Here is a 57671-nt window from a genome sequence, read left to right as displayed (position 1 = left end):
CACCCGGGCGTCGCCGACTTCGAGCGCGGGCTGGCCGGGGCGACCGACCCCGTCTCGCTTCGGGTGGCCTACCGGCGGTGTCTGCTGGCCATAGCCGCGCGTGACGTGTGCGGGACGACCGACGTCGCGGAGACCGCCGCCGAGCTGGCCGACCTCGCCACGGCCACCCTCCGCAAGGCCCTCGCCATAGCGAGCGCGGCCGCGCCCGACGACGCCGCCGCGTGCCGGCTCGCGGTCATCGCGATGGGCAAGTGCGGGGGCAACGAGCTCAATTACGTGTCGGACGTCGACGTCATCTTCGTGGGCGAGCCGGTCGAGGGCGGTGACGAGGGCAAGGCGCTGCGGGCCGCCACCCGGCTCGCGGCGCACCTGATGCGGATCTGCTCGGAGACGACCGTCGAGGGCGCCATCTGGCCGGTTGACGCGAATCTGCGCCCGGAGGGCAGGAACGGGCCGCTGGTGCGGACGCTGTCGAGTCATCTGGCGTACTACCAGCGCTGGGCCAAGACATGGGAGTTCCAGGCCCTGCTCAAGGCCCGGCCGGTGGCCGGGGACCGGGAGCTGGGCGCCGCGTACATCGACGCCGTGTCACCGCTGGTGTGGCAGGCCGCCGAGCGGGAGAACTTCGTCTCCGACGTGCAGAAGATGCGGCGCAGGGTGGTGGAGACCATCCCGGTCGCGCACGTGGACCGCGAGCTGAAGCTCGGGCCCGGCGGGCTCAGGGACGTCGAGTTCGCGGTGCAGCTCCTGCAATTGGTGCACGGCCGCAGTGACGCCACGCTGCACAGCGGGAGCACCCTGGAGGCGTTGAAGGCGCTCGCGGCCGGGGGCTACGTGGGCCGGGCCGACGCCGCGCAGCTCGACGAGGCGTACCGCTTCCTGCGGGCGATGGAGCACCGCATCCAGTTGTTCCGGCTGCGGCGGACGCACCTGGTGCCGGAGAGCGAGGGCGATCTGCGGCGGCTGGGGCGGTCGCTGGGGCTGCGGACCGATCCGGTGGCGGAGCTGAACCGGGAGTGGAAGCGGCACGCGGCGGTGGTGCGGCGGCTGCACGAGAAGCTGTTCTACCGGCCGCTGCTGGACGCGGTCGCGCAGCTCACTCCCGGTGAGACGCGGCTGAGCGCCAAGGCCGCCGGGCAGCGGCTGGAGGCGCTGGGGTACGCGGACCCGGTGGCCGCGCTGCGTCACCTGGAGGCGCTGTCGTCCGGGGTCACCAGGAAGGCGGCGATCCAGCGGACGCTGCTGCCGGTGATGCTGGGCTGGTTCGCCGACTCGGCCGATCCCGACGCGGGGCTGCTGGCGTTCCGGAAGGTGTCCGACGCCCTGGGCAAGACGCCCTGGTACCTGCGGCTGCTGCGGGACGAGGGCGCGGCGGCGGAGAACCTCGCGCGGGTGCTGTCCGCCGGGCGGCTGGCCCCGGACCTGCTGCTGCGCGCCCCCGAGGCGGTGGCCATCCTGGGCGCCCCCGAGGGCCTCCGGCCGCGCGGCCGCGACCACCTGGAGCCGGAGATCCTCGCGGCGGTCGGCCGTGCGGAGGACGCCGAGCTGGCGGTCGCCGTGGCCCGTGGCGTACGGCGCCGGGAGCTGTTCCGTACCGCCGCCGCCGACATCATCGGCTCGTACGGCACCGAGGAGAGCCCCGCCGAGGCCGACCCCGGCGCGCTCGTCGACCGCGTCGGCCAGGCGGTCACCGACCTGAACGCGGCGACGATCGCGGGCGCGCTGCGGGCCGCCGTGCGCGAGCAGTGGGGCGACACCCTGCCGACCCGGTTCGCCGTCATCGGCATGGGCCGCTTCGGCGGGCACGAGCTGGGCTACGGGTCGGACGCGGACGTGATCTTCGTGCACGAGCCCCGCGACGGCGTGGACGAGCAGGAGGCCACCCGGTCGGCCAACACGGTGGTGGCCGAGATGCGGCGGCTGCTCCAACTGCCGACGGCCGACCCGCCGCTGATCATTGACGCGGACCTGCGCCCCGAGGGCAAGAGCGGCCCCCTGGTGCGCACCCTCAAGTCGTACGAGGCCTACTACCGCCGCTGGTCGCTCGGCTGGGAGAGCCAGGCGCTGCTGCGGGCCGAGCCGATGGCCGGCGACCAGGACCTCGCCCGCCGTTTCATCGCGCTGATCGACCCGCTGCGCTACCCCGAGCGGGGCCTGGACGACGCCGCCGTACGCGAGATCCGGCGGCTGAAGGCCCGGATGGAGACGGAACGGCTGCCGCGCGGCGCCGACCCCGCCCTGCACACCAAGCTGGGGCGCGGCGGCCTGTCGGACGTGGAGTGGACGGTCCAGCTCCTCCAGATGCGGCACGGGCACGCGGTGCCGGGGCTGCGCACGACGAGGACCCGCCGGGCGCTGGCCGCCGCCCGCGACGCGGGCCTGATCGGTGAGCGGGACGCGCAGACGCTGGACGAGGCGTGGGTGCTGGCGACCCGCGTGCGCAACGGCGTGATGCTGGTGCGCGGGCGGGCCGGGGACACCTTCCCGTCCGACGCGCGGGAGCTCGCCGCGGTCGGCCGGTACCTGGGGTACGGGCCGGGGCACGTCGGCGAGATGGTCGAGGACTACCGCCGTACGACCCGCCGGGCGCGGGCCGTGGTGGAGGAGCTGTTCTACGGGGCGTGAGCGTGAGCCGCCGGCGCCGGTTCCGGGGCCGGGGCGGGTGCCGGCACGCGCGTCGGTGCCACGTGACGCGGCAGCCGGTGCGGCATGCTGCCGTACCAGCCGTACGCCAGCGTGTAGCCGAAGGCCAGGCAGATCATGCCGCCCACCGCGTCCAGCCAGAAGTGGTTGGCGGTGGCGACGATGACCACCAGCGTGAAGGTCGGGTAGAGCAGGCCGAGGATCTTGCCCCAGGGCGCCTTGGCCAGGGCGAAGATGGTCAGGCCGCACCAGAGCGACCACCCGATGTGCATGGACGGCATCGCGGCGTACTGGTTGGACATGTGCTTCAGGTCGCCCGACGCCATCGAGCCCCAGGTCTGGTGGACCAGCACGGTGTCGATGAACTTCTCGGAGGTCATCAGGCGGGGCGGCGCAAGCGGGTACAGGTAGTAGCCGAGCAGGGCGATGCCGGTGGTGGAGAACAGCACCAGGCGGGTGGCGGCGTACCGGCCGGGGTGCCACCGGTACAGCCACACCAGGACACCGATCGTGACGATGAAGTGGAGCGTGGCGTAGTAGTAGTTCATGCCCACGATCAGCCACGTCACCGAGTCAACGGCGTGGTTGACCGTCTTCTCCACGGCGATGCCGAGGGACTGCTCGGCCCGCCAGATCCAGTCGGCGTTGCGCAGCGCCTCGGCCTTCTGCTCGGGCACGGCGTTGCGGATGAGCGAGTACGTCCAGTAACTCACCGCGATCAGCAGGATCTCGAACCAGATGCGGGGGCGGCGCGGCGCGCGCATCCGCTGCCACACGGTCCGGCTGTCCGCCACGCGGGCCGGACCTTGTTCGATGGGTGAATCCACCGGTGGTGCCGGGGCCTCACGGCCTTCCAGTGTCCTCACAGTCGTGTCACCCATGGGCCAAGAGTCTGCCAGATATGTCTACTCGGTCGATCATCCGTCAGTCGGGTCCTCAACGCCATCGCTACGCCTTTCGGACGATGGCCTTTCGGAGGACCGCTGCCCCTGAGGCCCCGAGGCGGTTGAACCGCGAACGACCAACTCGGGCATGAAGACGAACTCGCTGTGCGGGGCGGGGGTGCCGCCGATCTCCTCCAGCAGGGCGCGCACCGCCGCCTGGCCCATCGCCTGGACGGGCTGGCGGATGGTGGTCAGCGGCGGGTCCGTGAAGGCTATGAGCGGGGAGTCGTCGAACCCGACGACGGAGACGTCCCTCGGGACGTGCAGGCCCTTCTGGCGCGCGGCCCGGATGGCACCCAGTGCCATCATGTCGCTGGCGCAGACGATGGCGGTGCAGCCCCGGTCGATCAGCGCGGTCGCGGCGGCCTGGCCGCCCTCCAGGGTGTACAGCGAGTGCTGGATGAGCTCCTCGCACTGCTCCGGCCCCAGCCCCAGCCGCGCCTGCATGCCGAGCCGGAAGCCCTCGATCTTGCGCAGCACGGGGACGAACCGCTTCGGGCCGACCGCGAGGCCGATCCGGGTGTGCCCGAGCGAGGCGAGGTGGGTGACGGCGAGCTGCATCGCGGCCCGGTCGTCGGGGGAGACGAACGGCGCCTGCACCTTGGGCGAGAAGCCGTTGATGAGGACGTACGGGACGCCTTTGCCGCGGAGCTGGTCGTAGCGCGTCATGTCGGCGGTGGTGTCGGCGTGCAGTCCGGAGACGAAGATGATGCCGGAGACGCCCCGCTCGACGAGCATTTCGGTGAGTTCGTCCTCGGTGGAGCCGCCGGGGGTCTGGGTGGCGAGGACGGGGGTGTAGCCCTGGCGGGTCAGGGCCTGGCCGATGACCTGGGCCAGGGCCGGGAAGATGGGGTTGTCCAGCTCGGGGGTTATCAGCCCGACCAGACCGGCGCTGCGCTGCCGCAGCCGTACGGGGCGCTCGTAGCCGAGCACGTCGAGGGCGGCCAGCACGGACTGGCGGGTGGCGGCGGCCACACCGGGCTTGCCGTTGAGCACGCGGCTGACTGTGGCTTCGCTGACCCCCGCCTGGGCTGCGATGTCGGCTAGCCGCGCGGTCATGTGATGGGACTGTACCGGCCGCACGTCAGCTTGCCCACCAAACGCAGGACTCGGCGGCGAGCAGGACGGTCCGCCCACCCTCGCCTTGCCCCGCCTCGGCCGCCAACTCCCTCGCGGGCGACGGCACTTTGCCCCCGAGTGACGCGATGTCCCGCGACGGGCCGCCGCCGTGGTCCGGTGCGGTCCCGTCGGCGGGCGCGGTGCCGTCGGCGGGCGCCGCGCCGGTCAGGACGGCACCGTCGCCGGCCGGTGCGCCGCCGTCGGCGGATACGGCCCGGCCGGCGGATACGGCACCCGCGCCGGCCGGTGCGCCGCCGTCGCCCGGCACGGCGCCGTCCGCCGGTGCGGTGGTGGCCGGCCGGGCGGGGGGTGCGCCATGGCCGGGGGCGTCGGGCGCCGCCGGGGTGACCGGGCGGGAGGCGGCCGTCCGCGTGCCGGTTTCCGGGGCGACCGCCGACGCCGGGTCCGGCGTGCTCGTCAGGAGGAGCCGGGTGCCGGGGGCGCGCAGGGTGACCGGGCGGTCCGTGAGGTTGACCGTGCAGATCAGGTCGCCCTGCCAGGGGCCGGTGCCCGTGCCCTTCGCGCGGCGGCGGAAGGCCAGGACGCCGTCGGGCGCGGGCAGCCACTCCACCGCGTCGCCCGCGCCGAGCGCCGGGTGCTCGCGGCGCATCGCGAGCGCGCTGCGGTACAGCTCCAGCGTCGAGTCCGGGTCGCCGGTCTGGGCCTCGACCGACAGCCCGGGCCACGACGGCGGCTGCGGGAGCCAGCTCCCGCCCGGACCGAAGCCGTACGACGGGCCGTCCACCGTCCACGGGATCGGCACCCGGCACCCGTCCCGCAGCCCGTCCTGGCCCTCGCCCCGCAGGAAGGCGGGGTCCTGGCGGGCCTCGTCGGGCAGCTCCGTGACCTCGGGGAGCCCCAGCTCCTCGCCCTGGTAGATGTACGCCGAGCCGGGCAGTGCCAGCATCAGCAGCGCCGCCGCCCGCGCCCGCCGCAGCCCGGCGGCGCCCTCCCCGTACCGGGTGGTGTGGCGCACCACGTCGTGGTTGGACAGCACCCAGGTCGTCGGGGCGCCCACCGACGTGGTGGCCCGCAGCGAGTCGTCGATGACCCGCCGCAGCGCGGCGGCGTCCCACGGGCAGTTCAGGAACTGGAAGTTGAACGCCTGGTGCAGCTCGTCGGGGCGTACGTACAGCGCCAGCCGCTCCGCCGACGGCGCCCACGCCTCGGCGACGCCGATGCGCTCGCCCTCGTAGGTGTCGAGGAGGCGCCGCCACGCGCGGTGGATCTCGTGGACGCCGTCCTGGTCGAAGAACGGCAGTTGCTGGGTGCCGATGAGCCGGGCCTGCTCGCCGTGCCCGATGTCGGGCATGCCGGGTGCCTTGACCATGCCGTGCGCGACGTCGATCCGGAACCCGTCGACCCCGAGGTCCAGCCAGAACCGCAGCACCGACTCGAACTCGGCCTTGACCTCCTCGTTCTCCCAGTTCAGGTCCGGCTGCTCGGGGGCGAACAGGTGCAGGTACCACTCGCCGTCCGCCGCCTGGGTCCACGCCGGGCCGCCGAAGACGGACTCCCAGTCGTTGGGCGGCAGGGAGCCGTCCGGTCCCTTGCCGGGGCGGAAGTGGTAGCGCTCGCGCCCGGAGCCGGCGAGCGCCTCGCGGAACCACGGGTGCCGGTCGGAGGTGTGGTTCGGGACGATGTCGACGATCACCCGCAGGCCCAGCTCGTGGGCCGTGCGCACCAGGTCGTCGGCGTCGGCGAGGTCGCCGAAGACGGGGTCGACGGCGCGGTAGTCGGCCACGTCGTATCCGCCGTCGGCCTGCGGCGAGGCGTAGAAGGGGGTCAGCCACACCGCGTCCGCGCCGAGCCGGGCCAGGTGGGGGAGGCGCTCGCGGGCCCCGCGCAGGTCGCCGACGCCGTCGCCGTCGCTGTCCGCGAAGGACCGCACGTACACCTGGTAGATGACGGCCTCCCGCCACCATCCCGGGCGGTCGCTGGAAGAGCTTGCACGGCGCAGGTCCTCCGGCGCCTGGACGGGCGAGGTCAGCTCGTGGGCCATGTGCGGTGTCCCTCTCGGTGGGCCGGGATGGGGGCTACGTACATCTAACGAGGTGAGCGCGGTCATGAAACGGTCCTGCAAGGTCTTACGAAAAGGCTTGCAGCTCCGTCCCGGCCCGCGCAACCCCGCCCCGCCGCCGTGTCAAGCGATGCATCGGCAACTGTAGGGACACGCGGATGTAACGATCAGCCCGCCTTGCAGAAATTTGCCGCAAGCTCTTTCGGCTCGTTTTCATCCCTGTTACGTTCCTGGCAACCCGGCGCGCCGCGAGGGAGCGGTCTGCAGGAGGCACGAGATCCGGTGATGTGATCCGCCTTCGTCTTCCCGGGATCAGTTGAAGGAGTTCACATGCGGCGTGGCATAGCGGCCACCGCGCTGGTCGCGGCCCTCGGCCTGACGACGGCGGCGTGCGGGGGCGACAGCGGCACCCAGGGCGGCAACAACAGCTCGGGCGAGCTGTCCGGCACCGTCACGTTCTGGGACACCTCGAACGAGGCCGAGAAGGCGACCTACCAGGCGCTGGCCGAGGGCTTCACCAAGCTGCACCCCAAGGTGAAGGTCAAGTACGTCAACGTGCCCTTCGGCGAGGCCAACGCCAAGTTCAAGAACGCCGCGGGCGGCAACTCCGGCGCCCCCGACGTGATGCGCACCGAGGTCGCCTGGGTCGCCGACTTCGCCAGCCTCGGCTACCTCGCCCCGCTGGACGGCACCCGCGCCATCGAGAACCAGGGCGACTGGCTGCCGCAGGCCGCCGCGAGCACCAAGTTCAACGACAAGACGTACGCCGTCCCGCAGGTCATCGACACCATGGCGCTCTTCTACAACAAGAAGATGCTCAAGGAGGCCGGCGCCGAGGTCCCCACGAACCTCACGGCGCTGAAGGACGCGTCGGCGAAGGTCAGCAAGAAGTGGCCCGGCAAGACCGGCCTCTACCTCCGCGGCGACGACCCGTACTGGTTCCTGTCCTTCCTGTACGGCGAGGGCGGCGACCTGGTCGACGCCGAGGCCAAGAAGGTCACCATCGACGACGCGTCCGGCGTCAAGGCGTACAAGACCATCAAGGACCTGGTCGACTCGAAGGCGGCGATCACCGACGCCTCCGACGGCTGGAACAACATGCAGAACGCCTTCAAGTCCGGCAAGGTCGCGATGATGCTCAACGGCCCGTGGGCCATCGCCGACTCCCGCGCCGGCGCCGAGTTCAAGGACCCGAAGAACCTGGGCATCGCGCCCGTCCCGGCCGGCAGCGCCGGTCAGGGCTCCCCGCAGGGCGGCTGGAACCTCTCCGTCTACGCCGGCTCCAAGAACCTCGACGCCTCCTACGAGTTCGCCAAGTACATGAGCTCGGCCAAGGTGCAGCAGCAGACCACCGAAAAGCTCAGCCTGCTGCCCACCCGCCTCTCGGTGTACGCGCAGCCGACCGTGTCGGGCAACGAGATGGTCCAGTTCTTCAAGCCCGCCGTCGACAAGGCCGTCGAGCGCCCGTGGATCCCGCAGGGCAACGCCCTCTTCGAGCCGATCCGCCTCCAGATGGCCAACGTCCTGGGCGGCAAGACCACTCCGGAGAAGGCCGCCCAGGAGACGGGCGACGCCTACCGCAAGATGCTCAAGGACTACAAGTAAGCAGTGGGAAGGGCTGACCGACCAATGGCTGTCGAGACCAGCCAGTCGGTGGCGAAGGCCGCGGGCGCGAACAGCGCCCGCGGCCGCGGCCGCCGCACTGACAACACCCCGGGAACCCCGGGCCCGGGCAGGCTCCGCAGGGCGCTGAGCACCCACTGGTACGCCTGGAGCATGGTCGCTCCGGTGGTGACCGTGATCGGCGTGATCATCGGCTACCCGCTGGCGCGCGGCATCTACCTGTCGCTCACCGACGCCAACGAGGCCAACGTCGAGCGCACGATCGGGGTCAACCACATCCCCGCGACGTACGAGTTCGTCGGTCTCGACAACTACAAGGCCGTCCTCACCGACGAGGTCTTCTGGGACCGCCTCGGCTGGACCGTGGTGTGGACGGTCAGTTGTGTCGCCCTCTCCTTCACCCTCGGCCTCGTCCTGGCCAACATGCTCAACCGCAAGATCAAGGGGCGCGGCTTCTACCGCATGGCCCTGATCCTGCCGTGGGCCGTCCCGGCCTTCGTCTCCGTCTTCACCTGGCGACTGCTGTTCAACGAGCGCAGCGGCCTGTTCAACAAGCTCCTCGCCGGCGGCGGCATCGACGCGATCTCCTGGCTCAACGACCCCACGTGGGCCAAGGTCTCCGTCATCGCCGTCAACGTCTGGCTCGGCGTGCCGTTCATGCTCGTCGCCATGCTGGGCGGCCTCCAGTCCATCCCCGGCGAGCTGTACGAGGCCGCCGAGATGGACGGCGCGACCGCCTGGCAGCGGTTCCGCCACATCACCCTGCCCGGGCTGCGGCCCGTCTCCGGCACGGTGATCCTGCTCAGCGCCATCTGGACCTTCAACATGTTCCCGGTGATCTTCCTGCTCACCCGGGGCGGGCCGGGCGACGCCACCGAGATCCTGGTGACGTACGCCTACCGGCTCTCCTTCGTCGTCAGCCCGCGCGACTTCGCCGGATCGGCCGCCTGGGGCGTCCTGATCCTGATCCTCCTGTCGCTCTTCGCGGTGGTCTACCGCCGCGCGCTCCGCAAGCAGGGAGACATGTGGTGAGCACCCACACGCAGACTTCTCCGGCCCGTGAGGCCCGCGAGGCCCGCAAGGTACGGCCCCGGGGCGAGCGTTCGCCGCTCGCGTCCGTGGGGCTGCACCTGACGCTCCTCGTCGCCACGCTCGTCGCGGTGTTCCCGCCGCTGTGGCTGGTGATCACCTCGTTCAAGCCGAAGACCGACGCCTTCGACACCTCGGTCGTCAAGAACTTCACCTTCGGCAACTACAGCCACGTCCTCGCCGACACCCAGTTCCTGGCGTGGCTCGGCAACTCACTGATCGTCGTCGGCATCACCACCGTCATCGGCGTCTTCATCTCCGCCACCACCGGTTACGCCGTCAGCCGCTTCCGCTTCCCGGGCCTGCGGCCCCTGATGTGGCTGCTGCTGATCACCCAGATGTTCCCGGTCGCCGTGCTGATCGTGCCGCTGTACAACCTGCTGGCCTCGCTCGGCATGCTGAACCAGCCGGTCGGCCTGGTCATCACGTACCTCACGGTCGCCGTGCCGTTCTGCGCCTGGATGATGAAGGGCTACTTCGACGGCATCCCGGCCGAGATCGACGAGGCGGGACGGGTGGACGGCCTGACCCCGTTCGGCACGTTCTGGCGGCTGATCATGCCGCTCGCCAAGCCGGGCCTGGCCGTCACCGCCTTCTACACGTTCATCACCGGCTGGGGCGAGGTCGCCTACGCCTCCGCGTTCATGACCGGCGAGGAGAACCTCACCCTCGCGGGCGGCCTCCAGACCTTCGTCAACCAGTACACGGCCGACTGGGGTTCGCTGACCGCCGCGGCCGTGCTGATCGCGGCGCCCGCAGCCGTCGTCTTCGGCCTCGTCCAGCGCCACCTGGTCTCCGGCCTGACGGCCGGCGCCACCAAGTCCTGATCCTTCCGGATCCCGCATCCCGGTCTGCGGCGACCGGTCCGGGCCTGTCACCGGGCCGGTCGCCGCTCCCATCCTTCTGATTCCCAGGGAAGACATGACCCAGCACCTCGCTGCCCCCGCCCCCTCCGCAACCGGCACCACCGGCACGCACACGGGCTGGTGGAGAGACGCGGTGATCTACCAGGTCTATCCGCGCAGCTTCGCCGACGGCAACGGCGACGGCATGGGCGACCTGGAAGGCATCCGCAGCCGGCTGCCGTACCTGAAGAACCTGGGCGTCGACGCCGTCTGGCTCAGCCCCTTCTACGCCTCGCCGCAGGCCGACGCCGGGTACGACGTCGCCGACTACCGTGCCATCGACCCCATGTTCGGCAGCCTCCTCGACGCCGACGCGCTGATCCGCGAGGCCCACGAGCTGGGCCTGCGCATCATCGTCGACCTGGTGCCCAACCACTCGTCGGACCAGCACGAGTGGTTCCAGCGCGCGCTGCGCGAGGGCCCCGGATCGCCGCTGCGCGAGCGCTACCACTTCCGACCCGGCAAGGGGCCGGACGGTTCGCTGCCCCCCAACGACTGGGAGTCCATCTTCGGCGGCCCGGCGTGGACGCGGGTCGAGGACGGCGAGTGGTACCTGCACCTGTTCGCCCCCGAGCAGCCCGACTTCAACTGGGAACACCCCGCCGTCCGCGACGAGTTCCGCTCCATCCTGCGCTTCTGGCTCGACATGGGCGTCGACGGCTTCCGCGTCGACGTCGCCCACGGCCTGGTCAAGGCGGAGGGGCTGCCCGACATCGGCTCCCACGACCAGCTCAAGCTGCTCGGAAACGATGTCATGCCCTTCTTCGACCAGGACGGCGTCCACGAGATCTACCGGAGCTGGCGCCAGGTCCTGGAGGAGTACGACGGGGAGCGCGTCCTCGTCGCCGAGGCCTGGACCCCCACCGTCGAGCGCACCGCCAACTACGTCCGCCCCGACGAGATGCACCAGGCGTTCAACTTCCAGTACCTGGGCACCTACTGGGACGCCACGGAGCTGCGCGAGGTCATCGACGCCTCCCTCGCCGCGATGCGTCCCGTCGGCGCCCCCACCACCTGGGTGCTGTCCAACCACGACGTCACACGGCACGCCACCCGGTTCGCCAACCCGCCCGGTCTCGGCACCCAGCTCCGCACGCCCGGCGACCGGGAGCTGGGGCTGCGCCGGGCGCGGGCGGCCACGCTGCTGATGCTGGCGCTGCCCGGCTCCGCGTACGTCTACCAGGGCGAGGAGCTCGGCCTGCCGGACGTCACGGACCTGCCCGACGAGGTGCGCCAGGACCCGTCGTTCTTCCGGGCGACCGGCCAGGACGGCTTCCGCGACGGTTGCCGGGTGCCGATCCCGTGGACGGTGGAGGGCTCCTCGTACGGGTTCGGCAGCGGCGGTAGCTGGCTGCCCCAGCCGGCCGCCTGGGGGCCCTTGAGCGTCGAGGCCCAGACCGGTGACCCGGGCTCCACCCTGGAGCTGTACCGCAGCGCGCTGGCCGTGCGCCGCGAGCAGCAGGGGCTGGGCGCGGGCGACGCGGTGGAGTGGCTGGACGCGCCCGAGGGCGTACTGGCGTTCCGGCGCGGCGCCTTCGTGTGCCACGCCAACACCACGGGGCGGCCGGTGCGGATAGCGGTGCCCGGCCGGATGCTGCTCGCCAGCGAGCAGGTGCGCACCAGCGTGGACGGCACGGCCGAGTTGCCCGCCGACACCACTGTCTGGTGGGCGGTGTGACGATCCTGACGCCGCGCGGCGACGCGCGGGCCGGCGAGCCGCGGGGCGACGGAGGAGGGGGCGCCCCGCGGCTCGCGGACATCGCGGCGCAGGCCGGGGTCAGCGAGGCCACGGTCAGCCGGGTCCTCAACGGCAAGGCCGGCGTCGCCGGGCCCACCAGGACCCGGGTGCTGGCCGCGCTCGACGTGCTGGGCTACGAGCGGCCCGTACGGCTCAAGCGGCGCAGCGCCGGCCTGGTGGGCCTGGTCATCCCCGAGCTCACCAACCCCATCTTCCCGGCGTTCGCCCAGGTCATCGAGCAGGTGCTGGCCGGGCACGGCTACACGCCCGTGCTGTGCACCCAGATGCCGGGGGGCGCCACCGAGGACGAGCTGGTCGAGCAGTTGGAGGAGCGCGGCGTCACCGGGATCGTGTTCCTGTCCGGGCTGCACGCCGACACCAGCGCCGACCCGTCCCGGTACGTCAAACTCGCCGGCCGGGGCGTGCCGTTCGTCCTCATCAACGGCTTCAACGAGCACATCGACGCCCACTTCGTCTCGCCCGACGACCGCTCGGCCGCCCGGATGGCCGTGCGGCACCTCGTCGAGCTGGGCCACGAGCGGATCGGGCTGGCCATCGGCCCCACCCGGTACGTCCCGTCGCGGCGGAAGGCCGAGGGCTTCACGGCGGCGCTGCGCGGCCTGCTGGGGCTGAGCGCCGAGCAGGCCGAAGTGCGCGTCCAGCAGACCCTGTTCGGGGTCGAGGGCGGGCACGCGGCCGCCGGGACGCTGCTGGACCAGGGCTGTACGGGGATCGTGTGCGCCAGCGACCTGATGGCGCTCGGCGCCATACGGGCGGTGCGCGGGCGGGGCCTGGAGGTGCCGCGGGACGTGTCGGTGGTCGGCTTCGACGACTCGCCGCTGATCGCGTTCACGGACCCGCCGCTGACCACGGTGCGCCAGCCGGTGCAGGCGATGGCGACGGCGGCGGTGGACGCGCTGCTGGAGGAGATCGACGGCAACCCGGTGCAGCGGACGGAGTTCGTCTTCCAGCCGGAACTGGTGGTACGGGGTTCCACCGCCCAGCGCAGGTAGCGGCGGGTGAGGGGGCCCGGGGCCTGCCCGTGATCGGGCGCGGCGGGGTCTTCATCGGCCCCGGGCCTCCCGGCTGGTGACGACGGTCGGCCGCCTTCGGGTGACCGGCCCGGCCGGCCGGGCGCGTGGAGCCCCGGGGTATGGGGACCCTCGGCCGACCGGACCGGAGTCGTCGTTGAACGTAGCACCACTGCAAGGCCTTGCGAAAGGACTTGCAGCCATGGACCCGGTGGATTTCCGTCACGTGAACCGCATGTGTCCAAAGGGTTGACCCGGTCCCTGGGGGCTCGTACGGTCACGACCGAAAACTGTTGCTGCTGTCTTGCAGCAAGAAGCTTCACCAGGGCCTTGCGGGCATGGCGCGTTGCCGTACGAGGCTGCACCGTCGCATTCCGCACCTCCCATTCCCCAGGAGGAACCATGGCCAGAAAGACCGTGGCCGCTGCACTCGCCCTCGTGGCGGGAGCCGCTGTGGCCGTCACGGCGCCCCCCACCCCCGCCGGGGCCGCACCGCCCGGCGACAAGGACGTCACCGCCGTGATGTTCGAGTGGACCTTCGCCTCGGTGGCCAAGGCCTGCACCGGCACCCTCGGCCCGGCCGGGTACGGCTACGTCCAGGTCTCCCCGCCCCAGGAGCACATCCAGGGCGCCCAGTGGTGGACCTCGTACCAGCCCGTCAGCTACAGGATCGCCGGCCGTCTCGGTGACCGGGCCGCGTTCAAGAGCATGGTCGACACCTGCCACGGCGCCGGCGTCAAGGTCGTCGTCGACACCGTCATCAATCACATGGCGGCGGGCAACGGCACCGGCACCGGCGGCTCGTCGTACACCAAGTACGGCTACCCCGGCCTGTACTCCGCGCCCGACATGGACGACTGCACCGCCCAGATCACCAACTACCAGGACCGGGGCAACGTCCAGAACTGCGAGCTCGTCGGACTCGCCGACCTCGACACCGGCGAGGAGTACGTCCGCACCAAGATCGCCGGCTATATGAACGACCTGCTGACGCTCGGCGTCGACGGCTTCCGCGTCGACGCCGCCAAGCACATGCCGGCCGCCGACCTGGCCGCCATCAAGGCCAAGCTCACCAACCCGGGCGTCTACTGGAAGCAGGAGGCGATATACGGCGCCGGTGAGGCCGTCTCGCCCAGCGAGTACCTCGGCAACGGCGACGTCCAGGAGTTCCGCTACGCCCGCGACCTCAAGCGCGTCTTCCTGAGCGAGAACCTCGCCTACCTGAAGAACTTCGGCGAGGCCTGGGGCCACATGGAGTCCGGCAAGTCCGGCGTCTTCGTCGACAACCACGACACCGAGCGCGGCGGCGACACGCTGAACTACAAGAACGGCTCCGCCTACACGCTCGCCAACGTCTTCATGCTGGCCTGGCCGTACGGCTCCCCGGACGTCCACTCCGGTTACGAGTGGACCGACAAGGACGCCGGACCGCCCAATGGCGGGACCGTCAACGCCTGCTACAGCGACGGCTGGAAGTGCCAGCACGCCTGGCGCGAGATCGCCTCCATGGTCGCCTTCCGGAACGTGGCCCGCGGTCAGGGTGTCACGAACTGGTGGGACAACGGCGGCGACGCCATCGCCTTCGGGCGCGGCACCAAGGCGTACGTGGCCATCAACCACGAGACGTCCGCCCTCACCCGGACGTTCCAGACGTCGCTGCCCGCCGGTGACTACTGCGACGTCCAGAACAACCGGCCCGTCACGGTCAACGGCTCCGGACAGTTCACCGCCACCCTCGGCGCGGGCACGGCCGTCGCCCTGCACACCGGGGCGCGGACCTGCACCGGCACGACGACACCCGTCACCACGGGCGCGTCCTTCGCCGTCAACGCCACCACCGTGTACGGCGAGAACATCTACGTCACCGGCAACCAGTCCGCCCTCGGCAACTGGAACCCCGCGGCCGCGCCCAAGCTGGACCCGGCCACGTACCCCGTCTGGAAGCTCGACGTGACGCTCCCCGCCGGAACGGCCTTCGAGTACAAGTACCTCCGCAAGGACGCCGCCGGGAACGTCACCTGGGAGTCCGGCGCCAACCGCACCGCCACGGTCCCGGCCTCCGGGAAGGTCGCCCTGAACGACACCTGGCGCACCTGACACCCGCGCAGGGAACGGCCCCGGTGCGCTGCGGCGCGCAGCGCACCGGGGTGCGCACCCTCGCGGCGCGGAGCTGCCGCATAGCGGGGGCACGGGGGCGCAGCCCCCGCACTGCCCCCAACCCCCACAGCCCCCGCAGGGTTCAGGGAAGGGGTGGGGTGGGGGCCTCAACTCGTTAAGGAGAACCCTTGTTCCAGATCAGACGGCGACGGCGAACCGCCGTCACCGCTCTCGTCACCGCCCTCGGCGCGGGCCTCATGCCCGCCCTGCCGGCGACCGCCGCGCCCAAGCCCCCGGCCCCGCCGTCCGACAAGGCGCTCGCGGCCGCGCCCGCCCGCCACGACCTGACCCGCGAGCAGTTCTACTTCGTGCTGCCCGACCGGTTCGCCAACGGCGACCCGAAGAACGACCGCGGCGGGCTGACCGGCTCCCGGCTGGAAACCGGCTACGACCCCACCGACAAGGGGTTCTACCAGGGCGGCGACCTCAAGGGGCTGACCGAGAAGCTCGACTACATCAAGGGGCTGGGCACCACCGCCATCTGGATGGCGCCCATCTTCAAGAACCAGCCCGTCCAGGGCGAGGGCAAGGACGCCTCGGCCGCGTACCACGGCTACTGGATCACCGACTTCACCCAGGTCGACCCCCACTTCGGCACCAACGCCGACCTGGAGCGGCTCATCGACAAGGCCCACGCCAAGGGCATGAAGGTCTTCTTCGACGTCATCACCAACCACACCGCCGACGTCGTCGACTACGAGGAGAAGTCTTACGGCTACCTCTCCAAGGGCGCCTTCCCGTACCTGACCAAGGACGGCGTCCCCTTCGACGACGCCGACTACGCCGACGGCAACAAGCCGTTCCCGAAGACCGACCGCGACTCCTTCCCGCGCACGCCGGTCGTCCCCGAAGCCAAGCGGAACATCAAGGTCCCCGCCTGGCTCAACGACCCGGCCATGTACCACAACCGGGGCGATTCCACCTTCGCCGGGGAGTCGTCCACGCACGGCGACTTCGCGGGCCTGGACGACCTGTGGACCGAGCGCCCCGAGGTCGTCGAGGGCATGGAGAGGATCTACCAGCGCTGGGTTCGCGACTTCGACATCGACGGCTTCCGCATCGACACGGTCAAGCACGTCAACACCGAGTTCTGGACCCAGTGGGCCACCGCCCTCGACGCGTACGCCGCCAAGCGGGGCCGCGACGACTTCTTCATGTTCGGCGAGGTGTACTCCTCCGACCCGGCCGTCACCGCCCCCTACGTCACCCGGGGCCGCCTCGACGCCACCCTCGACTTCCCCTTCCAGGACGCCGCCCGCCGGTACGCCTCGCAGGGCGGCCCCGCCGCCAGGCTCTCCGAGCTGTTCGCGCAGGACTACCGCTACACCACCGACAAGGCCAACGCCTACGAGTCGGTGTCCTTCCTCGGCAACCACGACATGGGCCGCTTCGGCACCTTCCTGAAGCAGGACAACACCGCGGCCGGTGACGAGGAACTCCTGGACCGCTACCGGCTCGCCAACGAGCTGATGTTCCTCACCCGGGGCAACCCCGTCGTCTACTACGGCGACGAGCAGGGCTTCACCGGCGCCGGCGGCGACAAGGACGCCCGCCAGACCCTGTTCGCCTCGAAGACCGCCGACTACCTCGACGACGACCAGCTCGGCACCGACCGCACGCACGCCACCGACGCGTACGACACCGGCCACCCCCTCTACCGCTCCATCGCCGCCCTCTCCCGGCTCACCAAGGCCCACCCGGCCCTCCGCGACGGCGTCCAGACCGAGCGCCACGCCGACACCGGCCAGGGCGTGTACGCCCTCTCCCGCTTCTCCGGTACGGACGCGAAGAAGCGCACCGAGTACGTCGTCGCCGTCAACAACGCCACAGCCCCGAAGACCGTGGAGCTCGCCACCGACTCCCCGGACACGGCCTTCCGGTACCTGTACGGCGGCACGGGCGCCGTCACGAGCAGCGGCGACAAGCTCGAGCTGACCGTTCCCGCCCTCTCCACCGTCGTCCTCAAGGCCGCGGGGCCCGTCCCGGCCCCGGCGACCGCGCCCACCATCGATCTGAAGGCTCCGGCTGCCGGCGCCACCGGCACCGTCGAGGTCAGCGCCGACGTCGACGGCGGCGGCCTGAACCGGGTCGTCTTCGCCGCCCAGACCGGCAACGGGAAGTGGCAGACCCTCGGCTCGGCCGACCACGCCCCCTACAAGGTCACCCACACCGTCACCGCCCCCGCGGGCACCGCCCTGCGCTACAAGGCCGTCGTTGTCGACAGCACCGGCCGCACCGCGAGCGCCCTCGCCACCACCACCGCCGGACAGGCGTCGAAGCCCGGCAAGCCCAGCGCCGTCGACCGTGACTACGCCGTCGTCCACTACCGGCGCCCCGCCGGCGACTACGACGGCTGGCAGCTCAGGTCCGGCTCCACCACCGCCGCGTTCACCGGCCGTGACGCGTACGGCGCCTTCGCCTGGGTCAAGGTCGAGGACGGCGCGACGTCCGTCCCGTACACCGTCGAGAAGAACGGCACCACCGACGGGCCGCAGCGCACCCTCGACCTCTCCGCCACCGGCGAGGTCTGGACCACCCAGGGCTCCGACGCCCAGCAGAACAAGGCACCCGACGGCGCCTACCCGCCGCAGGACCCGGGCAAGGCCGTCATCCACTACCACCGCCCCGACGGCGACTACGACGGGTGGGGCCTGCACACCTGGACCGGCGCCGCCACCCCCACCGACTGGTCCAAGCCGCTTCAGCCGACCCGCGAGGACGTCTTCGGGCTCACCTTCGAGGTACCGCTCGCCGCGGGGGCCACGTCCCTGTCCTACATCGTCCACAAGGGCGACCAGAAGGACATCCCCGCCGACCGGTCCCTCGACTTCGGCACGTACGGCAAGGAGGTCTGGCTCCTCACCGGCGACACCGGCTACCTGCTGCCCACCACGGGCGCCGCGCCCGCCCTCGACCTCACCAAGGCCGAGGCCCAGTGGATCGACGCCGGCACCGTCGTCTGGAAGGTGAAGGCCACCCCCGGCACCAGCCAGCAGCTCGTGTACGACCGGGACGGCTCCATCACCGCCCCCGGCGGCGCCCTCTCCGACGAGGGCCGCTGGCTGCGGCTGCGCCCCTCGGGCCTCACCGACGCCCAGAAGGCGAAGTACCCGCACCTGAAGGACTACCCGGCCTTCACCCTCGACCCGCGCGACCGCGACCGCGTGCGCGGCGCCCTGCGCGGCCAGGTCATCGCCACCCACCGCGCCGCCAACGGCGCCCTGCTCGCCGCGACCGGCGTCCAGATCCCGGGCGTCCTCGACGACCTGTACGGCACCAAGGCGCAAGCCAAGGCGCTCGGCCCGGTCTTCCGCAACGGCACGCCGGCCCTGTCGGTCTGGGCGCCCACCGCACAGAGCGTCGCCCTCGAACTCGACGGCAGGCGCGTGGCGATGAAGCGCGACGAGGCCACCGGCATCTGGTCGGTCACGGGCAACAAGAGCTGGCGGAACAAGCCGTACCGGTACGAGGTGAAGGTCTGGGCGCCCAGCGTCCAGAAGGTCGTCACCAACAAGGTCACCGACCCCTACTCCAACGCCCTGACCGCCGACTCCGCCCGCAGCCTGGTCACCGACCTCACCGACCCGAAGCTCGCCCCGGCGGGCTGGACGACGCTGAAGAAGCCCGCCGCGACGCCGCTGCGCGACGCCCAGATCCAGGAGCTGCACGTCCGTGACTTCTCGATCGCGGACCGCACCTCCAAGCACCCCGGCGGCTACCTCGCCTTCACCGACTCCACGTCGGACGGCATGAAGCACCTGAAGAAGCTCGCCGGCAGCGGCACCTCGTACGTGCACCTGCTGCCCGTCTTCGACATCGGCACCATCCCCGAGAAGAAGTCCGACCAGGCCACCCCCGCCTGTGATCTGAAGGCGTACGCCCCCGACTCCGACGAGCAGCAGGCGTGCGTGTCCAAGGCCGCCGCCAAGGACGCCTTCAACTGGGGCTACGACCCGCTGCACTACACCGTCCCCGAGGGCTCCTACGCCTCCGACCCGGACGGCACCCGCCGCACGGTCGAGTTCCGGCAGATGGTGCAGGGCCTGAACAAGGCCGGGCTGCGCACGGTCATGGACGTGGTCTACAACCACACCGTGGCGAGCGGGCAGTCGGACAAGTCCGTCCTGGACCGGATCGTGCCCGGCTACTACCAGCGCCTGCTGCCCGACGGCACCGTCGCCACCTCCACCTGCTGCGCCAACACCGCGCCCGAGAACACGATGATGGGCAAGCTCGTCGTCGACTCGGTCGTCACCTGGGCGAGGGAGTACAAGGTCGACGGCTTCCGCTTCGACCTCATGGGCCACCACCCCAAGGCCAACATGCTCGCGGTCAGGAAGGCCCTGGACGAGCTCACGGTCGAGAAGGACGGGGTCGACGGCAAGAAGATCATCCTGTATGGGGAGGGCTGGAACTTCGGCGAGATCGCCGACGACGCCCGCTTCGTCCAGGCCACCCAGAAGAACATGGCCGGCACCGGCATCGCGACCTTCTCCGACCGGGCACGTGACGCCGTACGCGGCGGCGGCCCGTTCGACGCCGACCCCGGCGTCCAGGGCTTCGCCTCCGGCCTGTTCACCGACCCGAACACCTCGAAGGCGAACGGCACCCCGGCCGAGCAGAAGGCCCGCCTCCTGCACTACCAGGACCTGATCAAGGTCGGCCTGTCCGGCAACCTCGCCTCCTACACCTTCACCGACACCTCGGGACGGAAGGTCAAGGGCTCCGAGGTCGACTACAACGGCGCCCCCGCCGGCTACGCCGCCGCCCCCGGCGACGCCCTCGCCTACGCGGACGCCCACGACAACGAGACCCTCTACGACGCGCTCGCCTTCAAGCTCCCGGCGGCCACGTCCCCCGGTGACCGGGCCAGGATGCAGGTCCTCGCCATGGCGACCGCCGCGCTCTCCCAGGGCCCGGCGCTCTCCCAGGCGGGCAGCGACCTGCTCCGCTCCAAGTCGCTGGACCGCAACTCGTACGACAGCGGCGACTGGTTCAACGTCCTCAACTGGGACTGCCGGGCCGGCAACGGCTTCGGGCGCGGCCTGCCGCCGGCGGCCGACAACAAGGACAAGTGGGCGTTCGGCAAGCCGCTGCTCGCGTCCCCGTCCCTGACGGTCGGCTGCCCGCAGATCACCGGCGCCTCCGCCGCCTACCAGGACCTGCTGAAGCTGCGTACGACGGAGAAGGCCTTCAGCCTCTCCACTGCCGACGAGGTCCAGGCCGCGCTGTCCTTCCCGCTCTCCGGCAAGGACGAGACCCCCGGCGTGATCACCATGCGCCTCGGTGACCTGGTCGTGGTCTTCAACGCCACGCCCAAGGAGCAGGCCCAGACCGTCGCCGCCCTGGCCGGCACGGCCCACGCCCTCCACCCGGTGCAGGCGAACGGCTCCGACGCCACGGTCAAGGCCTCCTCCTACAAGGCGGCCACCGGTACCTTCACGGTCCCGGCCCGCACGGTGGCGGTGTTCACCCAGCGGTAGCGGACGAGGGGGTGCCACGTTTCGGACAGTTGTTCCGGATGGTGGCACCCCCCTCTATCGTGGCCGGGACAGCCGTACCACCAGGAGCGATACCCATGCCGCAGATCACCGTCGACTATTCCGCGTCCCTCGACGAGGACTTCGACCGCCGGGGCTTCGCGCTCGCCCTGCACCCCCTCGTCGTCGAGACGGTCGGCGCGCGGCTCCCGGCCTGCAAGACGCGTACGCGCCGGACGGACGACACCGTGATCGGCGACGGCGCCGCGGACGACGCCCTGGTCCATGTCGGCATCGACCTGCTGGCCGGGCGCAGCGACGAGGCGAAGGCGCGGCTGACGGAGGCCGTCGTGGCGCTCGTACCGCGGCACATCAAGCCCGCCGAGGGCCGGGTGCTGCACGTCTCCGCCGAGGTGCGCGACCTCGACGCCTCCTACCGTTCGAGCTGACCCGCCGGCTCTTGCTGGGTGGCGCAGTGGATGCCGCCGCCGCCCTCGGCGATGGTGTTGATCTCCACCGGGACCACCTTCCGGCCCGGGTGGAGCTCGCCGATGATCGACACCGCGTTCCGGTCGGCCTTCCGGTCGCCGAAGCGCGGGACGATCACGGCGTCGTTGACGACGTAGTAGTTGGCGTACGAGCCGAGGAAGTCCGGGCCGCGGCGGCCGAGCGCGGCCGGGTCGGGCTCGGGCAGGTCGACCACCTCCGGTGTCCGGCCCCGGGCGTCGGTCGCCGTGCGCAGCACGCCACGGGCCTGGTCGTACGCGCGGCTCCAGACGTCCGGCCCGTTCGACGGGTGCGGCCGGCTGAGCAGGACGGTGCCGTCCTCGGCGAACCGGGCCAGGGCGTCGACGTGGCAGTCGGTGATGTCCTGTCCCCGTACGCCCTTGAACCAGATCACGGTGGAGACCCCGAGCAGCTCCCTCAGCGCCTTCTCGATCCGGTCGCGTGACCGGCCCGGGTTGCGGTTGGGGTTGACCAGCGAGCTCTCGGTGACCATCAGCGTCCCGTGCCCGTCGACCTCCAGCGAGCCGCCCTCGGCGGTGATCGGCGCGTCGAGGCGGGGGACGCCCTCGCGGGCCAGGACGGTACGGGCGACCTTCTCGTCGCGCCGGTGGTCCTGCTTGCCGCCCCAGCCGTTGAAGTGGAAGTCCACGCCCTCCAGGCCGCCGTCCGCCCCGGTGACGAAGGTGGGCCCCGTGTCCCGCACCCACAGGTCGTCCACCGCGACGGGGATCACCTCCACGCCCGACCCGCACGCCCGCCGGGCCGCCTTCACCTCCTCGGGGGCGGCCAGCAGCACCACGGGCTCGAACGCGGCGATCGCGCGGGCGACCCGGGCGATGTCGCCCTGGACCGCCCCGGCCCAGTCCGCCCACTCCGAGTCGGCGGGCGGCCAGGCCATGAACGTGCGGGCGTGCCGCTGAGCCTCCGACGGCATGCGCCGCCGCCCGGCGGGAGCGTCCCCCTCGGGCGCGCAGCCGGTCGCCGCCACGGTCAGTGCCACCGCCGCCCCGGACCTCAGCAGCGTGCGGCGTTTCGGTCCGTCCATGGTCCGCCTCTCAGCTTCGGGAGATTCCTGACTGAAATTTCAGTCAGGAATCACGGTAGCATCGAGTCCATGTCCGACCGCCGTACCGCCATCCTGGAAGCCGCCGCCCGCGTCATCGCCCAGCGCGGCATCCGGGGCCTGCGCGTGGAAGAACTCGCCGAGGAGGCGGGGGTCTCCACCTCGCTGCTCTACTACCACTTCCGGGACCGGGCCGGTGTGCTGGCCCACACCCTGGAGTTCATCAACACCCGGGCCGAGCGCTACACCGACCCCACGGCGAGCCCCGACACCGACCCGCGCGGCCACCTGGAGGAGATGCTGCTGCTGGAGCTCCAGGACACCCCGGCCGTCGTCGAGAACAGCACCGCCTGGGGCGAACTGCGCGCCACCGCCGTCTTCCAGCCCGAGCTGCGCGACCAGCTCCGCACCACCACGGCCCGCTGGACCGACTACGCGAGCGACCTCATCCGGCGCGCCCAGCGGGACGGCACCGTCCCCCCGGAGGTGTCCCCGGACGACGCGGCCGAACGCCTCACCGCGCTCGTCGAGGGCCTGAGCAAACGCTGGCTCAGCGGCTCCCTCACCCTCGACCGCGCCCGCGACCTGCTGCGCGGTGCCCTCACCACCGAACTCGGCGGTTCCCCTTACGGAACGGGCTGAGCCGTCACCGCCGGCACCTTCGGCAGCAGCGCCCCCAGCCGGCCGACCAGCTCGCCGAACGGCCCGTCGGCCGGCTCGTCGGCGAGCATGCGCAGCAACAGCGCCGCCATCTCCTCGTCGTACGCCGCGCTGACCGCCGCCAGCGCCGCGAAGTCGTGCACGAGCTGCAACTCCAGCTCCGCGCGCGGTATCCGGCGCCCGTCCAGCCACAGCAGCGCCGTCGACTCGGCGAGCGACACCCACGAGCGGACGACCAGCTCCAGGCGGGCGGGCGGCTCCGTGACGTCCAGGTGGGCCAGGATCTGCTCGTACGCGGCCTGCCGCACCTCGTCGATCATCGCGTTCGTCCTCGACGAGCCGACCGCCGGCCCGCCGCGCATCAGCGCCGAGAACCCCGGCCCGTGCTCCTCCACGAAGTCGAAGAACCGCCCCATCACCCGCAGCAGCCGCGCCCCCAGCGGGCCTTGGCGCGGCTCCACGAACCGGCCGGCCAACTCATCGGCCGCCCGCCGCAGCGCCGCCTCGTACAGGCTCTGCTTGCCCGGGAAGTAGTGGTAGACCAGCGGCCGGGATATCCCCGCGGCGGCGGCGATCTCGTCGATCGACACCTCGTCGGGGGAGCGGTGGCTGAACAGCTCCAGCGCCACCCCGATGAGCTGCTGCCTGCGCTCCTCGACGCCCATCCTGCGCCGCGCCCCGGTCGTCATGCGAACAGCCTAACGTTCGCCACCGGCAGCCCTTCGAACAGTGGCCGATACACAGTTCGCTACGCTGCCGGGCATGAGCATCTCCGACCCCGAAACCCCGGCACCACGCACCGGCCTCACGCCGCGCCAGGCCCGGCGCCTGCGGATCGCCGTGGCGTCCGTCCTGCTGGTGTCGATGGCGGTCGTCCTGGTGCTCCGGCTGGCCAGCCGCACCTCCGTACTGGTGGTCGGCGTCTACGGACTGGCGATGATCCTGTGCGGCGTCGTCATCGAACTCAGCCGCAACGGCCGCACCCGCCTGGGCACCTGGCTCCTCGGCGCCGGCCTCCTCGCCGCCCTGGCCGCCGACTGGCTGCTGCTGCCGTAGCTACAGGTCCAGCACCAGCCGTTCGCCGCGGCAGCGCGAGACGCAGATCAGCATCGTGTCGTGCCGTTCGTCGTCCGTCAGCAGCTCGTCCCGGTGGTCGATCTCGCCCTCCACGACGCGCTGTTGGCACGTCCCGCAGAAGCCCTGCTCGCACGAGTACGACACGTGCGGCACCTGGGCGCGCACGGCCGCCAGCACCGACTGGTCCGCCGCCACCGCCACCGTACGCCCGGACCGGCGCAGCTCCACCTCGAAGGCGCCGCCGGGAGCCGAGGCCGTTGGCGTGAACCGCTCCAGGTGCAACCGGCGCCCTTCCGGCAGCCGCCCGGCCACCGCGTCCATCAGCCCGTCGGGGCCGCAGCAGTAGACGACCGCCTCGGCCGGTACGTCGTCGAGGAAGGCGAGGTCCGGCAGTCCCGCCTCGTCCTCGGCCACGACCGTGACCTTCCCCAGCTTCTCCACCTCGTCCAGGAACGGCATCGTCGCCCGGCTGCGCCCGCAGTACAGCAGTTGCCAGTCCGCGCCCGTCGCCCGCACCGCGCGCAGCATGGGCAGGACGGGCGTGATCCCGATGCCGCCCGCGACGAAGACGTACGCGGGCGACTCGACGAGCGGGAAACGGTTGCGCGGCCCCCGGATCTCGACCTCCGTGCCCTCGTGGAGCTGCTCGTGCACCTCCCGCGAGCCGCCCCGGCCGTCCTCGACGAGCCGCGTTGCCACGGTGTACGTGTCGGTCTCGGCGGGGTCGCCGCACAGCGAGTACTGCCGCACCAGCCCCGACGGCAGGACCAGGTCCAGGTGGGCGCCCGGCTCCCAGGGCGGCAGCCCGGTGCCCTCCAGCCGCAGTTGGACGACCCCCTCGGCGGGCGTGGTCCGCTCGGTGACCAGGACGCGGCGGCGGGCGGTGGACGAGCGGACGCCCCGGCCCGATATCGGCTCCTCCAGCGCGGGCAGCGGCCACAGCGGGGCCGCCTGGATGCGGCGGCGCACGGCCCGCTTGACGAGCAGGGCCGCTGTGGCGGCGAGGACGACGGTACGCGCGCGTGGCATGGGTCAGTGACCTCCGTTGGCGGCCGGGGACGAGGCGAGGTAGGCGACCGCCTGGGCGGTACTGCCCTCCTGGGAGGGGTGGTAGGTACGGCTCAGGTAGCGGGGGACGGAGCGCAGCAGGTCCGGCGTCGACGGGAGCACTCCCTGCCGGCCGCGCGAGATGAGGTCCTTCACCGAGGCCTTGCCGTCCAGCAGCGTCGGGTCGTTCTCCATGAAGAACCGGGCGCCGCGCTGCCAGAGGAACACCAGCGCCGAGAACGCCGTCGCCCACGTCCGCACCCGCCGCCGGTAGCCGCCGTCGACATGCATGAACAGCTCGAACGCCACCGACCGGTGCTCCACCTCCTCGGCGCCGTGCCAGCGCAGCAGGTCCAGCATCATCGGATCGGCGCCGCGCCGGTCCAGCTCCTCGGCGTTGAGCACCCAGTTGCCGAGGAACGCCGTGTAGTGCTCGATCGCCGCGATCAGGGCGACCCGCTCCATCAGCCACCACCGCCGGGCCCTGCCGGGCGGCAGCGTCCGGTCGCCGAGGAGCTTCTCGAAGAGCCAGTCGACCTGCGCGGTGTACGGGGTCGGGTCCAGCCCCAGCTTCTTGAGGTGCGGCAGCACGTCGTCGTGGGCCTGGGAGTGCACGGCCTCCTGGCCGATGAACCCGATGACGTCCTCGCGCAGCCGGTCGTCCCGGATGTACGGCAGCACCTGCCGGTAGACGTGGATGAACCAGCGCTCCCCGGCCGGGAGCAGCAGGTGCAGCACATTGATGGTGTGGGTGGTGAACGGGTCGCCGGGAACCCAGTGGAGCGGGGTCTCCTCCCAGTCGAAGGAGACCTTGCGGGCCTTGAGCTCGATCCGCTCCGACGCTATCGCTGCCGGCTGCGTATTAGACATGGCGTCAATGTACTGACGGGTACGCGCCTGGCAACAGGGTCGTGCAGCCGGATATTCACCGGCACGGGATCTTCACCGGGACGGGGATCTTTACCGGGACGGGGATCTTTACGGGGACGCGATCAGCGCAACGAGGTGATCCTGGTGCCGTCCTCCAGCCGCCCGGTCAGTTCGACCTGCTTGCCCGGCCTGCCCGGCAGCTTCGCCGCGAGGAGCCGGCCGTCGTCCACACCGGCCGTCGCCCCGCCCGACACGGCCACCGACGCCACCTGCTCGCTCCCGGCCGCCAGCATGTACCACTGCCCGCCCGGGGCCTGCCACAGCGCACCCGCCAGCACGCGCGGCTCCCGTGGCCCGCACGCCGGCGACCCGGCCGCCTTCGCCACGACCGCACCCGCCCGGGCGGGCGGCGCCTGGAACTGCGCCAGCACCGTGCTCCCCGTACCGCGCCAGGTCTCCGCGCGCGTGCACAGCCAGGCGGCGGTTCCGACAGCGTTGGGGAGGTCCTGTTCGGCGAACCGCCAGGAGTTCACCGACCGGACGCCCTTGGAGCGCACCAGGGGCAGCAGGCACGCCGTCCGCGCCCACTCCGCGCGAGCCGTGACGCCCGCACCCGTCAGATCGGCGGGCGCCGACGGCGGGCCGGACGTCAGCCGGGCCGGGGCGATCTCACCGAGGTCGGTCAGCGTGCGGGTCGTCGTACCGTCACGCACCTCCAGCACGTCCCACTCCCGGCACTGGCTCGGCGCCACCGGGCTGAGCAGCGGCCCCGTCACCCCGTGCGCGTCCCGCTCCACCGGCCGCGCCCCGGCCAGCGGCTGGAGCAGGTCGCGCGCCGACACGCCCCGTACCCAAGGCGCCGTCAGGTACCGCACATTGGCATGCGTCCGCCCCACCACCAGGGCGCCCGCCGACGCCGTGTCCGCGCCGTCCGTCCGCGCGAAGTCCAGCGCCGCCCCGGCCGCACCGTCCTTCGGCTCCGCGTACCGCACCGCCCGCAGCCCGTCGTGGAACAGCACCACCCGCGCCTGGTCCACCTCCCCGGCGAACAGGAGCTGCGGCGGGCCCATCGGCGGGCCCGGCGGCGTGCCGGGCGTCGCCGAGACCTGCACCGTGGAGCCGGGCCGCGCCCACACCGCCAGCGCCCGCCGCAGCAGCGCCCGGTCGTCGACCAGACCGCCCCGCGCGGGCCACACCGAGAAGTCCGTACGCGCCGAGCGCTGCCACGCGGCCGGGGCGACGCGCCGCAGGTTGCCCGGGTCCAGCGCCGCCTCCGACACCGGATTGCGCGCGTACGACGGGGCGGCCGCCCCGTCCGGGCCCCAGCCGTCACCCGGCAGCCCCAGCAGCGTCCCGCACACCACGGCGGCCGCGAGCGCCGCCAGCGCCGCCCTGCCGTGCTGGCGCCGCCGCATCAGGTCCGTCGGCCGCGCCTGCAACGAACACGGGTCGAACTCGGGCGATTCGAGCAGCGCGTGCATCGTCTCGACCGCGTCCGCCTCGGCCAGCGCCGCCTTCGGGTCCTCGACCCCGGCGGCCGTGAGCACCCGGCGCACCTCGGCGTCACCCTGCCGCTCCAGCCCGCGCAGCACATAGGCGGCGCGAGCCGGCCCGGACAGCGCCGACAGCCGCTGGTCCAGGGCCAGCTCGTCCGCGCCACCCGCGCGCGGGAACAGCCGCAGCCCCCACACCTGGGGCAGCAGCGGCGGCAACTGCGACCGCTTGGGCCACGCCTTCCGCTTCAGCGGCAGCCCCGCCTCCAGCGCCTGGCGCAGCACCCGGACACGCACGTACGCGTACCCCGGGTCGACCGCGTCCTCGGGCCGCCGCTGCCCCGGCATCCCGCCGTCGTCGCCCGAGGTGCGGCGGCGCGGCAGCGAACGCTGCACGACCGAATGCGCGGTCAGCACGCGGCGGTTGCGGCCGAGGGACGGCGGCAGCACCAGATAGGCGATGCGGACGAGCCTGGGGTAGTGCTCGACAAGGGCCGCCTCGGCCTGTTCGACGTCGACGGGGGAGGGGGTGGCGAGTTCCTGGGTGCTCACATTCAGCAGAACGAGCGAATGGGTGGATGGTCACCTCGCGGCGGCCCCGTCCCAGCCCGTCACCCCGCTGAACACCACCGTCCCGCGAGCCCCGCCGCCACCGTTCGTGGCCGTCATGAACAGCCCCGCGTCCTGCGCCGCCGCCGCGCCCGCGACCCGGACCGTGGCGACCGTACGCCACGACGCGCCGCCGTCCGTCGAGCAGGCGCCCGTGACCTCCTCTCCCTCACGGGACAGCCGCAGCAGGACCGGGGCCGTCACGCCGGTGATCCGCCGGGAGGTGTCGAGGGTGCCGTCGCCGTTCGTGTCGTAGGACAGGGCCACGCCGTTGGCGGGGGTCACCGCCAGGTTGAGGAAACCGGGCGCGCCCGGCGTGGCCAGCGAGTTCCGTACGACGATCCCGGCGCGCGCCCAGGCGCCCGTCACGTCCTGCGAGTCCACCCGTACGGTCAGGGTCCTGCCGTCCGCGAAAACGCCCTCCTTGTAGAAGGTGCCGAACTCGGCGACGGCCTTCCACAGGTCCTGGCCGCCGCCGTTGATGGCGTATCGGTCCTGGATCTGGCCGAAGACGGCTCCATTGCCGGTGTACGTACGCCACGCCCGGTCCAGGGGGCCGGCCACGTACAGGTCGCCCTGGTGGACGGTGGTGACCGGGGCCTCGCCCCGGGGGCCGTAGGTGGCGTACAGCTCGTAGGGGAGCGGTTCGACGGGGGTGGCCAGGGGGCCGGCAGGGGCGGTGATGCCCCACGAGACGGTGCCGGAGCCGGCCGCCGGGACGGGCGGCAGCTCCAGGGGCGGCTGGTGGCCGAAGCCCGTGAGCGCGCAGCGCACGGGGCCGGTGGCCCGCAGCCCGTTGACGTTCCGGAAGGTGGCGGTGACCTCGCCGGCGGCGCCCGGAGGGAGTGCCCCGGGGGTGCTGGAGACGCTGACGGCGCCCTGGAAGGGGGCGCGGGCGAGGGTCTCGTACACGCGCGTGGCGGTCCGGTACGGGTCGTGGCTCGGGCGGAGGGGGTAGCTCTTCGTCCCGTACGTCCAGGGCTCCTCGATCGCGTACCAGTCGAACGCCCTGGGGGCGCGGTTCTGCGCGAGGGCGTCCTCCAGCTCGTCCAGGTACGCCTGCCAGTGGGGGAGGTGGAAGTCGGCGATCAGGCCGGACCAGTCGCGGTTGGCGTAGTTGGCGAGGTGGCCCGCGTCGGCGGTGGGGCGGTCGGCCCAGGTGGTGACGAGGACGCGGGCGGTGCGCTCCAGGCCCTCGCGGCGGGCGTCCGCGAGCCACGGGCCGAGGAGGAAGGCGTGGTGCGAGCCGGTCATGTCGTCGCTCAGCCGCATCAGCTTCAGCCACAGCAGGGACAGGGCGCGGAAGGTGGCGAGATCCTTGCGGGTGTACGCGGTTCTCAGTTGCCCGATCAGGTGCCAGGAGCGGTTGGCGAGGACCTGGCGGCCCAGGTCGGTGAGGTCGTGGCGGTACGCGTCGGAGCGGCGCAGTCGTTCCCGTACGCCGAGCAGCGCGGCGAACGCCTTGTCGAAGTCGGCCGGGTCGAAGGCGGGGGTGTGGGTCGCGTAGTAGGCGCCGGAGTTGGCGGTGAGGCTCGGCCGGGCGGCGAAGACGGAGTCGTGGGGGCGGCCGTCGCGGCTGGTGATCCGGTACGCGGTGTCGCGCAGCACCGCGAACGCCTCACGCGCGCGTGCGTCCCGGCCGCCGTAGCGAAGGTCGGCGTACTCCTCGAACCAGCGGGCCCGGTCGACGGGCTCCCGCCGCCAGGCCAGCTCGGTGAACAGCTCCAGGGCGGCAGGGTCGCGTTCGGCGGCCTCCGGCATGTAGGCCGTGCCGACGAGGGTGGAGCCGGGCTTGTCGCGCCAGGCCGGGAAGCGGTCGGTCCACATGTGGGTCTTGGCACCGATGGTGGTGCGGCCGCCGAAGTTCGGGATGGTGCCGAAGGCGTACGGGGCGCCGCCCCAGTCCTTCTCGCGGTCGGTGACGGTCTCCAGGTCGGACAGCCCGTCGACGACGAGGAGCCGGGTCCTGTCGAGGGCGTCGAGCAGGTCGCGGCGCGGGTTGGCCTGCCAGCCGAGGATGACCCAGGTGGCGCCGGGGCGTGCCGTGCGGAGGGCGGCCTCGACGGCGCGGGCCGCGTCGGGGACGGGTACGTCGCCGGCCGAGCCGCCCTCGTGGAGCAGGTCCATCTTGAAGTGGTCCACGTCGCCGAAGAGGGCGGCCTGGTGGCGGTAGAAGGACGCCGCCACGCGCGCGAAGACGTCGGTGCGCGGGTCGAGCCAGTCGGGGCGCTTCAGGCCCGCCCAGACGCCCTGGGGGATGGTGCGGGCGCCGGGGTTACGGGCGGCGAAGCCGTCGGGGACGGTGCCGAAGTAGCCGGGCAGGACCGGGTGCATGCCCAGCTCGCGCAGCCGGTCGGCGATGCGGCGGGCGAGGGCGGTGCGGCGGGCGATCAGCTCGGGGCTGAGGGGGCCGCCGTACCCGCTCATGTTCTGGAGCAGCCACCACGGCTGGTGGGAGGGCGCGGGCAGCCAGGCGCGGGCCTCGGCGTCCGTGTACCCGAAGTCCTGGAGAAGCCGGTGGTAGACGGCCTCCTGGCCCACGGTGACGAGGACCTCGTTGCAGCCGTGCAGGGCCAGGACGTCGATCAGCCGCTCCCAGCGCGCCCAGTCGGCGTACGGGGCGGTGTAGCCGTCGTGCGTGTCGTTGAACGCGAACCGGTGCGGGACGGTCGCCTCGCGGGCGAGCGGCTCGCGGGGCGCGGGCAGGCGGGCGGGGAGGCCGAGCTGGGTGCCGGACCAGGAGATGTGCGCCCCGCACACGTACTTCAGGTACCAGTGGACGCCGGTGAGCGCCGTGGCGGGGCCGGTGGCGGCGACCTCGACGCGGCCGGTGGAGCCGGTGACGCGGAACCGTTCCGGCCCGCCCCGGAGGCGGCTGAGCCGGAACTGGTCCGCGTGGCCGGGCAGGAGCCGCTCCAGGGCGGCGCGGGCCGGGCCCATGGGGTTCTCCTTCGGGATCTCCTCGGAGAGGGCGGGCGGTTGCACCGCTCCGGCGAGCGTGGCGCCCGCGCCGATCGCGCCGGCGGTCCCCAGCAGCGTGCGTCTCGACAGGTCGGCCACGGCGCTCCTCCATGATGCTGACGGGACATCAGGTATGGACGTGTCGCACGTTACTCGGCGTTCGCCCCCGGAACAGGGGTGCGAACCGGCACGATGGCCAGATGCGTACGGAGCGAACTCGTATGGCGTTGGTGACGGCCGCCCTGGTGGCCCTGGCTCTGCCCGCCGCGACGGCGTGCGACGCGGGCGGGGGCGAGCCCGCCGCCGCACCGAAGACACCGGAGACGGCGACCGGGACCCTGGAGCAGTTGGCGGCCAAGGTCGCGTGCGAGCCGAACATACAGACGGACGCGAAGGAAATCCGGCAGGCCAACTGCGAGACCAAGGACGGCACGTACGTGCTGGCCACCTTCGCCACCGACCGGGGCCAGCGCGAGTGGATCAACGAGGCGAACGACTACGGCGGCACATACCTGGTCGGCCGCAAGTGGGTGGCCGTCGGCGAGGAGAAGGTGGTCACGGCACTGCGCGGCCGGCTCGGCGGCGCGGTGGAGACGGGTTCGTCGCACCACTCGGGCGGCGAGAAGGGGCACACGGGGGGCGAGGGCGGCCACTCGGGGCACCACGGGAGCTGACCGCGCAGGTGTGAGGGGCCGGCCCACCAAGCGGTGGTCCGGCCCCTCATCGGTTGTCGGTCAGGCCCTGGTCAGGCGCATCGCCGCCCGCCGTTGATGCAGTTCACCATCTGCTGCATCAGCCGGTTGTTGAAGACGTTGATGAAGTCTCCATGATCGGTGATCGGCTTGTGGAGCTGCTCGGGGAACGAGTCCACGGCGAAAACGGTCCCCTGCGGGACGTCGTAGACAATGCGCTGGACGAGCTGCGGAATGGCGCGGAACCCGTTGGGGCAGCGGCCGTTCTGGTCGGCGAAGGCGACATGGGTGCGGTGGTTGGCGCTGTCGGTGTTCTGGCCGTCCCAGCAGCTCTGGAATTTGAATGTCCGTACGACCTGGCTGCCCTGCGGGCAGATCGGGTATTTGTCCTTGAGCTGCCGGTCCTCGAACCCGGTGCAGCTCCAGGAAGCGTTGGCGTTCGCGTCGCCATTGGTGAACGCCTTGGCGTCACCGGTGATGATGCGCAGGAACTTCGGCATGGCCGTGACCTTGGAAACCGGGTTGCCGACGAAATTCATCGTGACCTGGCTCGGAGTGAGGATTTCGCCGACGTTCTGGTCGTTGCCGCCGCCGTCCGCGTTGGCGTCGTTCTCGTTCTGCCCGTTCTGAAGGCGCAGCACCGGCCAGAAATAAGTCGACTTGTCGCCCTGGTTGCGGCAGGTCGTCTGCCCACGGGCCAGGTCGTCATCACTGGCGAAGGCGTCGTTGGCCTGGTTGCCCACGTAGTCGTGCATGTGGTGGGCGCCATTGCTCACGCCCGGCGCGACGATGACGTTGTCCGGGTTGAACTTGCCGTTCTCGTTCCGCCCGCAATCGGTGACGAAGCTGCCGCGCGAGGCGCCGCTCTGCTTGCGCGGGTTGCGGACGTTGGGTTGGACGTTCTGGATGTCGACGAAGTCGGCGGCCACGGGACCGTTGCCGGCCTGCCCCTGTCCCTGACCCTGGCCCTGTCCTTGGCCCGGGTCCTGACCTTGGTCCTGTCCCTGGCCCTGGTCCTGGCCGCCCTGATCCTGTCCCTGGTCCTGGCCTTGGTCCTGACCGCCCTGGTCCTGGCCGTCGCCGCCCTGGCCGAAGTCGCCGTTCTGGTCCTTCACCTGGTTGGTGTCGTCCGCGCGCAAGGAGCACGGCGCCAGACTTTCCAGACCGCTCGGGCGCTGCGCGATCCGGTCAATGGCGATCACGATCCGGCCGATCGCGGCGACCCGTTTGTCCTTCAGTGGATTGAGAATGGCATTCTGGGCAAAGGCCGGATCCTGCTGGATCTGCTCCTTCTGATCCGCGAACCGCTGGTACGCCTCCGTGATCTGGGTGTCCATATTCGCCAGTTCCCGGTCCACTTCCGCGCGTGCCTGATCGGGCACCTCGGGAAGACCGTTGGCGACTTCGGGACAGTCGATGGTCGACATCTGCTGCCCGGCGTTCAAAGGCTTCTGGTCCTGCTCCTGCTGCCATGAGCCGTACCAGCCCTCACCGGCGGAAGCGTAGACGTTGGCCGCGAGCAACCCGCCGCCGCCCAGTATCAGGGCAGCCGAGGCGGCGATCGCCCGGTTGGCCAGTGTCGAGCGTTTTCTTGTGCGTCGCATGGAACTCCAATCCTGGGCGGGGTGAACCGCTCCGTTCCATACGCGGGTGATTCGGGGGCCGTTCAGGGCGCCCGTGATTTCGTAGAAATCTACGTCCCCAAAGCGGGCGAACCACTACGCCTCGCCCCGGTCCGGGTACGCCGGCCATCGCCGTGCCGCCCGCCGTCACCGGCGGACGGCGGCACCGGCGGGCCGCGTCACGGGCGGGCGCCCTCAACCGGCCGCCGCGTCAAGGGCGGGCGCCCTCAACCGGCCGCCGCCTCACCGGCGGGCGCCCTCAACCGGCCGCGGCCTCACCGCCGTTGGCGTTACAGGCCGAGCGCCTTCGCCTCCTGTTCCGGCTTGACGCCCAGCGCCGGCCGGTCCGCCCGCTGCGGTGCCGCCCCGTCCCGCCCGCGCAGCCACGCCCAGGTGTCCGCGACCGTCTCGGCCACCGGGCGGCACCGCAGGCCCGCCGCCAGGGCCCGGGACACGTCGGCACGGTGCACCGCGTCGTACAGCTCACCGGGCGGAATCCAGATGGGCAGCCCCGACCAGGGCTCGATGCCCGCCCCGAGGACCGCCTCCGGCTCGGCCCACCGCAGCTCGGCGTCCGAGCCGGTCACCCGGACGCAGGCGTCCAGCAGCTCGCCCATGGTCGTGTGCCCCGGCGGACCCACCAGGTTGTACGGGCCGGACACCCCGGCCTGTGCCGCGTCCAGCAGCCACTCGGCCATGTCGCGGACGTCGATGTACTGGAGGGGCAGGTCACGCGGGCCCGGGGCGAGCACCGGACCGCCGGCCGCGATCCGGTTCAGCCACCAGGGCAGGCGGCCCACGTTCTCCCACGGGCCGATGATCAGCCCCGCACGGCCCAGCAGCACCCGCTCCTCGCCGAACGCGCCGAGCACCGCCAGCTCCCCGCCCCTCTTCGCCTCCGCGTACGGCACCCCGGTGGCGTCCGGCGACGCCTCCACCAGCGGGCCGTCCTCGGCGAGCCCCGCCGCCGGCGGCCACGCGTAGACGCTGCGGCTGGAGACGTACACATAGCGGCCGGCCCGGTCCGCGAGCAGCCGCGCGGCGTCCCGTACCGCCACGGGGTCCCACGACCAGGTGTCGACGACCACGTCCCACCGCCCGTCGGCGAGCGCCGCGAGCCCGTCCGGCGCGGTGCGGTCGCCGAGCAGCGACACCACACCGGCCGGCGGCTCGTGGCTGCCCCGGTGGAAGACCGTCACCTCCCAGTCGCGGGCCAGCGCCGCCTCGACAACGGCACGTCCGGCGAACTCCGTACCACCCAGCATCAGAAGTCTCATGAACCAACCGTGCCTCGCCGGTCACGTCCCCGAACAGCGGTTCTGCTGCCAGAAGAACCCGCCGGAGAGCGGCCGGTCTCCCGTCCCTTCCGCGGGGATGGCAGCATGTGCCGACGATGACGAATGCCCGGTCGCCGATACGCGCCTTGCGTGCCGCACTTTTCGCGGCGGTGTGCGTGACTTTGGCGGCGATGGGGCATTCGTCCATGTCTGCGCACGGTGTCCCGCCCGGCTCGCTGCTCGTCGCGTTCGCCGTCACCGGCGGCCTCGCCTGGCTGGCGGCCGGCCGCCGCCGACGGGCGCCCTTCATCGGTACGGGACTCCTCGCCGTGCAGGGCGTACTGCACCTGACGTTCATGGGGAGCGGCCACCAGGGGCACCAGGGCCACCCCGGGCACGCCGCGCAAGCGGACGGGTTCGGCGGCGCCTCGGCCGGCATGGTCGCCGTCCACCTGCTCGCCGCCGCTGTCTGCGCGCTGTGGCTGGCCCGTGGCGAGGCCGCGTTCTTCCGCCTCGCCCGCGCCGTCGGCGCCCTCGCGTTCGCACCGCTGCGTCTGCTGCTCGCCGCCGTACGCCTGCCCGACGCCCCCCGGCCGCCGCGCCCCCGTACGCGCCACCTCCGTCGCCACCACGGCGTCGTCCTCGCGCACACCCTCTCGCGGCGCGGCCCGCCCACGTCCCTCGTACCCCGCGCCACGGTCCCCGGAGCGACGCACGTCTGACCTGGGGGCCGCTTCCCCATGCAGACACGTACAACGCCGACTCCTAGGACAGTCATGGCCATTGACGACCGCACGACGGCCGAACCAGCCGAACCCGCCGCGGAAGACACCCCTTCCCGCCCCGAACCCAGATCGACGTGGAGCGCCCTGCGCCCCCTCTTCCTCCGCATCCACTTCTACGCGGGCCTCCTGATAGCCCCGCTCCTCCTGGTCGCCGCGATCAGCGGCCTGCTGTACGCCCTCTCCTTCCAGGCGGAGAAGGTCCTCTACCGCCACGAGCTCCAGGTCCCCGTCGGTGACCGGGTCCTGCCGCTCTCCCAGCAGGTCGACGCGGCCCGCGAGGCCCACCCGGACGGCACCGTGACCGCCGTCTGGCCGTCCTCGGAGGAGGGCGCCACGACCCGCGTACTGATGACGAGCCCGTCGGTCGAGGAGGGCAAGTCCCTCGCCGTCTTCGTCGACCCCTACACGGCCGAGGTACGGGGAGACCTGCCCAGCTACGGCAGCTCCGGCGCCCTCCCGCTGCGCGCGTGGCTCTCCGAGTTCCACGCGAACCTCCAGCTCGGCGAGGCCGGCCGCAACTACAGCGAGATGGCGGCGAGCTGGATGTGGGTCGTCGCACTCGGCGGCCTGGCGCTGTGGATCGGCCGCAAGCGCACCGCCAGGCGAGCCCTGGTCCTCCCCGAGCGCGGCCCCCGGTCCCGCCGCCGCACCCTGTCCTGGCACGGCTCGGTCGGCCTGTGGGCGGTGACCGGCCTCGTCGTCCTGTCCGCCACCGGCCTGACCTGGTCCCGGTACGCGGGCGAGAACATCGACGCCGTACAGGCGCAGCTCGGCGGCGCCACGCCCACCGTCTCCGCCACCCTGTCCACCACCCCCGACGGCGCGGCCGCCGGTGGCGGCACCGGGCACGAGGGCCACGGCACCGGCCACCACACCGCCCCCGCCCCCAAGGGCCCGGACGTCGGTATCGACCGGGCGGTCGAGGCCGCCCGCGCGGCCGGGGTGGCCGGGAAGATCGCCGTCACCCTCCCGGCCGAGGGCAAGGGGTACGTCGTCAAGGAGACCGACACCCAGTTCCCGGTGCACCTGGACTCGGTGGCGGTCGACCCGGCCGACGGCGCGGTCATCGACGAACTGCGGTTCGCCGACTACCCCGTGCTCGCCAAGCTCACCCGCTTCGGCATCGACGCCCACATGGGCGTCCTCTTCGGGCTCGCCAACCAGCTCGTGCTCGCCGCCCTCATGGTGGCGCTCGTCCTGCTCATCTTCTGGGGCTACCGGATGTGGTGGCTGCGCAGGCCGACGAAGGAGCGGAAGCTCGGCGCGGGCCGGCCCATGCCGCGCGGCGCCTGGCGCAAGGTGCCCGTCACGCTGCTCCTCCCGCTGGCCGCCGCGACGGCGCTGGTGGGCTGGTTCGTGCCGCTGCTCGGCATCAGCCTGCTGGCGTTCCTCGCGGTGGACGTGACCCTGGGCCTGGTGGCCCGGACGCGCCGCGCCGGCTAGCGGTTCACGGCGCGTACTTGTAGCCGACCCGCCGCACGGTCTGGATCGTGCGGCGGTGCTCGGCGCCCAGCTTGCGCCGCAGCCGGGCGACGTGGACGTCCACGGTCCGCCCGTCGCCCACGTGGCCGTACCCCCACACGGTCGTCACCAACTGGTCGCGGGTGTGCACCCGGTGGGGGTGCGCCACCAGGTGCGCCAGCAGCTCGAACTCCAGGTACGTCAGGTCCAGCGGCCGCCCGGCCACCTGGGCGATCCGCCGGGCGCCGTCGATCGTCACCGGCCCGTCGCCCGTGGCGGCCGCCGGCACCGCCCCCTCCTGCTGCTCGGCCGGTACGAGCACCAGGTAGCCGACCATGGGCGGCTGCCCCGGCAGGGAGGGGACGGTGTGGGGCGGCGCGGGCAGCCAGGTGGCGCCCGGCGGCAGGAACTCGGCGACGTCGACGACCTCGTCGCGGCCGACGGCACGCAGCCGGTGCCGGGCTGTGGTCGTAGCGGAAACAGGGACGGTACGGGTGTTGGCCATGATGAGTCAGCACTTTCGCGCGAAGGGACGGGAGTACGTCGTTGCGCGGCGGCCGAAGGCGTTAGAGGGCCGACGCGTTCATCGCGCGGCAACACACCCGGTCGAAGTCGTGGTGCTGACGGGACGGCCAGAACGGCTGGAGGTCGCTGCGACCCGTCGCGGTGTCCTGGAGGCTGGCCATGCCCCTATTCAAGCAGAAGGGGCCGTACATGCGAGAGGGCGCCCGCCGGTCGTGGCGGGCGCCCTCTTCCGAGCACGTACGGATCAGACCTGGCCGGCCTTCTCCAGCGCGGAGCAGCAGGTGTCCACCAGCAGGCGGGTCACCGTGTACGGGTCGACGTTGGCGTTCGGGCGGCGGTCCTCGATGTAACCCTTGCCGTCCTTCTCGACCTGCCACGGGATGCGGACCGAGGCGCCACGGTCCGAGACGCCGTAGCTGTACTCGTTCCACGGGGCGGTCTCGTGCAGGCCGGTCAGACGGTCGTCGATGCCCGCGCCGTAGTTCTTGACGTGGTCCATCGGCTTGGAGCCCTCGCCCAGCGCCTCGCACGCGGTGATGATCGCGTCGTAGCCCTCGCGCATCGCCTTGGTGGAGAAGTTGGTGTGCGCGCCCGCGCCGTTCCAGTCGCCCTTGACCGGCTTGGGGTCGAGGGTGGCGGAGATGTTGAAGTCCTCGGCGGTGCGGTAGAGCAGCCAGCGCGCGACCCAGAGCTGGTCGGCGACCTCCAGCGGCGCCAGCGGGCCGACCTGGAACTCCCACTGGCCGGGCATGACCTCGGCGTTGATGCCGGAGATGCCCAGGCCCGCCTTGAGGCAGTTGTCGAGGTGCGCCTCGACGACGTCACGGCCGAAGATCTCGTCGGCGCCGACACCGCAGTAGTAGCCGCCCTGCGGGGCCGGGAAGCCGCCGGCCGGGAAGCCGAGCGGGCGCGTGCCGTCGAAGAAGGTGTACTCCTGCTCGATGCCGAAGATCGGCTCCTGCGCGGCGAACTTCTCCGCGACCTCGGCCAGCGCGGCCCGCGTGTTGGACGCGTGCGGCGTCATGTCCGTGTTGAGCACCTCACACAGGACGAGGACGTTGTCGCCGCCGCGGATCGGGTCGGGGCAGGAGAAGACCGGCTTCAGCACGCGGTCGGAGGCGTGGCCCTCGGCCTGGTTGGTGCTGGACCCGTCGAAGCCCCAGATGGGCAGATCGGCGACGCCGGTGCCGGCGGAGCCGACCAGTATCTTCGTCTTCGAGCGCAGCTTGGCGGTCGGCTCGGTGCCGTCGATCCAGATGTACTCAGCCTTGATGGTGGTCACGGGGGCCTCATCCTTTGCGGGTGCAGCGGTATGTCGCGCAGCTTCGCAATACGGGATTTCCCGACCGTTGCCCGTTTGTGAACCCCGTGTTACTCAGGTTTCCTGTGTTTCGGGCGGCCGCTGTGTGAGCGCCAGCCCGAGCGGGCCGGAAGGTATGCGACGCACGTTCGATGTGATGGACGTACGGAGGGGAGACTGGCGGGCATGGACAGCAAGCCGCGCATCGGACTCCTCGGCACCGGCCCCTGGGCCGACCGCACCCACGCGCCCGCGCTCGCCGCGCACCCCGGCATCACCTTCAGCGGGGTGTGGGGCAGGCGCCCCGAGGCGGCGGCCGCCCTCGCCGCCGGCCACGGCACGCGCGCGTACGACGACGTGTACGCGCTGTTCGCGGCGAGCGACGCGGTGGCGTTCGCCCTGCCGCCGGACGTACAGGCTCCGCTCGCCGCCCGCGCCGCGGCGGCCGGGTGCCACCTGCTGCTCGACAAACCAGTCGCGACGAGCGTGGCGGGCGCGCGGGAGGTGGCGGAGGCCGCCGGCCGGGCGGGTGTCGCGTCCATCGTCTTCTGCACCCTCCGGTTCGCCTCGGACACCGCCCCCTGGATCGAGGAGCAGGCGGGCCTGGGCGGCTGGTACCTGGGGCAGGCGCACTGGCTGGGCGCGCTGTTCTCGCGCGGGTCGACGAGCGCCTACGCCGCGTCCCCCTGGCGCCGCGAGAAGGGCGGGCTGTGGGACGTGGGCCCGCACGTGCTGTCGGTGCTCCTGCCCGTGCTCGGTGACGTGACGGAGGTCACGTCGGCCGTCGCGGGTCCGGGCGACGCCCGGCACCTGGTGCTGCGGCACGCGTCGGGCGCGGGCAGCACGGTGACGCTGAGCCTGAGCGCCCCGGTGCGGGCCTCGGAGGCGGGCATCGTGCTCTTCGGCGACCACGGGCGGGCCGCGATGCCGGCGTGGACGGACGCGGCCGGGGCGTTCCGGGCGGCGGTGGACGCGCTGCTGGGGGCGGTACGGAGCGGGGAGGCGCACGCCTGCGACGTACGGTTCGGGCTGCGCGTGACGGAAATCCTGGCGGAGGCGGAGGGTGAGGCGGAGGCGCGGTTCGCCGACTGAACCGCGCCTCCTGTCAGGGGGTCGGGCCCGGCGGGCTTCAGCCGACGCGCTCGATGCGGGCCTTGCGGATGAGGAACTTGCCGGGCTCGCGTACCTGCTCGAAGGCCGCGTTGTTGAGCAGGGCGCAGCTTCCGGAGACGGAGGTGACCTCGACGGTCGTGGACTTGTCGTTGTCGAGGTTGGTCACCTTGAGCCTGGTGCCGAGCGGGAACTGGTTGCTGGAGGCGGCCGGGGCGCCGCCCTCACCGGAGAGGGTCACGGTCGACCCGGCGCAGACCACCTCGCCGGCCGCGCCACCGCCCTGCTGGTCGCCGGCCTGCTGACCGTTGCCCTGACCGGCACCCTGACCGTTGCCCTGTCCGTTGCCTTGCCCGGCACCCTGGTTGCCGTTGCCGTTGCCGTTGCCGTTGCCGTTGCCGTTGCCCTGGCCCTTGCCGTTCCCGGCGTCCTGGCCCGCACCGGCGCCCGGCGCCTGGCCGCCCGGTGCCTGACCGCCCGGGGCCTGGCCGCCGGCTTGCGCGTCGCCCGCGCCGCCCTCGGCGCTGCCCTGGCCGACCTCGCACCCGGCAGCGGCCTGCTGGCGCTTGATCTGCTCGATGACGGCCTGCCGGTTGGCGATCCGTGCCTCGGACTGGGCATCCGGGTTGGCCCGTTGACCGGCGATGAACTTCTCGTTGTTGCTCAGCGCCGTGGCCAGACCGTCGCAGGCCACCGACGCCTGGCTGGTCCCGGTCATCACGATCGCCGTGCCGACGACCATCGCGGCGGCGCCGACGAGCAGGGCGAGTTTCTTCTTACCGCTGAGCGTCTTCTTGCGTGACACGTGGGGGCTCCTGTCCCCGGCCGTTCGGGGGAGTGACGGCCGGATCGGTTCCGTGTGTGCCCCTACGTACGAGTAGCAAGCCGGTTCTGCTCAACAGCCTCCGCACCCAACGGACTTCACACGCGTCACGACCGGCCGAGCGCGTCCCGTACCGCCTCGTCCGTGCGGGCGACCACCGCCGTGCCGTCGTCGGCGGTGATGATCGGGCGCTGGATGAGCTTCGGGTGCTCCACCAGCGCCGTGATCCAGCGCTCGCGCGAACCGGCCTCGCGCGGCCAGTCCTTCAGCCCCAGCTCCTTCGCGGCGGCCTCCTGGGTGCGGGTGATGTCCCACGGTTCGAGGCCGAGGCGGGCCAGTACGTCCCGGATCTCGTCGGCGGACGGCACGTCCTCCAGGTAGCGGCGGACGGTGTAGTCGGCCCCTTCCTCGTCGAGCAGCTTCAGTGCGCCACGGCACTTGGAACACGCGGGATTGATCCAGATCTCCATGCCCGTCACCGTACCCCTCACGGCGGCTCAAAGCGGTGCTGGCCAGGGCCGATTGTCAGTGGTGGCCGGTAAAATCGAGGTAGTTCGTGAGGGCCCGGGGGAGGGTCCCCACACCGCGTACCAGGAGGTCGCCGATGGCCGTTGCCGCACTCACGACACTGCCCCTCGAACCCTTCAAGCCCCTTCGGAAGAAGCCACTGCCGGCGGGTCGGCCCCGCGAGTGGTACGTGTCCCACAACCGCCGCCTGAAGGCCATGCGGCTCGCCATCGCCCTGCTCGACTCGGGCGTGTACGACCCGTCGAAGGCCGACAACGAGACGATACGGGACACGGCGGAGCGTATCGGCATTCACCCGCCGTCCGAGATCACGTGCCGGATGGTCCGGGCGCTGATCCACAGCAGCCGCTGAGCACCACCCCGTGCCTGCCGCCGCCCACCGTGGGGGCGGCAGGCACGGCACCTACCTCCCGGCCCCGTCCAGCAGCGCGCCCACGTACGCCTCCAGCCGCGCCGCCAGCACCTGAGGCGTCAGGTCCGCACGCCCCAGCTCCCGCCAGGACCGCCCCACCTTGTCCGCGTCCGGGGCGAACGCCAGCGCGTCCAGCAGCCGCCAGTACAACCGCGCTTCCCCGTCCCCGGACAGCACGCCGCCGTGGGCCACGTACCGCTCGGCGAACCGCTGCCCGCACTCCACCCCGTACAGCAGCGCCAACGCCGTCGAACAGTGCGCCACGTCCAGGTCCGCCGGCCCCCAGGAGGTCTCCACCCAGTCGACGACACCGCTCAGCCGCAGCCCCGAACCGGCGCCCGTGAACAGGACGTTGCCCGGGTGGAAGTCCCGGTGCAGGAAGGTCCCCTCGTACGCCGGCGCCTCCCGCCCGATCACCTCCACCGCCCGCGCCCACAGCTCCGGCCGGGCCGTGCCCTCCGGCACCCTCACCCGCTCCGGCGACGTCCACGCCTGGTACGGGCGCGGGCGGGCGCCTTCAGGCACGCGCACGCCATGGATGCGCACCAACTGCCGCGCCAGCAGCTCCACGCGCGCGTCCAGGTCCGCCTCATCGACCCGTACGTCGCCGGGCAGCCGCGTCATCAGCAGCGAGGGCGCGTCGCAGAACTCGCCCACGGCGTCCACGGCCAGGCACTCCGGCACCGGGACCCCCGTACCGGCCAGCAGGCCCAGCACGTCCGCCTCCCTCGTCAGCAGCCCCGGCGCGTGCCGCCGGTAGAACGGTTTGGCGAACGACCGCAGGACCACGTCCCGCCCACCGCCCGGCCCTTCCGTCCGCAGGACCCGCATCTGTGAGGTCCAGCCGCCGGCCAGCCACCGCGCCGACCGCACCCGCTCGTCCCCGGGCAGTGACTTCTCCACCCAGGCCGGCGTCCGTGGCGGCGCCAGCACCGCGTCGGCGAACCGCCGCCGGTCCTCCGCCTCGGTCACGAACCAGACCCCCAGCCGGTGCCCAGCCCGCTCCATGTCCAGGCGCCGGTAGCGGGAGCGGGCGGTGAGCGCGTCCTCGACGGCCTCGGTGACGGCCGGCGGGATCACGTCGTCGTTGCCCGGTACGGCCAGCACCGCCGTACCCTCGTACGCCCGCAGCGCCTCCAGGGCGGCCGAGTTCCGCCAGCCGCCCTCGCGCCGGATGATCTCGGTGAACCCGTGCCCGAACCGGACGTCCCGCGCCTCGCGCGCGTACACGGCAGGAGCGCACAGCCCGATCGACCTCACCCGGCCGCCATAGTGGCCGGCCAGGTCGGCGACGGTCTGCCCGCTCATGCTGAAGCCCACCAGCACCAGCTCGTCCGCGTCCGGCACCATCCGGTCGATCACCGCACGCGCCTGTATGAACCGCCGCTCCAGGCTCAACTCGCCCAGTTCGCCGCTGCTGCGCCCGTGCCCGGAGAAGTCCGGCGCGAGCACCCGGAAGCCCCGCCCCGCGAACTCGTCCAGCACCGGGACCAGCCGCTCGGCGCTGCCGTTCCCCGCCCCGTGGAGCACCACCACGGTCACACCGGCCGCGCCACCGGGCTCCCGCGCCACGAAACCGATCCGCTCCCCGTCACACTTGATCGCATCCATGGCTAAGTTCTAGACCATGCCCAGCCACCGCCCCCGGATCACCGGCCAAGAGCGCCGCAACCGCATCGCCGTACGCCACCACTTGGCCCCGGCCGCCCGCGCGGCGACGGTCGAGCAGGTCGCGGCCTCCCTCACCGCCCTGCACGGCACCGACCCGGCCACCGTCCACCTCGCCGTCGGCGCCCGCCTGACGGACCCGGCCGGACCGGTGGCCGCCATGGAACGGGCCCTGTACGAGGACCGCACCCTGGTCCGCATGCACGGCATGCGCCACACCGTCTTCGTCGTCCCGACCGCCCTCGCGCCCGTCGTCCAGTCCTCCACCACGCACGACGTCGCCGCCCGCGAACGGGCCCTCTTCATCAAGCAGTTGAAGGCGGGCAGTTCCCTGGACGAGGCCTGGCTCGCGGATGTCGAGAAATCGACCCTCGAAGCCCTCGCGCGGCGCGGCGAGGCCACCGCCAACGAACTGGCCCAGGACGAGCCACGACTGCGCGAGCAGTTCACCTACGCCCCCGGCACGAGCTACGAGCAGCGCCAGACCGTCTCGTCCCGGCTGCTGCGCCTGCTCGGCACCGAGGCCCGCGTCGTCCGCGGCCGCCCGCTCGGCTCCTGGACCTCCAGCCGGTTCCGGTGGGCGATCGCCCCCGAGCTCCCCGACCTCCCGCCCGCCGAGGCCCGCGCCACGCTCACCCGCGCATGGCTCGCCTCCCACGGCCCGGCGACCGAGGCGGACCTGAAGTGGTGGACGGGCTGGAAGGTCACCGACGTACGCAAGGCCCTCCAGTCCGTCGGCGCCGTCCCGGTCGACCTCGACGACGGCGCCACCGGCCACGTCCTGCCCGACGACACCGCCCCGACCGACCCCCCGGCCCCCTGGGCGGCCTTCCTGCCCGGCCTCGACCCCACCCCCATGGGCTGGCAGGAGCGCGACTGGTACCTCCCACCCGCCCACCGCGCCTCCCTCTTCGACCGCAGCGGCAACATCGGCCCCACCGTCTGGTGGAACGGCCGCATCATCGGCGGCTGGGCCCAACGCCCCGACGGCGAACCCGTCTGGCGCCTCCTGGACCCCGACCCGGGCCGCGAAGCCCTCACCGCCATCGAATCCGAAGCCGCCCGCCTCCACACCTGGCTGGGCCCCACCCGCATCACCCCCCGCTTCCGCACCCCCCTGGAACGTGAGCTGTCGGCGTGACGCTCACGCACGCGTGAGGGCCGCCACCCGAAGCCTTGGCCAGCACCTCACCGGTCCCTATGGAGAACGACCACGAACCTGTCGTCGTAAGGGGTCTCCTCGTCCTTCGGCATGAGCGGAAGCGACAGCGTGGAGCGTTCACCAGCGAAACGGACATCGACGGAGGCTTCCTTCTCGCCCAGGTGGAAGTCCGCCGTGGCGGGGCGCTGGGCTGCATCACCCCAGCGGGCCACCCACCGCCTCGCTTCGTCCTTGGTGCCGCTGTCCTCCTGGGCCAGCTCGGACAGGCCATCGGCGTCGCGGGCCTTGAGGCGGGCCAGGACGTGCTCGGTGGTGGCGAGGCTGCCGGGGGTGGGGCGCCCCTTGACAGTCAGTTCCAGCTCGGCGGTGCCGTCCTTGGTGCGTTCGGGCGTCTTGTCGGTGGAGAAGGCATCGCAGCCGCCGAGCAGCAGCACGAGTGCTCCGACCACGCACACCGACTTGGGCACCCGCCTCAACTGTGCTTCCCCGGTCGGATGATGCTGATGTTGCCTCCCGCTGCAGTGGCGGTCCAAGTGGTACCCAACATGAACGGCCGTCGGCCGTGCCTTCCGGTGAGGGAAGTGCACGGCCGACGGCCCACAGACGGCCCAGGGGAGCGGAAACCCGCTCTGACCTGCGGCGATCTTAGATGTCGAAGTACAGCTCGAACTCGTGCGGGTGCGGACGGAGCTGGATCGGCGCGATCTCGTTGGTGCGCTTGTAGTCGATCCACGTCTCGATCAGGTCGGAGGTGAAGACACCGCCCGCCTGGAGGTACTCGTTGTCCTCCTCCAGGGCGTCGAGGACGGCCGGGAGGGAGGTCGGGACCTGCGGGACGCCCGCGTGCTCCTCGGGGGCGAGCTCGTAGAGGTCCTTGTCGATCGGCTCGGCCGGCTCGATCTTGTTCTTGACGCCGTCGAGGCCCGCGAGGAGCAGCGCCGAGAAGGCCAGGTACGGGTTGGAGGACGGGTCCGGGGCGCGGAACTCGACGCGCTTGGCCTTCGGGTTGGAGCCCGTGATCGGGATGCGCATCGCGGCGGAGCGGTTGCGCTGCGAGTAGACCAGGTTGACCGGGGCCTCGAAGCCGGGGACCAGGCGGTGGTAGGAGTTCACCGTCGGGTTGGTGAAGGCCAGCAGCGACGGGGCGTGCTTCAGGATGCCGCCGATGTAGTAGCGGGCGGTGTCCGAGAGGCCGGCGTAGCCCTGCTCGTCGTAGAAGAGCGGGGAGCCGTTCTGCCACAGCGACTGGTGGACGTGCATGCCGGAGCCGTTGTCACCGAAGATCGGCTTGGGCATGAAGGTCGCGGTCTTGCCGTTGCGCCAGGCGACGTTCTTCACGATGTACTTGAAGAGCATCAGGTCGTCGGCCGCGGCGAGCAGCGTGTTGAACTTGTAGTTGATCTCGGCCTGGCCGGCGGTGCCGACCTCGTGGTGCTGGCGCTCGACCTGGAGGCCGACGTTCTCCAGCTCCAGGGAGATCTCGGCGCGCAGGTCGGCGAAGTGGTCGACCGGCGGGGCCGGGAAGTAGCCGCCCTTGTAGCGGACCTTGTAGCCGCGGTTGTCCTCGAGGGCGCCGGTGTTCCAGGCGCCGGCCTCGGAGTCGATGTGGTAGAAGCCCTCGTTGGCCGAGGTGTTGAAGCGGACCGAGTCGAAGACGTAGAACTCCGCCTCCGGGCCGAAGTACGCGGTGTCCGCGATGCCGGTGGAGGCGAGGTAGGCCTCGGCCTTCTTGGCGATGTTGCGCGGGTCACGGCTGTACTGCTCGCCCGTGATCGGGTCGTGGATGAAGAAGTTGATGTTCAGCGTCTTGTCGCGGCGGAACGGGTCCAGACGCGCGGTCGACAGGTCCGCGCGCAGCGCCATGTCGGACTCGTGGATCGCCTGGAAGCCGCGGATCGACGAGCCGTCGAAGGCCAGCTCCTCGGACGGGTCGAACGCCGTGGCCGGAATCGTGAAGTGCTGCATCACGCCGGGAAGGTCGCAGAAGCGGACGTCGATCATCTTGACGTCGTTGTCCGCGATGTACTTCTTGACGTCGTCGGCGTTCTGGAACATCCAACTCCTCCTACTCCCACCCGGGGGAGGGCGGGGTTGTAGCTCGGTCGTGCGGCCAGTGCGGTGGCACACGCTGGTTCTGACCCTAGGGACGCGGGATTTCTCAAGCGTGACCCATTTGTTTCGACCAAGTTAACCGGCTCGCGCGCCCGCGCGCCCGAACAGACCCGGGTCGAAGTGATCGAAAGCGGGCACAGTACGGTGGTCGGGTGGACAACAGGCAAGCAATCGGATCGTGGCTCTCCGGGCCGCGCGCGGCCGCCGAGGAGATGGGCGCCGACTTCGGCTACCGGGGCGAACGGCTCGGCCTGCCGCAGGAGGGGCCGGGCTCCATCGCCCCCCTCGGACGCCGTTTCGGCGCCCTGTTCCTGGACTGGACGCTGTGCGTGGTGATCGCATACGGCCTGATCGCGCCGGGTGACTGGAACAGCGCGGGCAACTGGGCCGTCGTCGTGCTGTTCGTGCTCAGCGTGCTCACCGTGGGCACGATCGGCAGTACGCCGGGTAAGCGACTGCTCGGCCTGCGGGTCATCTCCGTCGAGGGTGAGCGGCTCGGCCTCGGCCGGGTCGTCATCCGCAGCCTGCTGCTCTGCCTCGCCATTCCCGCGCTCATCTGGGACCGCGACGGCCGTGGGCTGCATGACCGTCTCGCCCGCGCTGTGCAGGTGCGCGGCTAGCGGTACGACAAGAGGGGCGCCCCGCCACGACGGCGGGGCGCCCCTCTTCGTCTGCGTACGCCTAGCGCATCTTGCCGCGCGGCATCCGCATGCCCTTCGGCATCGGGCCCTTCGGCAGCGGCATGTTGCTCATCAGGTCGCCCATCGCCCGCAGCCGGTCGTTGGCGGCCGTCACCTGCGGGCCGGAGAGCACCCGCGGCAGCTTCAGCATGGTCGTACGGACCTTCTTCAGCGGCACCTGGCCCTCGCCGTTGCCGACGATGATGTCGTGCACCGGTACGTCGACCACGATGCGGGCCATCTTCTTCTTCTCGGCCGCCAGCAGCGTCTTGAGCCGGTTCGGGTTGCCCTCGGCGACCAGGACGATGCCGGCCTTGCCGACCGCGCGGTGCACCACGTCCTGGTTGCGGTTCATCGCCACCGCCGGGGTGGTCGTCCAGCCGCGCCCCACGTTCTGCAGGACGGCGGCCGCCGCGCCGGGCTGGCCCTCCATCTGCCCGAAGGCCGCCCGCTCGGCGCGGCGCCCGAAGACGATCGCCATCGCGAGGAAGGCCAGCAGGAAGCCCAGGATGCCCAGGTAAATGGGATGCCCGACAAGGAAGCCGATCGCGAGGAGGACGCCGAAGACGACGATTCCCACGCCAGCGACGACAAGACCGACCTTCGGATCGGCCTTTCGGGTCATCTTGTACGTCAGAGCGATCTGCTTCAGTCGCCCGGGGTTCGCAGCGGCGTCACCGCTGTCTGATTTTGCCTTCCTCGCCATGCTGTGAAGTTTACGTGGCCCGGGAAGTGCGGCCGGCCACGGCCTCCAGTACGTGCTGCGCCTCGACCCGGTCCCTGGCCCGGCGCCGGTCCTCCAGGACGGACGTCCAGGCGTTACGGCGGGCCGTGCGCTGGCCGCCGCTGAGGAGGAGCGACTCCACGGCGCGCAGGGCGTCGGTGACGGACGGGAAGGCGTTGGCCCGGACCTCAGAGACATCGCGTGCGGAGCGCTTCCGGCGCGCTTGGTCTGCCTTGCGTACCTGCTGGGTCGCGGCCTGCATGTCGGGGGTCCTCCCTGGGATCGGATTCTGCGGGAGTGGGGGGTGACGCACGGCGCTCCGGGCGCGGCGGTGTGCGCGGGGCGTACAAGCATCGTCACTGATTGGTGTTACCAGGGCGTGACCGACCGGTCAAACGCCGATGAAACCTTTATGCGGGGCCCGCGCATACCAACGCGGCCCGTACACGCCCCTCACCTGGGGGCATGTACGGGCCACGGAACGAGGTCCTCCACCGCTTGTGCGGCGATTCACACAGTCGCCTGGCTCCGCCGCTCCATCGCCTGCTGGAAGAGGCGGCCCGCGCGGTACGACGAGCGGACCAGCGGGCCCGACATCACGCCGGAGAAACCGATCTCGTCGGCCTCCTCCTTCAGCTCCACGAACTCCTGCGGCTTCACCCAGCGCTCCACCGGGTGGTGGCGCACCGAGGGGCGCAGGTACTGGGTGATCGTGATGAGCTCGCAGCCCGCGTCGTGCAGGTGCTGGAGCGCCTCGCTGACCTCCTCGCGGGTCTCGCCCATGCCGAGGATGAGGTTCGACTTGGTCACCAGACCGGCCTCGCGGGCCTTGGTGATGACCTCCAGCGAGCGCTCGTAACGGAAACCGGGGCGGATGCGCTTGAAGATCCGCGGCACGGTCTCGACGTTGTGCGCCAGCACCTCGGGGCGCGAGGAGAAGACCTCGGCGAGCTGCTCGGGCACCGCGTTGAAGTCGGGGATCAGCAGCTCCACCTTGGTGTGGCCGCCCTCGCGGTCCGCCGTCATCGCGTGGATCTGGCGCACGGTCTCCGCGTACAGCCAGGCGCCGCCGTCCTCCAGGTCGTCGCGCGCGACGCCGGTGATCGTGGCGTAGTTCAGGTCCATCGTGACGACCGACTCGCCCACACGGCGCGGCTCGTCCCGGTCCAGGGCCTGCGGCTTGCCCGTGTCGATCTGGCAGAAGTCGCAGCGCCGGGTGCACTGGTCACCGCCGATGAGGAAGGTCGCCTCGCGGTCCTCCCAGCACTCGAAGATGTTCGGACAGCCCGCCTCCTGGCAGACCGTGTGCAGTCCCTCGCTCTTGACGAGCTTCTGGAGCTGGTTGTACTCGGGGCCCATCTTCGCCCGGGTCTTGATCCACTCGGGCTTGCGCTCGATGGGGGTCTGGCTGTTCCGGACCTCCAGGCGCAGCATCTTGCGTCCGTCGGGTGCGACTGCGGACACGGCTGGCTCCTACGGCTTCGATTCCTCGGCGAACACCAGGGTACGCCCGATAAAAGTGTGGCCTTCTCGGCGGCCGTCGTTACGCCTGGCCAACCTCTGGCCCATGGGGTGCATTCCCCGGCGTGCGGACACGGACCTAGGCGGGTGCGGCGGCCGGTGCGGGGGCGGCGGGCTCGTCGTCGCGCTCGATCTCGCGCGGCTTGAGCTCCGCGTTCTCCAGGACGTCCCGCAGGTGCCGCTCCACGACCGGCAGCACCTCGGCGATCGTCACCTCCCGGCCGACCTCCTCCGAGAGCGACGTCACGCCCGCGTCCCGGATGCCGCACGGCACGATCCGGTCGAACCAGGTGTTGTCCGGGTTCACGTTCAGCGAGAAGCCGTGCATCGTGACGCCCTTGGCCACCCGGATGCCGATCGCCGCCAGCTTGCGGTCCTCGCGGCGCTGGCCGGCGTTGGACGGGGCGTACTCGGGGCCGTTCAGCCGCGCGTCGAACTCCTCGTCGTGCAGGCGCGGGTCGAAGTCCAGCGACAGCCCGCCCAGCGACGGGCGCTGCTCCACCGGGTCGCCCAGCACCCACACACCGCTGCGGCCCTCGATCCGCGTGGTCTCCAGGCCGAAGTCCGCCGCCGTACGGATCAGCGCCTCCTCCAGGCGGCGCACGTGCGCGACCACGTCCACCGGGCGCGGGAGCTTCATGATCGGGTAGCCGACGAGCTGGCCGGGACCGTGCCAGGTGATCTTGCCGCCGCGGTCCACGTCGATGACCGGCGTACCGTCCAGGGGCCGCTCGCTGTCCTCCGTGCGCCGCCCGGCCGTATACACCGGCGTGTGCTCCAGCAGCAGGCAGGTGTCGGGGATCTCGTCCGCGAAACGGGCGGCGTGGACCTCGCGCTGCCGGTCCCACGCCCGCTGGTACTCGACCGCGTCCGCGCCGAAGCCCACATGGACGAATCGCAGCTCACTCACGGCAACGCCTCCCTAGAACCTTGCACCCGAAGCACCCTGAATCTTGCAGCGTGCATTCATCGCGTCCCACGCCACTGTACGGCGGCGCCCCGGACCACGGGCGGGCAGGTGCGTTCCCGCCGGACGGCCGCTGCCGTCCGTCAGCGGCGCCCACAATCCTCACACGATCGGATGAATGTGGGTCGAAGGCGGCAGTCCGGACGTCAGGGGCAGTTAAATTCGCGCCGTTCCAAGGGGGACTGCACCCCGGCCCAGAAGGCAAGGCAGGAGACCGCACAGCCGATGACGGATCGCCCCCCGCAGCGCACCCCCAACCGCCAGCTCGCAGCCCTCATCGCCGAAGCCGGGTTCTCCAACGCGGGCCTGGCCAGACGCGTGGATCAGCTCGGGCTCGAACACGGCCTCGACCTGCGGTACGACAAGACGTCGGTGACCCGCTGGCTGCGCGGGCAGCAGCCGCGCGGCACCACGCCCGCACTGATCGCCGAGGTCTTCACCCGCCGCCTCGGGCGCCGGCTCTCCGCCCAGGACCTGGGTCTGGACGCCTGCGCACCGGTGTACGCCGGGCTCGAATTCGCCGCCACGCCCGAGGAAGCGATCGACATCGTCAGCGGACTGTGGCGCAAGGACTCCGGCAGCCACGCCGAACTCCGCAAGATCGCCTTCACCCCGGCGGGCCTCGTCGTCCCCAGCCGCGACTGGCTGATCGGCCGCGCCGACGAGCGCGTCGGCCGCGGCGATCCCTCACCACCCGCCGGCGAGCCCCGCGTCCCCGCCCAGGGCCGCGCCACCGCCTCCGCCTCCGTACCGCGCCAGCGCTCCACCGACCGCGCCCCCGGCCAGCGCGTCACCGGCGGCGACATCGCCGCGCTCCGGTCCGTCGGCGAGCTGTTCCGCACCCTCGACCACGCGTACGGCGGCGGGCACGCCCGCCAGGCACTCGTCCGGTACCTGGAGCACGAGGCCGAGCCGATGCTGCGCGGCGTCTACGGCGAGACCGTCGGACGCCGGCTGTTCGCCGCGGCCGCGGATCTGACCCGGCTGGCCGGCTGGACCTCGTACGACATCGCCGCCCACGGCCTCGCCCAGCGGTACTTCGTCCAGGCGCTGCGGCTCTCGCAGGCCGCCGGGGACCGCGCCTACGGCAGCTACGTCCTGATCACCATGAGCCGTCAGGCCGTCTACCTCGGGCACGGGCGCGAGGCCGTGCAGCTCGCGCGCGTCGCCCAGCAGGGCGTCGGCTCGTCCGCGCCGCCCGTCGTCCAGGCGATGCTGCACGCCGTCGAGGCGCGCGGGCACGCCGTCCTCGGCGAGGTGCGGGCGTGCACCTCCTCCCTCGTGCGGGCCGAGCGGGCGCTGGACGCCGCCCGGCCCGGCGACGACGTGCCGTACTGGGCGCGGTTCTTCGACGAGGCGCAGCTCGCCGACGACTTCGGCCACTGCCACCGCGACCTCCAGCAGTACCGGGCCGCCGCGCAGCACGCGGAACGCTCCCTCCAACTGCGCGCACCGGGCTTCGCGCGCAGCCGCCTGTTCTGCCGGATCGTGCTCGCCACCGCCCGCCTCGGCCTCGGCGAACTGGACCAGGCGTGCGCGCTCGGCGCGGAGGCCGCCCAGCAGGCCTCGGAGATGCGCTCGGCGCGCGCCGTGGAGTACGTCCGGGACTTCGAACGCCGCCTGGAGCCCTACCGGGACGCGACGGCGGTACGGAACTACCGGGACCGGGTGGGCGCCATCGGGTAGCCGGAGGCTAGGCCGCCGCCCGCAGAGCGGGTGCCGGGTGCGCCACGGGCACGCCGAGGTCCCGGAGGACCGCCTCGGCGGCGCGGCGGCCCGAGCGGTAGGCACCCCGGACGGTGCTCGTGTCGCGGTGGTCACCGCACACGTACAGGCCGCCCAGCAGCCGGACCGGCCGGTGCGGGTCGTGCGGCGGCGGCATCGCCGGGACCGCCTCCGGGTCGTGGTGGACGGCCAGCAGCTCCCAGTCGTCGGTCGCCGTGCCGTACAGGGCGGCCAACTGCCTCCTGACCCGCTGGTCGAGCCGGTCGGGCGGGGCGCCGAGCACCGTCGAACTGATCAGCACGCGGCCCTGCGGGGCCCGCGACGGGTCGACCTCGCTCATCACGGCCGAGTGCGACACCGGGCCGGTGCGGTCGCCGTCCAGGACGAGCGCCGGGTCCGGCAGCGGCGTGGCGGGCGCGGTGTGGTGCACCACCGTGACGGGGTGGAAGCCCGGCACGCGCAGGCCCGGCAGCAACTCGGCGGCCGCGCGGGCGCCGGTGGCCACGACCAGGGAACGGCAGCTCAGCTCGCCGTGCTCGGCCGTGACGACCTTGTTGATGGACGCGTCCTTGACGTGGACGCCGGTCTTCACCGTGCCCGGCGGCAGCGTGGCCGCGAGCCGCTCCGGGAGCGTGGCCGCGCCGCCCGCCGGGACGCACAGCCGGCCACGCGCGAAGTCCCGCAGCGCGAGGTCGGCGCAGCGGGAGGACGTGGTCAGCTCCGGGTCGCACAGCAGGGCCGACAGCAGCGGGCGGACGAACCCGCTGACGGTACGCGCCGGCAGGCCGCGCCCCGCGAGCGCGTCCAGCGCCGGGCGCTCGGGGCGGGCGAGCAGCCGGGCGTCCCCGGTCGCGGCGAGCCGGGCGAGCGCGGCGCCCAGCCGGGCCTGGTCCAGCGGGCGCGGCGCGCTCGCCAGGGCCCGCGCCCTGGCCCACCGGGCGCTCCTGGTGACCTCACCCGTGCGGTGCAGCCGGCCCTCGCTGTGCACCAGGACGCCCGGCTGGAAGAGCCGCAGTTCGGCGCCGGCGAGGCCGGGGTACGAGGTGCTGAGCAACTGCCCGATCCGGTCGAGCCGGAACCCGTCGATGTGCTCGGTGGCCATGCGGCCGCCGATGCGAGGGGCGGCTTCCAGGACGCTGACGGTCACTCCCGCACTGGTCAACTGGTGAGCCGCGGCAAGACCCGCGATTCCGGCTCCTACGATGACGACGTCCGCGTGGCGTGCGTGCTTGAGCACGTGTCCCTCCCCGGGGTGGCGGTTCGTGCGTGGGGGTGCGTGGGGGGCTCATGCCCTTAACAGGGCGGTGGAATACCCGAGTTCGGGCTCCGAGCGTATGAGCGAACCGTGGGCCCGGTCACACGCGCGCGTGGGGGGTCACCGAAGCACGGGGTCGCACGGGCCTCGCCTGCCGGGGGCGGCGTCACGCCGCCGCGGCGATGGACCCGTCGATCGTCGGGAAGGCGAAGCGGAACCCCGACTCCAGCAGGCGCGCGGGCAGGACGCGCTGGCTGCCCAGGACGTCGGCCGCGAAGTCGCCCAGCGCGATCCGCAGCGCCGGGGCCGGGACGTGCAGGAAGGCGGGGCGGCGCAGGACGCGGCCCATCGCGGCGGTGACCTCCCGGTTGGTGACCGGGTCGGGGGCGGTGAGGTTCACCGGGCCGGACAGGGACTCGGTGTCGAGGATGTGGCGCAGCGCGGCCACCTCGTCGTGCAGGGAGATGAAGCTCCAGTACTGCTCACCGCTGCCGAGGCGGCCGCCCAGGCCCGCGCGGAACAGCGGGAACAGCCGCCCCCACGCGCCGCCCTCACGGGCCACGACCAGCCCGGTGCGGGCGTACGCGACCCGGATGCCCGCCTCCTCGGCGGCCGCCGCGGCCTCCTCCCACTCGACGCACACCGACGGCAGGAAACCGTCCCCGGCGGGAGCCGTCTCGTCCACGGCCCGCGACCCGGTGTCGCCGTAGTAGCCGAGCGCCGTCCCGCACAGCAGGACCTTCGGCGGGGTGTCCAGGGCGGCCAGGGCCTCCGCGATCGCCGCCGTGCCGAGCACCCGGCTGTCCCGGATCTCCCTCTTGTACGCCTCGTTCCAGCGCCGTTCGCCGACACCCGCGCCCGCGAGATGGACGACGGCGTCGCAGCCGACGAGGCCCGCCGCGTCGACGTACTGCCGCTTGGGGTCCCACTCGACCTCGTCACCGGCCCGCGCGGGGCGCCGTACGAGCCGGACCACCTCGTGTCCGTCGGCCCGGAGCGAGCGGACCAGGGCCGTACCGATGAGACCGGTGGAGCCGGTGACCGCGATACGAGCGATACGAGAACGTGTCATGGGCCCATCCTGCCCCGTGGCACAGTGTCGGTCATGACCGCCCCGCACATACGCCCGGCGCGCCCCGAGGACGGCGACGCCCTCGCACGGATAGACCGCGACACCTGGTCGCCGCTGCACGCCGTGGTGCCCAAGCCGCAGCCGCCGTACGACCCGTTCTTCGACTCCGGTCACCGCCCGGAGGACTTCCTCGTGGCGGAGGACGGCGGCCGTCCCGCCGGATACATACGGCTCGTGCCGCCCACCCGGCTCGCCTGCAACCAGCACGTGCGCCAGATCCAGGGACTCGCCGTCGCCGACTGGGCACGCGGCCGTGGCCTCGCCCGCGCCCTGCTGCGCGCGGCGTGCGACGAGGCCGTTCGCCAGGGCGCCACCCGCATCACGCTGCGCGTGCTGGGCCACAACAAACCCGCCCGCACGCTCTACGCGTCGGAGGGGTTCGTCGTCGAGGGCGTACTGCCGGGCGAGTTCTACCTGGACGGCCGGTACGTCGACGACGTCTTCATGGGCCGCAGCCTCCCCAGGCCCTGATCACACGCCGAAACGGTCCCAGAGCCGGGGGAAACGCTCCTCCAGCGCCGCGTCGTCGTCGAAGTCGAACGGCGTGCCCTCCGGCTCCGGGGCCTGCGGCGGGATGCCCAGGTCCGGCGCGACCACGCCGGTCAGTTGCTCGTACGCCTCGTCCGCCGCGTACCCCAGCTCCTCGCCGTCCCCGTCGATCTCCTCGTCGAAGTCCTCCAGCAGCTCGGCGAGCGAGTCCGGGTCGTGCACCGCGCCCTCGAACACCTCCCGCCCCTGGCCGATCAGCCAGCAGCGGAAGTAGTCGAACGCGTCGTCGCTGGCGCCGCCCAGCAGTACGGCGGCCGCGCCCCACAGGTCCCAGGTGTACGCGCGGTTGTAGCGGGCCTCGAAGTGCCGGGCGAAGTCCAGCACGGAGTCCGGGTCGAGCTGGAGGAGCCGCTCGACGAGCAGCTCGGCGTGGTCCTCGGGGTCGCCCTCGGCGGCCTCACGGGTCGTGTCGATGATCTCCCAGAACTCCGTCTCGTCCATCACGGGACAAGCATCCTGGGTCGGGAGGGACGATGCACGCGGAGCGGCCAAAAAGAAACCGGACAGCGGATGTCGTATATCCCTGCCACTGTCGTCGTATGACGACAGAGAAGAGCCACAGCGCACCGCTCGCCGGAACCATCGCCCTCGTCGCGGGCGCGACGCGCGGCGCGGGCCGCGCCATCGCCGTACAGCTCGGCGCCGCCGGGGCGACCGTCTACGTCACCGGCCGCACCACCCGGACCCGGGTCAGCGAGGTCGGGCGGCCGGGCGAGACCATCGAGGAGACCGCCGAGCTGGTCACGGCCGCGGGTGGCGAGGGCATCGCGGTACCGGCCGACCACCTCGTAGTGGACGAGGTCCGCGCGCTGGTCGCCCGCATCGACGACGAACGGGGCCGGCTGGACGTCCTCGTCAACAGCCTCTGGGGCGGCGACCACCTGCTGAAGTTCGGCGTCAAGATGTGGGACACGGATCTGGAGGCCGGGCTGCGCATGCTGGACCTCGGCATCCGCAGCCACGCCATCACCAGCAGTTGCGCGCTGCCGCTGATGATCCGGCGGCCGGGCGCCCTGGTGGTCGAGATGACCGACGGGACGGCCGAGTACAACACCCGCTTCCGGGAGAACTTCTACTACGACCTCGCCAAGACCACCCCGATCCGTATGGCCTTCGCCCTCTCCGAGGACCTGAAGGACGTGGGCGGCACGGCCGTGGCGGTCACCCCGGGCTTCCTGCGCTCCGAGGAGATGCTCGACGCCTTCGGCGTACGCGAGGACAACTGGCGCGAAGGGGCGAAGAAGGACCCGCACTTCGCCATCGCGGAGTCCCCCGTCTACGTCGGCCGGGCCGTCGCCGCGCTCGCCGCCGACCCCGACAAGGCGCGGTGGAGCGGTCAATCCCTCTCCAGCGGGCAGCTCGCCAAGGTGTACGGCTTCACCGACGCCGACGGATCGCGCCCGGACGCCTGGGGGTACTTCCTCGACGTCGTCCACGGCGGTAAGAGCGCCACCGCCGACGACTACCGGTAAAGGTTCGCCATCCGGTCCGCCGCCTCCGCGAACCGGGCCCGCAGCGCGGCCGGTTCCAGCACCTCCACCTCCGGCCCCAGGGTGAGGAGCTGGGCGTACGCGACCTCCTCCGACTCCGCCGGCAGGGTCACCGTCACCCGGCCCTCCGGGTCCGCCGGGCCGGCCGCCTCCAGCGCCTCGCGGGCGGCGGCCCGGTCCGTCACGTACCGCAGGCCGCGCGCCCCCGCCTCCGTCAGCCGCACCACCACCTCCGTACGCAGCAGGGAGCGGGCGAACTCGGCCGCCCGCTCCTCCCAGAAGCCCGGCAGGTCGAACTCCTCGTCCCGTACGAACCGGTCGTCGCCCAGTGCGACGGCGGTGAACCGGTCCACCCGGTACACGCGGAACGACTCCTCGGCGCGGGCGCACAGGTACCAGACGCCCGCCTTGAGGACGAGCCCGTAGGGGGCGAGTTCCCGGTCCACCTCGTGGTCGTCGCGCCGGTAGCGGACCGAGACCAGCCGGTCGTCCCACACCGCCTCCGCGATCAGCGGCAGCAGTTCGGGCGTCTCCGGCTCCTGGTACCACCCCGGGGCGTCCAGGTGGAACCGCTGCGCCGCCGACGAGGGCGCGTCCCGCAGCGACGGCATGAGCGCCGCCGACACCTTCAGGCGGGCCGCCGACGCCGCGTCGTCCAGGCCCATCTCGCGCAGCGCGCCCGGCACCCCGGACAGGAACAGCGCCTCCGCCTCGCTGCGGGCCAGGCCCGTCAGCCGCGTCCGGTAGCCGCCGATCAGCCGGTAGCCGCCCGCCCGGCCCCGGTCCGCGTAGACGGGCACCCCGGCCTCCGACAGGGCGAGCGCGTCCCGGGTGATCGTCCGCTCCGAGACCTCCAGCTCGCGCGCCAGCTCGGCGGCCGTCATGGAGGGCCGGGACTGGAGCAGGAGCACCATCTTGATCAGCCGGGCAGCGCGCATGTCCACATCATGCAAGAAGCCCCCGCCGAAGCGGGGGCCTCCTGCGACGCTCCTTACAGGCCGTAGCGCTCCCGGGCGTCCTTCACCACGGAGGCCGGGACCTCGCCGCGCTTGGCGAGCTGCGCCAGCGACGCGACCACGATCGACTCGGCGTCCACGCCGAAGTGGCGGCGGGCC

At 72.2% G+C, this 57671-nt stretch carries 47 protein-coding genes and 1 pseudogene (2 of these 48 running past the window's edge); 21 read left to right on the top strand and 27 right to left on the bottom strand.

Going from position 1 to position 57671, the window contains the following annotated elements; genetic code table 11:
- Window positions 1-2625, top strand: partial view of a bifunctional [glutamine synthetase] adenylyltransferase/[glutamine synthetase]-adenylyl-L-tyrosine phosphorylase gene (locus tag AB0J57_RS18445; RefSeq protein WP_366129253.1) — the 3' portion only. It extends 360 nt beyond the left edge of the window; the window shows 2625 of its 2985 coding nt (coding positions 361-2985); its start codon lies beyond the left edge, outside the window; the stop codon is at window positions 2623-2625.
- On the opposite strand, the gene AB0J57_RS18440 is transcribed toward AB0J57_RS18445, so the two are convergent.
- From AB0J57_RS18440 to AB0J57_RS18430, 3 genes and pseudogenes are all read right to left on the bottom strand, one after another.
- Complete coding sequence (locus tag AB0J57_RS18440) at window positions 2613-3524, bottom strand: phosphatase PAP2 family protein (RefSeq protein WP_366129252.1); 912 nt, start codon at window positions 3522-3524, stop codon at window positions 2613-2615. The two genes, AB0J57_RS18445 and AB0J57_RS18440, sit on opposite strands and share 13 nt — an antisense overlap.
- 36 nt (window positions 3525-3560) lie before the next feature.
- Window positions 3561-4646 carry a LacI family DNA-binding transcriptional regulator gene (locus AB0J57_RS18435; RefSeq protein WP_366129251.1) on the bottom strand — a complete coding sequence of 362 codons (1086 nt, stop codon included), beginning with the start codon at window positions 4644-4646 and terminating at the stop codon, window positions 3561-3563.
- A 457-nt stretch (window positions 4647-5103) separates the two neighbouring features.
- A pseudogene (locus AB0J57_RS18430) lies at window positions 5104-6708 on the bottom strand (glycoside hydrolase family 13 protein); the annotation flags it as partial.
- A gap of 348 nt (window positions 6709-7056) precedes the next feature.
- On the opposite strand from AB0J57_RS18430, the gene AB0J57_RS18425 reads away from it, so the two are divergent.
- The 8 genes from AB0J57_RS18425 (at window position 7057) to AB0J57_RS18390 (ending at window position 21198) form a co-directional block, all read left to right on the top strand.
- Window positions 7057-8331 carry an extracellular solute-binding protein gene (locus AB0J57_RS18425; RefSeq protein WP_366129250.1) on the top strand — a complete coding sequence of 425 codons (1275 nt, stop codon included), beginning with the start codon at window positions 7057-7059 and terminating at the stop codon, window positions 8329-8331.
- A 24-nt stretch (window positions 8332-8355) separates the two neighbouring features.
- Window positions 8356-9381, top strand: a complete 1026-nt coding sequence (locus AB0J57_RS18420) for a sugar ABC transporter permease (protein WP_366129249.1) — start codon at window positions 8356-8358, stop codon at window positions 9379-9381.
- A complete protein-coding gene (locus AB0J57_RS18415; RefSeq protein WP_366129248.1) occupies window positions 9375-10265 on the top strand; it encodes a carbohydrate ABC transporter permease in 891 nt (296 codons plus the stop codon). Before AB0J57_RS18420 ends, AB0J57_RS18415 begins: the two co-directional genes overlap by 7 nt.
- A gap of 94 nt (window positions 10266-10359) precedes the next feature.
- The gene (locus tag AB0J57_RS18410; RefSeq protein ID WP_366129247.1) at window positions 10360-12021 is read left to right on the top strand and encodes a glycoside hydrolase family 13 protein; all 1662 of its coding nucleotides are present in this window, start codon (window positions 10360-10362) and stop codon (window positions 12019-12021) included.
- Between the two features lie 5 nt (window positions 12022-12026).
- Window positions 12027-13094, top strand: coding sequence for a LacI family DNA-binding transcriptional regulator (locus AB0J57_RS18405; RefSeq protein WP_366129586.1), 1068 nt, complete (start codon window positions 12027-12029; stop codon window positions 13092-13094).
- A gap of 420 nt (window positions 13095-13514) precedes the next feature.
- A complete protein-coding gene (locus AB0J57_RS18400; protein ID WP_366129246.1) occupies window positions 13515-15209 on the top strand; it encodes a carbohydrate-binding module family 20 domain-containing protein in 1695 nt (564 codons plus the stop codon).
- 257 nt (window positions 15210-15466) lie between these two features.
- Window positions 15467-20752, top strand: a complete 5286-nt coding sequence (gene pulA, locus AB0J57_RS18395) for a pullulanase-type alpha-1,6-glucosidase (protein ID WP_366129585.1) — start codon at window positions 15467-15469, stop codon at window positions 20750-20752.
- 95 nt (window positions 20753-20847) lie between these two features.
- Window positions 20848-21198, top strand: coding sequence for an isomerase (locus tag AB0J57_RS18390; protein WP_366129245.1), 351 nt, complete (start codon window positions 20848-20850; stop codon window positions 21196-21198).
- Here AB0J57_RS18390 and AB0J57_RS18385 read toward each other — a convergent pair.
- Window positions 21183-22301 carry an agmatine deiminase family protein gene (locus AB0J57_RS18385; RefSeq protein ID WP_366129244.1) on the bottom strand — a complete coding sequence of 373 codons (1119 nt, stop codon included), beginning with the start codon at window positions 22299-22301 and terminating at the stop codon, window positions 21183-21185. The genes AB0J57_RS18390 and AB0J57_RS18385 overlap by 16 nt on opposite strands.
- Window positions 22302-22370: 69 nt before the next feature.
- Here AB0J57_RS18385 and AB0J57_RS18380 point away from each other — a divergent pair, with 69 nt between their 5' ends.
- Window positions 22371-22961, top strand: coding sequence for a TetR/AcrR family transcriptional regulator (locus tag AB0J57_RS18380; protein ID WP_366129243.1), 591 nt, complete (start codon window positions 22371-22373; stop codon window positions 22959-22961).
- Here the strand turns inward: AB0J57_RS18380 and AB0J57_RS18375 are convergent.
- Window positions 22946-23668 (bottom strand): TetR/AcrR family transcriptional regulator, encoded by a 723-nt coding sequence (locus AB0J57_RS18375; RefSeq protein ID WP_366129242.1) that lies wholly within the window; start codon window positions 23666-23668, stop codon window positions 22946-22948. The two genes, AB0J57_RS18380 and AB0J57_RS18375, sit on opposite strands and share 16 nt — an antisense overlap.
- Window positions 23669-23741: 73 nt before the next feature.
- Between AB0J57_RS18375 and AB0J57_RS18370 the strand changes: the two genes are divergently transcribed.
- A complete protein-coding gene (locus AB0J57_RS18370; protein WP_366129241.1) occupies window positions 23742-24035 on the top strand; it encodes a hypothetical protein in 294 nt (97 codons plus the stop codon).
- Here AB0J57_RS18370 and AB0J57_RS18365 read toward each other — a convergent pair whose 3' ends face one another.
- The 4 genes from AB0J57_RS18365 to AB0J57_RS18350 all read right to left on the bottom strand — a co-directional run bounded on the left by AB0J57_RS18365 (window position 24036) and on the right by AB0J57_RS18350 (window position 31135).
- Window positions 24036-25085, bottom strand: coding sequence for a PDR/VanB family oxidoreductase (locus AB0J57_RS18365; protein WP_366129240.1), 1050 nt, complete (start codon window positions 25083-25085; stop codon window positions 24036-24038). It abuts the gene before it with no gap.
- 3 nt (window positions 25086-25088) lie between these two features.
- Window positions 25089-25973, bottom strand: coding sequence for a metal-dependent hydrolase (locus tag AB0J57_RS18360; RefSeq protein WP_366129239.1), 885 nt, complete (start codon window positions 25971-25973; stop codon window positions 25089-25091).
- Window positions 25974-26095: 122 nt separating this feature from the next.
- Window positions 26096-28018, bottom strand: a complete 1923-nt coding sequence (locus tag AB0J57_RS18355; protein WP_366129238.1) for a hypothetical protein — start codon at window positions 28016-28018, stop codon at window positions 26096-26098.
- A 30-nt stretch (window positions 28019-28048) separates the two neighbouring features.
- Window positions 28049-31135: an alpha-N-acetylglucosaminidase gene (locus tag AB0J57_RS18350; protein WP_366129237.1), complete on the bottom strand. Its 3087-nt coding sequence runs from the start codon at window positions 31133-31135 to the stop codon at window positions 28049-28051.
- Window positions 31136-31257: 122 nt separating this feature from the next.
- Here AB0J57_RS18350 and AB0J57_RS18345 point away from each other — a divergent pair, with 122 nt between their 5' ends.
- Entirely contained in the window at window positions 31258-31710 is a 453-nt protein-coding gene (locus AB0J57_RS18345) for a hypothetical protein (protein ID WP_366129236.1), read from the top strand.
- 71 nt (window positions 31711-31781) lie between these two features.
- Here the strand turns inward: AB0J57_RS18345 and AB0J57_RS18340 are convergent, their stop codons facing one another.
- Both AB0J57_RS18340 and AB0J57_RS18335 read right to left on the bottom strand, forming a co-directional pair.
- Entirely contained in the window at window positions 31782-33332 is a 1551-nt protein-coding gene (locus AB0J57_RS18340; RefSeq protein ID WP_366129235.1) for a DUF1996 domain-containing protein, read from the bottom strand.
- A gap of 308 nt (window positions 33333-33640) precedes the next feature.
- Window positions 33641-34627 (bottom strand): NAD-dependent epimerase/dehydratase family protein, encoded by a 987-nt coding sequence (locus AB0J57_RS18335; RefSeq protein WP_366129234.1) that lies wholly within the window; start codon window positions 34625-34627, stop codon window positions 33641-33643.
- A gap of 206 nt (window positions 34628-34833) precedes the next feature.
- Between AB0J57_RS18335 and AB0J57_RS18330 the strand changes: the two genes are divergently transcribed.
- Window positions 34834-35349 carry a hypothetical protein gene (locus AB0J57_RS18330; protein WP_366129233.1) on the top strand — a complete coding sequence of 172 codons (516 nt, stop codon included), beginning with the start codon at window positions 34834-34836 and terminating at the stop codon, window positions 35347-35349.
- 54 nt (window positions 35350-35403) lie between these two features.
- Entirely contained in the window at window positions 35404-36855 is a 1452-nt protein-coding gene (locus AB0J57_RS18325; RefSeq protein WP_366129232.1) for a PepSY domain-containing protein, read from the top strand.
- Between the two features lie 4 nt (window positions 36856-36859).
- Here the strand turns inward: AB0J57_RS18325 and AB0J57_RS18320 are convergent, their stop codons facing one another.
- Both AB0J57_RS18320 and glnII read right to left on the bottom strand, forming a co-directional pair.
- Entirely contained in the window at window positions 36860-37378 is a 519-nt protein-coding gene (locus AB0J57_RS18320) for a winged helix-turn-helix domain-containing protein (protein ID WP_366129231.1), read from the bottom strand.
- Between the two features lie 264 nt (window positions 37379-37642).
- Window positions 37643-38680: a glutamine synthetase gene (gene glnII / locus AB0J57_RS18315; protein ID WP_366129230.1), complete on the bottom strand. Its 1038-nt coding sequence runs from the start codon at window positions 38678-38680 to the stop codon at window positions 37643-37645.
- 204 nt (window positions 38681-38884) lie between these two features.
- Between glnII and AB0J57_RS18310 the strand changes: the two genes are divergently transcribed.
- The gene (locus tag AB0J57_RS18310; protein WP_366129229.1) at window positions 38885-39790 is read left to right on the top strand and encodes a Gfo/Idh/MocA family oxidoreductase; all 906 of its coding nucleotides are present in this window, start codon (window positions 38885-38887) and stop codon (window positions 39788-39790) included.
- A 37-nt stretch (window positions 39791-39827) separates the two neighbouring features.
- Here the strand turns inward: AB0J57_RS18310 and AB0J57_RS18305 are convergent, their stop codons facing one another.
- Complete coding sequence (locus tag AB0J57_RS18305) at window positions 39828-40613, bottom strand: hypothetical protein (protein WP_366129228.1); 786 nt, start codon at window positions 40611-40613, stop codon at window positions 39828-39830.
- Window positions 40614-40738: 125 nt separating this feature from the next.
- A complete protein-coding gene (locus tag AB0J57_RS18300) occupies window positions 40739-41101 on the bottom strand; it encodes an arsenate reductase family protein (protein ID WP_366129227.1) in 363 nt (120 codons plus the stop codon).
- A 134-nt stretch (window positions 41102-41235) separates the two neighbouring features.
- Between AB0J57_RS18300 and AB0J57_RS18295 the strand changes: the two genes are divergently transcribed.
- Entirely contained in the window at window positions 41236-41511 is a 276-nt protein-coding gene (locus AB0J57_RS18295; protein WP_366129226.1) for a hypothetical protein, read from the top strand.
- Between the two features lie 51 nt (window positions 41512-41562).
- Here AB0J57_RS18295 and AB0J57_RS18290 read toward each other — a convergent pair whose 3' ends face one another.
- Window positions 41563-43182 (bottom strand): alpha/beta fold hydrolase, encoded by a 1620-nt coding sequence (locus AB0J57_RS18290; protein ID WP_366129225.1) that lies wholly within the window; start codon window positions 43180-43182, stop codon window positions 41563-41565.
- 16 nt (window positions 43183-43198) lie between these two features.
- Between AB0J57_RS18290 and AB0J57_RS18285 the strand changes: the two genes are divergently transcribed.
- Window positions 43199-44380 (top strand): winged helix DNA-binding domain-containing protein, encoded by a 1182-nt coding sequence (locus AB0J57_RS18285; protein WP_366129224.1) that lies wholly within the window; start codon window positions 43199-43201, stop codon window positions 44378-44380.
- Window positions 44381-44427: 47 nt separating this feature from the next.
- Here AB0J57_RS18285 and AB0J57_RS18280 read toward each other — a convergent pair whose 3' ends face one another.
- Window positions 44428-44868: a hypothetical protein gene (locus tag AB0J57_RS18280; RefSeq protein WP_366129223.1), complete on the bottom strand. Its 441-nt coding sequence runs from the start codon at window positions 44866-44868 to the stop codon at window positions 44428-44430.
- Between the two features lie 178 nt (window positions 44869-45046).
- Window positions 45047-46456 (bottom strand): type I glutamate--ammonia ligase, encoded by a 1410-nt coding sequence (gene glnA, locus AB0J57_RS18275; RefSeq protein WP_366129222.1) that lies wholly within the window; start codon window positions 46454-46456, stop codon window positions 45047-45049.
- Between the two features lie 209 nt (window positions 46457-46665).
- Here glnA and AB0J57_RS18270 point away from each other — a divergent pair, with 209 nt between their 5' ends.
- Window positions 46666-47133, top strand: coding sequence for an RDD family protein (locus AB0J57_RS18270; protein ID WP_366129221.1), 468 nt, complete (start codon window positions 46666-46668; stop codon window positions 47131-47133).
- A gap of 61 nt (window positions 47134-47194) precedes the next feature.
- On the opposite strand, the gene AB0J57_RS18265 is transcribed toward AB0J57_RS18270, so the two are convergent.
- From AB0J57_RS18265 to lipB, 4 genes are all read right to left on the bottom strand, one after another.
- On the bottom strand, window positions 47195-47899 hold the full coding sequence (locus tag AB0J57_RS18265) for a DUF4191 domain-containing protein (protein ID WP_366129220.1): 705 nt from the start codon (window positions 47897-47899) through the stop codon (window positions 47195-47197).
- A gap of 10 nt (window positions 47900-47909) precedes the next feature.
- Entirely contained in the window at window positions 47910-48179 is a 270-nt protein-coding gene (locus AB0J57_RS18260; RefSeq protein WP_366129605.1) for a hypothetical protein, read from the bottom strand.
- 248 nt (window positions 48180-48427) lie between these two features.
- A complete protein-coding gene (lipA, locus tag AB0J57_RS18255; RefSeq protein WP_366129219.1) occupies window positions 48428-49381 on the bottom strand; it encodes a lipoyl synthase in 954 nt (317 codons plus the stop codon).
- Window positions 49382-49517: 136 nt separating this feature from the next.
- On the bottom strand, window positions 49518-50348 hold the full coding sequence (lipB, locus tag AB0J57_RS18250) for a lipoyl(octanoyl) transferase LipB (protein ID WP_366129218.1): 831 nt from the start codon (window positions 50346-50348) through the stop codon (window positions 49518-49520).
- Window positions 50349-50630: 282 nt separating this feature from the next.
- Here lipB and AB0J57_RS18245 point away from each other — a divergent pair, with 282 nt between their 5' ends.
- The gene (locus AB0J57_RS18245) at window positions 50631-52091 is read left to right on the top strand and encodes a regulator (RefSeq protein WP_366129217.1); all 1461 of its coding nucleotides are present in this window, start codon (window positions 50631-50633) and stop codon (window positions 52089-52091) included.
- 7 nt (window positions 52092-52098) lie between these two features.
- On the opposite strand, the gene AB0J57_RS18240 is transcribed toward AB0J57_RS18245, so the two are convergent.
- Together AB0J57_RS18240 and AB0J57_RS18235 are read right to left on the bottom strand one after the other, a co-directional pair.
- Entirely contained in the window at window positions 52099-53367 is a 1269-nt protein-coding gene (locus tag AB0J57_RS18240) for an NAD(P)/FAD-dependent oxidoreductase (protein ID WP_366129216.1), read from the bottom strand.
- Between the two features lie 184 nt (window positions 53368-53551).
- On the bottom strand, window positions 53552-54457 hold the full coding sequence (locus tag AB0J57_RS18235; RefSeq protein WP_366129215.1) for a TIGR01777 family oxidoreductase: 906 nt from the start codon (window positions 54455-54457) through the stop codon (window positions 53552-53554).
- Between the two features lie 33 nt (window positions 54458-54490).
- On the opposite strand from AB0J57_RS18235, the gene AB0J57_RS18230 reads away from it, so the two are divergent.
- Window positions 54491-54988 (top strand): GNAT family N-acetyltransferase, encoded by a 498-nt coding sequence (locus tag AB0J57_RS18230; RefSeq protein ID WP_366129214.1) that lies wholly within the window; start codon window positions 54491-54493, stop codon window positions 54986-54988.
- Here the strand turns inward: AB0J57_RS18230 and AB0J57_RS18225 are convergent, their stop codons facing one another.
- Window positions 54989-55507, bottom strand: coding sequence for a DUF4240 domain-containing protein (locus AB0J57_RS18225; protein WP_366129584.1), 519 nt, complete (start codon window positions 55505-55507; stop codon window positions 54989-54991).
- Window positions 55508-55605: 98 nt separating this feature from the next.
- Between AB0J57_RS18225 and AB0J57_RS18220 the strand changes: the two genes are divergently transcribed.
- On the top strand, window positions 55606-56538 hold the full coding sequence (locus tag AB0J57_RS18220; protein ID WP_366129213.1) for an SDR family oxidoreductase: 933 nt from the start codon (window positions 55606-55608) through the stop codon (window positions 56536-56538).
- On the opposite strand, the gene AB0J57_RS18215 is transcribed toward AB0J57_RS18220, so the two are convergent.
- Together AB0J57_RS18215 and aceE are read right to left on the bottom strand one after the other, a co-directional pair.
- Window positions 56529-57494, bottom strand: coding sequence for a YafY family protein (locus AB0J57_RS18215; RefSeq protein ID WP_366129212.1), 966 nt, complete (start codon window positions 57492-57494; stop codon window positions 56529-56531). The genes AB0J57_RS18220 and AB0J57_RS18215 overlap by 10 nt on opposite strands.
- 53 nt (window positions 57495-57547) lie before the next feature.
- Window positions 57548-57671 carry the final stretch of a pyruvate dehydrogenase (acetyl-transferring), homodimeric type gene (aceE, locus tag AB0J57_RS18210; RefSeq protein ID WP_366129211.1) on the bottom strand. It continues 2567 nt past the right edge of the window, so only the last 124 of its 2691 coding nucleotides appear in the window; its start codon lies beyond the right edge, outside the window; the stop codon is at window positions 57548-57550.

Origin of the sequence: Streptomyces sp. NPDC049837, from assembly GCF_040674455.1 — a bacterium.
Taxonomy (GTDB): domain Bacteria; phylum Actinomycetota; class Actinomycetes; order Streptomycetales; family Streptomycetaceae; genus Streptomyces.
This window is presented reverse-complemented; position numbering and strand designations above follow the sequence as displayed.

Bases quoted from the DNA above. Each gene is read 5' to 3' on its own strand.
- AB0J57_RS18220 (WP_366129213.1), top strand. From the start codon at position 55,606: ATGACGACAGAGAAGAGCCACAGCGCACCGCTCGCCGGAACCATCGCC.
- AB0J57_RS18295 (WP_366129226.1), top strand. From the start codon at position 41,236: ATGGCCGTTGCCGCACTCACGACACTGCCCCTCGAACCCTTCAAGCCC.
- pulA (WP_366129585.1), top strand. From the start codon at position 15,467: ATGCCCGCCCTGCCGGCGACCGCCGCGCCCAAGCCCCCGGCCCCGCCG.
- AB0J57_RS18385 (WP_366129244.1), bottom strand. From the start codon at position 22,301: ATGGACGGACCGAAACGCCGCACGCTGCTGAGGTCCGGGGCGGCGGTG.
- AB0J57_RS18310 (WP_366129229.1), top strand. From the start codon at position 38,885: ATGGACAGCAAGCCGCGCATCGGACTCCTCGGCACCGGCCCCTGGGCC.
- AB0J57_RS18370 (WP_366129241.1), top strand. From the start codon at position 23,742: ATGAGCATCTCCGACCCCGAAACCCCGGCACCACGCACCGGCCTCACG.
- AB0J57_RS18420 (WP_366129249.1), top strand. From the start codon at position 8,356: ATGGCTGTCGAGACCAGCCAGTCGGTGGCGAAGGCCGCGGGCGCGAAC.
- AB0J57_RS18360 (WP_366129239.1), bottom strand. From the start codon at position 25,973: ATGTCTAATACGCAGCCGGCAGCGATAGCGTCGGAGCGGATCGAGCTC.
- AB0J57_RS18335 (WP_366129234.1), bottom strand. From the start codon at position 34,627: ATGAGACTTCTGATGCTGGGTGGTACGGAGTTCGCCGGACGTGCCGTT.
- AB0J57_RS18440 (WP_366129252.1), bottom strand. From the start codon at position 3,524: ATGGGTGACACGACTGTGAGGACACTGGAAGGCCGTGAGGCCCCGGCA.
- AB0J57_RS18330 (WP_366129233.1), top strand. From the start codon at position 34,834: ATGTCTGCGCACGGTGTCCCGCCCGGCTCGCTGCTCGTCGCGTTCGCC.
- AB0J57_RS18380 (WP_366129243.1), top strand. From the start codon at position 22,371: ATGTCCGACCGCCGTACCGCCATCCTGGAAGCCGCCGCCCGCGTCATC.
- AB0J57_RS18215 (WP_366129212.1), bottom strand. From the start codon at position 57,494: ATGCGCGCTGCCCGGCTGATCAAGATGGTGCTCCTGCTCCAGTCCCGG.
- AB0J57_RS18245 (WP_366129217.1), top strand. From the start codon at position 50,631: ATGACGGATCGCCCCCCGCAGCGCACCCCCAACCGCCAGCTCGCAGCC.
- glnA (WP_366129222.1), bottom strand. From the start codon at position 46,456: ATGTTCCAGAACGCCGACGACGTCAAGAAGTACATCGCGGACAACGAC.
- AB0J57_RS18235 (WP_366129215.1), bottom strand. From the start codon at position 54,457: ATGACACGTTCTCGTATCGCTCGTATCGCGGTCACCGGCTCCACCGGT.
- AB0J57_RS18340 (WP_366129235.1), bottom strand. From the start codon at position 33,332: ATGCGACGCACAAGAAAACGCTCGACACTGGCCAACCGGGCGATCGCC.
- AB0J57_RS18290 (WP_366129225.1), bottom strand. From the start codon at position 43,182: ATGGATGCGATCAAGTGTGACGGGGAGCGGATCGGTTTCGTGGCGCGG.
- AB0J57_RS18375 (WP_366129242.1), bottom strand. From the start codon at position 23,668: ATGACGACCGGGGCGCGGCGCAGGATGGGCGTCGAGGAGCGCAGGCAG.
- AB0J57_RS18435 (WP_366129251.1), bottom strand. From the start codon at position 4,646: ATGACCGCGCGGCTAGCCGACATCGCAGCCCAGGCGGGGGTCAGCGAA.
- AB0J57_RS18425 (WP_366129250.1), top strand. From the start codon at position 7,057: ATGCGGCGTGGCATAGCGGCCACCGCGCTGGTCGCGGCCCTCGGCCTG.
- AB0J57_RS18285 (WP_366129224.1), top strand. From the start codon at position 43,199: ATGCCCAGCCACCGCCCCCGGATCACCGGCCAAGAGCGCCGCAACCGC.
- AB0J57_RS18260 (WP_366129605.1), bottom strand. From the start codon at position 48,179: ATGCAGGCCGCGACCCAGCAGGTACGCAAGGCAGACCAAGCGCGCCGG.
- AB0J57_RS18265 (WP_366129220.1), bottom strand. From the start codon at position 47,899: ATGGCGAGGAAGGCAAAATCAGACAGCGGTGACGCCGCTGCGAACCCC.
- AB0J57_RS18325 (WP_366129232.1), top strand. From the start codon at position 35,404: ATGGCCATTGACGACCGCACGACGGCCGAACCAGCCGAACCCGCCGCG.
- AB0J57_RS18300 (WP_366129227.1), bottom strand. From the start codon at position 41,101: ATGGAGATCTGGATCAATCCCGCGTGTTCCAAGTGCCGTGGCGCACTG.
- AB0J57_RS18400 (WP_366129246.1), top strand. From the start codon at position 13,515: ATGGCCAGAAAGACCGTGGCCGCTGCACTCGCCCTCGTGGCGGGAGCC.
- AB0J57_RS18230 (WP_366129214.1), top strand. From the start codon at position 54,491: ATGACCGCCCCGCACATACGCCCGGCGCGCCCCGAGGACGGCGACGCC.
- AB0J57_RS18320 (WP_366129231.1), bottom strand. From the start codon at position 37,378: ATGGCCAACACCCGTACCGTCCCTGTTTCCGCTACGACCACAGCCCGG.
- AB0J57_RS18345 (WP_366129236.1), top strand. From the start codon at position 31,258: ATGGCGTTGGTGACGGCCGCCCTGGTGGCCCTGGCTCTGCCCGCCGCG.
- AB0J57_RS18365 (WP_366129240.1), bottom strand. From the start codon at position 25,085: ATGCCACGCGCGCGTACCGTCGTCCTCGCCGCCACAGCGGCCCTGCTC.
- AB0J57_RS18410 (WP_366129247.1), top strand. From the start codon at position 10,360: ATGACCCAGCACCTCGCTGCCCCCGCCCCCTCCGCAACCGGCACCACC.
- AB0J57_RS18390 (WP_366129245.1), top strand. From the start codon at position 20,848: ATGCCGCAGATCACCGTCGACTATTCCGCGTCCCTCGACGAGGACTTC.
- AB0J57_RS18225 (WP_366129584.1), bottom strand. From the start codon at position 55,507: ATGGACGAGACGGAGTTCTGGGAGATCATCGACACGACCCGTGAGGCC.